The 57,671-nt window shown below is 55.7% G+C and carries 35 protein-coding genes and 1 pseudogene (1 of these 36 running past the window's edge); 24 read left to right on the plus strand and 12 right to left on the minus strand.

The window, feature by feature from the left end; all coding sequences use genetic code 11:
• Positions 1-141: 141 nt before the first annotated feature.
• Genes FEAC_RS04355 through FEAC_RS04385 form a run of 8 tightly spaced genes read left to right on the plus strand, consistent with a single transcriptional unit; the run spans position 142 to position 7,708 of the window.
• On the plus strand, positions 142-624 hold the full coding sequence (locus FEAC_RS04355; protein WP_035390800.1) for a phage tail protein: 483 nt from the start codon (positions 142-144) through the stop codon (positions 622-624).
• Between the two features lie 8 nt (positions 625-632).
• On the plus strand, positions 633-1,109 hold the full coding sequence (locus FEAC_RS04360) for a hypothetical protein (protein WP_035392494.1): 477 nt from the start codon (positions 633-635) through the stop codon (positions 1,107-1,109).
• Positions 1,106-1,276, plus strand: a complete 171-nt coding sequence (locus FEAC_RS15775; RefSeq protein WP_169741728.1) for a DUF6760 family protein — start codon at positions 1,106-1,108, stop codon at positions 1,274-1,276. The genes FEAC_RS04360 and FEAC_RS15775 overlap by 4 nt, the downstream gene beginning before the upstream one ends.
• Positions 1,276-1,752 carry a phage tail protein gene (locus FEAC_RS04365; protein ID WP_035392495.1) on the plus strand — a complete coding sequence of 159 codons (477 nt, stop codon included), beginning with the start codon at positions 1,276-1,278 and terminating at the stop codon, positions 1,750-1,752. Before FEAC_RS15775 ends, FEAC_RS04365 begins: the two co-directional genes overlap by 1 nt.
• The gene (locus tag FEAC_RS04370) at positions 1,749-4,751 is read left to right on the plus strand and encodes an eCIS core domain-containing protein (protein ID WP_035392498.1); all 3,003 of its coding nucleotides are present in this window, start codon (positions 1,749-1,751) and stop codon (positions 4,749-4,751) included. The genes FEAC_RS04365 and FEAC_RS04370 overlap by 4 nt, the downstream gene beginning before the upstream one ends.
• A gap of 43 nt (positions 4,752-4,794) precedes the next feature.
• Entirely contained in the window at positions 4,795-5,226 is a 432-nt protein-coding gene (locus tag FEAC_RS04375; protein ID WP_035392591.1) for a GPW/gp25 family protein, read from the plus strand.
• On the plus strand, positions 5,226-7,175 hold the full coding sequence (locus FEAC_RS04380; protein ID WP_035392500.1) for a putative baseplate assembly protein: 1,950 nt from the start codon (positions 5,226-5,228) through the stop codon (positions 7,173-7,175). Before FEAC_RS04375 ends, FEAC_RS04380 begins: the two co-directional genes overlap by 1 nt.
• A gap of 11 nt (positions 7,176-7,186) precedes the next feature.
• Complete coding sequence (locus FEAC_RS04385) at positions 7,187-7,708, plus strand: phage tail protein (RefSeq protein WP_035392593.1); 522 nt, start codon at positions 7,187-7,189, stop codon at positions 7,706-7,708.
• A gap of 246 nt (positions 7,709-7,954) precedes the next feature.
• On the opposite strand, the gene FEAC_RS04390 is transcribed toward FEAC_RS04385, so the two are convergent.
• From FEAC_RS04390 to FEAC_RS04400, 3 genes are read right to left on the minus strand one after another with little or no spacing between them, the layout of a single operon-like run.
• Entirely contained in the window at positions 7,955-9,106 is a 1,152-nt protein-coding gene (locus FEAC_RS04390; RefSeq protein ID WP_052565553.1) for an amidohydrolase family protein, read from the minus strand.
• Positions 9,107-9,111: 5 nt separating this feature from the next.
• Entirely contained in the window at positions 9,112-9,999 is an 888-nt protein-coding gene (locus FEAC_RS04395) for a MurR/RpiR family transcriptional regulator (RefSeq protein WP_052565556.1), read from the minus strand.
• A complete protein-coding gene (locus FEAC_RS04400; RefSeq protein WP_052565558.1) occupies positions 9,999-11,357 on the minus strand; it encodes a type I glutamate--ammonia ligase in 1,359 nt (452 codons plus the stop codon). The genes FEAC_RS04395 and FEAC_RS04400 overlap by 1 nt, the downstream gene beginning before the upstream one ends.
• Positions 11,358-11,521: 164 nt before the next feature.
• Here FEAC_RS04400 and FEAC_RS04405 point away from each other — a divergent pair, with 164 nt between their 5' ends.
• Positions 11,522-13,039, plus strand: a complete 1,518-nt coding sequence (locus tag FEAC_RS04405) for an APC family permease (protein WP_052565561.1) — start codon at positions 11,522-11,524, stop codon at positions 13,037-13,039.
• A gap of 650 nt (positions 13,040-13,689) precedes the next feature.
• Here the strand turns inward: FEAC_RS04405 and FEAC_RS04410 are convergent.
• The 3 genes from FEAC_RS04410 to FEAC_RS15910 form a co-directional block, all read right to left on the minus strand.
• Complete coding sequence (locus FEAC_RS04410) at positions 13,690-15,528, minus strand: ABC transporter substrate-binding protein (RefSeq protein WP_035392502.1); 1,839 nt, start codon at positions 15,526-15,528, stop codon at positions 13,690-13,692.
• A gap of 941 nt (positions 15,529-16,469) precedes the next feature.
• Positions 16,470-17,168, minus strand: a complete 699-nt coding sequence (locus tag FEAC_RS15905) for an ABC transporter substrate-binding protein (RefSeq protein ID WP_035392503.1) — start codon at positions 17,166-17,168, stop codon at positions 16,470-16,472.
• Complete coding sequence (locus FEAC_RS15910) at positions 17,161-18,312, minus strand: ABC transporter substrate-binding protein (RefSeq protein WP_035392506.1); 1,152 nt, start codon at positions 18,310-18,312, stop codon at positions 17,161-17,163. The genes FEAC_RS15905 and FEAC_RS15910 overlap by 8 nt, the downstream gene beginning before the upstream one ends.
• A 1,600-nt stretch (positions 18,313-19,912) precedes the next feature.
• Here FEAC_RS15910 and FEAC_RS16305 point away from each other — a divergent pair.
• Positions 19,913-20,551: pseudogene (locus tag FEAC_RS16305) on the plus strand (DUF7507 domain-containing protein); the annotation flags it as partial.
• A 23-nt stretch (positions 20,552-20,574) separates the two neighbouring features.
• Here the strand turns inward: FEAC_RS16305 and FEAC_RS14550 are convergent.
• On the minus strand, positions 20,575-20,904 hold the full coding sequence (locus FEAC_RS14550) for a hypothetical protein (RefSeq protein ID WP_201773838.1): 330 nt from the start codon (positions 20,902-20,904) through the stop codon (positions 20,575-20,577).
• A 131-nt stretch (positions 20,905-21,035) separates the two neighbouring features.
• On the opposite strand from FEAC_RS14550, the gene FEAC_RS04435 reads away from it, so the two are divergent.
• Positions 21,036-21,731 (plus strand): class F sortase, encoded by a 696-nt coding sequence (locus tag FEAC_RS04435; RefSeq protein ID WP_035392514.1) that lies wholly within the window; start codon positions 21,036-21,038, stop codon positions 21,729-21,731.
• Between the two features lie 203 nt (positions 21,732-21,934).
• Here the strand turns inward: FEAC_RS04435 and gpmA are convergent, their stop codons facing one another.
• Complete coding sequence (gene gpmA / locus FEAC_RS04440) at positions 21,935-22,621, minus strand: 2,3-diphosphoglycerate-dependent phosphoglycerate mutase (RefSeq protein WP_052565565.1); 687 nt, start codon at positions 22,619-22,621, stop codon at positions 21,935-21,937.
• Positions 22,622-23,685: 1,064 nt separating this feature from the next.
• Here gpmA and dnaK point away from each other — a divergent pair.
• From dnaK to FEAC_RS04475, 5 genes are all read left to right on the plus strand, one after another.
• A complete protein-coding gene (gene dnaK / locus FEAC_RS04450) occupies positions 23,686-25,542 on the plus strand; it encodes a molecular chaperone DnaK (protein ID WP_035392517.1) in 1,857 nt (618 codons plus the stop codon).
• Positions 25,543-25,547: 5 nt separating this feature from the next.
• Positions 25,548-26,300 carry a nucleotide exchange factor GrpE gene (locus tag FEAC_RS04455; protein ID WP_160290329.1) on the plus strand — a complete coding sequence of 251 codons (753 nt, stop codon included), beginning with the start codon at positions 25,548-25,550 and terminating at the stop codon, positions 26,298-26,300.
• Positions 26,301-26,316: 16 nt separating this feature from the next.
• Positions 26,317-27,435, plus strand: coding sequence for a molecular chaperone DnaJ (dnaJ, locus tag FEAC_RS04460; protein ID WP_052565568.1), 1,119 nt, complete (start codon positions 26,317-26,319; stop codon positions 27,433-27,435).
• Between the two features lie 7 nt (positions 27,436-27,442).
• Positions 27,443-27,856, plus strand: coding sequence for a heat shock protein transcriptional repressor HspR (locus FEAC_RS04465; protein ID WP_052565570.1), 414 nt, complete (start codon positions 27,443-27,445; stop codon positions 27,854-27,856).
• Between the two features lie 1,192 nt (positions 27,857-29,048).
• Positions 29,049-31,529, plus strand: coding sequence for an ATP-dependent Clp protease ATP-binding subunit (locus tag FEAC_RS04475; protein WP_035392520.1), 2,481 nt, complete (start codon positions 29,049-29,051; stop codon positions 31,527-31,529).
• 524 nt (positions 31,530-32,053) lie between these two features.
• Here the strand turns inward: FEAC_RS04475 and FEAC_RS15480 are convergent.
• Positions 32,054-32,218, minus strand: coding sequence for a hypothetical protein (locus FEAC_RS15480; protein ID WP_156099343.1), 165 nt, complete (start codon positions 32,216-32,218; stop codon positions 32,054-32,056).
• Between the two features lie 481 nt (positions 32,219-32,699).
• On the opposite strand from FEAC_RS15480, the gene FEAC_RS04480 reads away from it, so the two are divergent.
• Both FEAC_RS04480 and FEAC_RS04485 read left to right on the plus strand, forming a co-directional pair.
• Positions 32,700-33,647, plus strand: a complete 948-nt coding sequence (locus tag FEAC_RS04480; RefSeq protein ID WP_035392522.1) for a class I SAM-dependent methyltransferase — start codon at positions 32,700-32,702, stop codon at positions 33,645-33,647.
• Positions 33,648-34,252: 605 nt separating this feature from the next.
• A complete protein-coding gene (locus FEAC_RS04485; RefSeq protein WP_035392523.1) occupies positions 34,253-35,128 on the plus strand; it encodes a phosphoribosylaminoimidazolesuccinocarboxamide synthase in 876 nt (291 codons plus the stop codon).
• A 420-nt stretch (positions 35,129-35,548) separates the two neighbouring features.
• Here FEAC_RS04485 and FEAC_RS04490 read toward each other — a convergent pair whose 3' ends face one another.
• Positions 35,549-37,261, minus strand: a complete 1,713-nt coding sequence (locus FEAC_RS04490; RefSeq protein ID WP_035392525.1) for an IS1634 family transposase — start codon at positions 37,259-37,261, stop codon at positions 35,549-35,551.
• A gap of 1,516 nt (positions 37,262-38,777) precedes the next feature.
• On the opposite strand from FEAC_RS04490, the gene FEAC_RS04500 reads away from it, so the two are divergent.
• The 4 genes from FEAC_RS04500 to FEAC_RS04515 all read left to right on the plus strand — a co-directional run bounded on the left by FEAC_RS04500 (position 38,778) and on the right by FEAC_RS04515 (position 46,219).
• Positions 38,778-41,444 (plus strand): beta strand repeat-containing protein, encoded by a 2,667-nt coding sequence (locus FEAC_RS04500; protein ID WP_052565574.1) that lies wholly within the window; start codon positions 38,778-38,780, stop codon positions 41,442-41,444.
• Positions 41,445-41,825: 381 nt separating this feature from the next.
• Entirely contained in the window at positions 41,826-43,322 is a 1,497-nt protein-coding gene (locus FEAC_RS04505; protein WP_052565576.1) for a glycosyltransferase family 2 protein, read from the plus strand.
• 162 nt (positions 43,323-43,484) lie between these two features.
• On the plus strand, positions 43,485-44,891 hold the full coding sequence (locus FEAC_RS04510) for an NAD-dependent malic enzyme (protein ID WP_035392530.1): 1,407 nt from the start codon (positions 43,485-43,487) through the stop codon (positions 44,889-44,891).
• 11 nt (positions 44,892-44,902) lie between these two features.
• Positions 44,903-46,219, plus strand: a complete 1,317-nt coding sequence (locus FEAC_RS04515) for a PilZ domain-containing protein (RefSeq protein WP_035392533.1) — start codon at positions 44,903-44,905, stop codon at positions 46,217-46,219.
• 139 nt (positions 46,220-46,358) lie between these two features.
• On the opposite strand, the gene FEAC_RS04520 is transcribed toward FEAC_RS04515, so the two are convergent.
• Together FEAC_RS04520 and FEAC_RS04525 are read right to left on the minus strand one after the other, a co-directional pair.
• A complete protein-coding gene (locus FEAC_RS04520; protein WP_052565578.1) occupies positions 46,359-49,010 on the minus strand; it encodes a glycosyltransferase family 2 protein in 2,652 nt (883 codons plus the stop codon).
• Entirely contained in the window at positions 49,007-51,382 is a 2,376-nt protein-coding gene (locus tag FEAC_RS04525; protein WP_035392535.1) for a glycosyltransferase family 2 protein, read from the minus strand. Before FEAC_RS04525 ends, FEAC_RS04520 begins: the two co-directional genes overlap by 4 nt.
• Positions 51,383-52,287: 905 nt before the next feature.
• On the opposite strand from FEAC_RS04525, the gene ltrA reads away from it, so the two are divergent.
• Both ltrA and FEAC_RS04540 read left to right on the plus strand, forming a co-directional pair.
• Entirely contained in the window at positions 52,288-53,757 is a 1,470-nt protein-coding gene (gene ltrA, locus FEAC_RS04535; RefSeq protein ID WP_035392538.1) for a group II intron reverse transcriptase/maturase, read from the plus strand.
• 527 nt (positions 53,758-54,284) lie between these two features.
• On the plus strand, positions 54,285-57,671 hold the 5' portion of the coding sequence (locus tag FEAC_RS04540) for a glycosyltransferase family 2 protein (RefSeq protein ID WP_152623080.1). 309 nt of this gene lie beyond the right edge of the window; 3,387 of the gene's 3,696 nt are visible here — the first part of the coding sequence; the start codon lies at positions 54,285-54,287; the stop codon falls past the right edge of the window.

The following is a 57,671-nucleotide window of genomic DNA, read 5'->3' on the forward strand; positions in this document are numbered from 1 at the left end:
AACCCACCCGCCTCCATCGATGAGGGCCGCCTCGTCGTCGAGGTCGGTATCGCACCGGTAAAGCCCGCTGAGTTCGTCATCTTCCGTATTAGCCAACAAAAGCAAGTAGCCAGCTAACCAAAGGACTAGGAGAGTACCCATATGGCACAGTTCAACCTGTTAAAGAACGACCCGTTAACGACGACCAACTTCTACATCGAGATCGACAGTGCATTCGTCACCAACGTCACCAGCGTTGATGGTCTAAACGTAGAGATCGAGGTCGCTGACTTCAACGAGCGCACCCAGAAGGGTCAGCTCGTCCAACACAAAGTGATGAGTAAGCCAAAGTGGAATGGTGAACTCACCATGAAGCGGATCGCTCCTCTTGATTCTGCCAACGACGACATCTGGAAGTGGTTCAACGACCTACGCACCAAGGGCATGACCGCCACCACCCGTACCAAGCCTCGTCGTCACGGCTCTGTAGTAGTCTATGACTCCGCTCTCACCGAGACCGCACGTTGGAACTTCTACGATGCCTGGCCCTCCAAGATCGAGTTCGCCAGCCTAGAGGCCTCCGCCAACGACGTCGCAGTAGAGACGATCACCCTCCAGTACGAGAAGCTCGAGCGAAAGAAGTAAGACCACCAGTGAAGACCCAATACGAATTCCTCCTCCCCCGTGGCTACATCGATGAGGCTGGGGGAGTGCATAGACGAGGGGTTATGCGATTGGCTACAGCCCGAGACGAGCTAGAGCCACTCCGTGACCCTACGATCTCGGGACCCGATGACCCACGGCTAACCATTCTCGTACTTGCACGGGTGATCGAGAGTCTTGGTGATCTCCAGCTCGTGACGGCACATGAGATTCAAGACCTATTCGCAGTTGACCTCGCCTACCTGCAGGATTTTTACGGTGTCATAAACTTTGGCTCTGAGGAGGACATTGAGGCGCTGTTGGCCGCCCAAGAGCAGGTGCAGAGACCTCGCACCGTGGAGGAGCAGCCGACTCCACCGACTGCCCCGGTGGCTGAAGAGGAGAGTTCAGAGGAGGAGCTAGCGCGGCCCGTTAGGGCTGGGGGCCGACGGGCGGCGATTGAGGAGATTCCTCAAACGGGACGATGAAGCACTATCCGATCGAGGCGCTCTGGCAGGAGCTGATTTATCTGGCCTACCATCTTCACTGGAACCTAGATCAGCTCATCGACTTAGAACATGCGGATAGAGCCAGACTTGTTCAGGGCGTTGCTGCGTTAAATGCGAGAGCTTGGGATGAGGTGAGACAACTCTAATGGTGACAACATCTGGTTTTAGTGGACATGTACCTGACTCGTCGAGCTTCCTTCTCGAGGTTGACGGGACGCAGATTGGGATGTTTGCAGAGGTCTCCGGGCTTGAGGTGACTGTCGAGGTCGCCACCTATGCAGAGGGAGGCGAGAACCAGTTTGTCCACAAGTTGCCCGGCCGGATGCATTGGCCCAATATCGTGCTTCGACGAGGTATCTGTGAGTCAGATGCCCTCTTCGCGTGGGTAGGAAAATCCTCGGGTGTTGGCTTTGCGTCTAATAAGAACAAGTTGGGGACCAGCACCGCCGCGATCACCCTGATCGGGTCGGACGGCAAGCGGCTACGCGCATGGGAGGTAACCGGTGCGTTTGCTGTGCGTTGGGTCGGTCCACAGCTGGCGGTCACTGCAGCCGGACAGCCCGCCATGGAGGAGATTGAGTTGGCCCATCAGGGCTTCAAGTCAAAGACTTTCAAGCCATGAGGCAAGACGGAGTTACCCAACCGGGCATCATTGCTCACGGGGTCGATCAGCGTTTTCGTTGGCACCAGCGACTAGTAAAGCGGCCATTGCCAACTGTGGGCAAACTCGCGCACGGCAGTGCTCGGTTCTCCTCGCTCATCGGTCGTCCACTATCGATGCACTCGGTGTTTCGGCCGACGCATGTTGCCGATGCTAGGAGTGTGCCTGACCTCCCAAGAGTGGTAGGTCATCCGTACCTGCAGCTGTGGCGAGCGCGAACGTTGACCGAGGAGCGAGACGCCACAGATAGAGCCGCTGCCGAGCGAGACGTCACAGAGCGAGTTGTGACAGAGAGAGCCGCTGAGGAGATGCGGGCACGATCAGCAGGCATACTCCCGCGAGTCACTCGAGGTGTCCAGGACGGATTTGCACCCGGTTCAGGTCTCCTTCGACTACAGCGTGACGTTCTCCCGGTCCGTTTGTTGCCCGATGTGGCGGCGGTAGGACCGGTGTTGACGGCCAGGGAGCATACGTATGCCATTAGAGAGGCTCAAAGAAGGCCGAGATCCTCGTCTGTCCAGCAGCGACGATTCCGTCCACCTGCACTCACAGACTTTGACATCCCAAGAGAGCGGCCTGCGACCGGCGAGGCTCAGCGCCCAGGTGAACAACAGCGACGAGATGAACAACAGCGACGAGATAAGGAACCGGCTCTTCCTCAGCTGAGCGCAGTAGATGTCGCTCACGCACCCTCGGTGAACGCGGTGGATTTGGCTCACGCCCCTTCAGTCCAGCCTCCTTTCGCCCCCGATGCTCAGGGGAGATCTGAAGATGGCGGGGTGTCACCAGCGAGTGGCGAGGTAGTCAACCGGAGTTTGGAGACTCAGGATCTGCCAGCTGAAGGCGGAGGATCCAATGGGCCCGATGGAAGCCCTCGGCCAACTATCGATGATCAGCAGCCGGGTCTTGGCCTCGCATCAGCTGGTGCTGGTGCAGTGGAACCTCCCCATGGTGGCGGTTCGGGCTCTGGACCCACGCTTGCCCGATCGCCAGAGGATGAACTCCTTGCCCTCTCCATGCTCCTTCTCGGTGGCCTCGGCTCCTCATTTCTACAGGTCCAAGCAGCGCGAGATGGAGCGGAGCACATCGACAGAGTCGGACCATTCTGGCAGTACTCCAGCCAGTTTCCACGCACTAGCTTTGCGCGCGGTGCTGACAACCTGGGGGTAGTCGGTGCTCGCTTGCGCGTAGGAGCCTCTCGCACCCGACGTGAAGATAACTATCGAGAGACTGGACCTACCTACACCCGTCTTGAGCGAACAAGCGCTGGCCGCCAGCGGACTGGCGACTCCTACCCGGGTACTCATGAGGATCGTAGCGTCAAGGACTTCATCGCGTCGGCCATGCGACCGTGGTCGCCCAAACCATCCGGCGACCAACTTCGGTCACAGTTAGCTGGCTCGGCCCTGGGCTACCCGCCGTCGGGAACGAGTACTAACCCTCAGGCCGCAGGAGTGGTCGCGGCCGAGGCGAGATCTCACCCAAAAGGTAGCTCATCGAGCAAGCACCATCTTCGCGATGTTCGTGACTCTGATGGGCACGAAAGCTCACAGATCGTACTACACACGCCTGGAGCTACCGCTGGCCTGCATCTCGGTATGCGGCGGCTCCGAACGTCGGCTGGCTTGACGCCGAGCGTCGGTGCTCACCCCAGATTTTTGCAGAGGTTGGGCACGACAGGGCGTGGTTCTCGTGGACAGATCTTGCGTCACTCGGGTTTTGGGACTTGGCTCGGAGGCGATTCGTTAACAGAACCTGACCTATCCGGGTTTGGCGTGCTCAGAGGAGCCCCCACTATCGGAGACACCGGGGCCAGCGACTCAAGACTGACCTCGGGCCTACGCCGGATTCGACCTGGGTCGACATCGATCGCTCGCCGACTGAGTGAGGAGTCAAAGCAGTCTTATGCTCGAGAGCGCAATCCGATGACCGAGGGGATGAGGCGGCAGACCGACTTTGTTGAGGCGCTGGGTGGCAGGGTTAGCGATGCTGCACGGCCATTGCCCGCAGCGCTTGAACCGCTGGCCAAGGCGTTGGGGATCACCCGACCAGTCAAGATTCGCACTGGTCCTTCGACCGCTAGCGCGCTGAGTCGAGCCGGAAGACCAGCAGCCACCTACGGCGGCGTGATCCATCTGCAGCGCGATCCGGATCTCTCTCCGGCCTCAGTTGAACTCGTTGCCCATGAGTTGGTTCATGCCGCCGAGGAGCCGAAGTCTGTAGCCAGTGGACCGCGTTTTTTTCGCGACGACCGCCTCGACAGCGAAGAGAGCAGGGCGCGCATGGTGGGATCGCTGGCGGCTGGAATGGTTGGAGAGAGTGCGATGGACACTCGTGGACGTCGGGGGGCATTTACGGGGATCGCGAACCTGGATAGATTGCCGGTAATAGGGCGACATCGGGTGCCAATGTCTCCTGTTGAGCCAACTCGATCGACAGTCGAGGTTGGTCGTGGTGTGCCAGTACCAGGACAACAGCCAGAGGACGACTCCTCCAAGGCGCTTCGGGCGCTCTTTGATCGGTTTCGTGGTGCCGAAGCCGGTGGCTCTACAACCGGAGGAGCGAGCTCGCCCACAGCGGGGATGCCGCCGGCTCCTCCATTTGGGGCGATGAATCCGGCTCCATCACTACCAGGGTCTTCACAATCTGTGGCTTCTTGGTCACCTCTACTCCCGGCACCGATGCACGCTGAACCGCTGTCGTCAACAGCGCTACCCCCGAGAGCGGTGCCTCCGATCCCATTGGTCGCCCACCGCTCACCCTTGGCTGGTGTTGTGGAGCCTCATGGCATTCGTTCAACTCAAGGAGATCATGCAGTGAATTATGAGTCTCATGTAGTCGATTCATCATCGGCACCAAGGGCCGAGGAGTTTCTTGACTGGCTCGTCGAACAGGTTGAGCGCCGGGTTCTGCGCGAGATGGAGGCACAGGGTCGTCGGCACATGCCGGATGTCCTATGAGCTGGCTGATTTACCACCTCCCAACAGAATGCGTGCCATCAAGATGAGTGATGAGCGTGATCGGCTAGCCTCGGAGGACCCGTCATTTGTTGGTCGAGGCTTTCAGTTCCCGATGGGAGTTGATGCTCGTGGCGGCATCGCGATGTCCGAAGGAGGGCTAGCTACAGATAGCGCTATACGCGTCATCTTGTCGACAGCACCAAGCGAGCGCGTTATGCGACCTGCTTTTGGCTGCAAGATCTGGGAGCTACTCTTCGAGCCGGTGAACGCCAACACGCTAGGTCTGATGGCGCAAGCGGTGCGCGAGTCGATTGCACAGTGGGAGCCGAGAGTAGAGGTCGAGGATGTGAGCGTTCAACAGGATGCGAATGAGGCGAGTCTCGTGCATATACACGTTCGTTACCAGATGAGGGCTACCAACGATCGCCGCAACCTCGTCTACCCCTTCTATACCATCCCCAGAGAGGAGAGCTGATGACGCTACCAACCCCGGAACTTGATGATCGGAGGTTCCAGGATATCGTCGATGAGGCGAAGCGTCTGATCCCTAGATACTGCCCGGAGTGGACTAACCATAACGTCTCTGATCCGGGAGTCGCGTTGATTGAACTCTTCGCATGGATGAGCGAATCCGTACTCTACCGTATCAACCAAGTCCCTGACAGACTCTACACTAAGTTCCTCGATCTGGTGGGGATCACCCCGTTTCCACCTGCGGTAGCACGAACTGACCTGATCTTCTGGCTCTCGGCCGCGCTTGACCAGGAGGTTGTGGTGCCATCGGGAACCTCCGTCGCCACCATGCCGGGGATTAATCAAGCCGAGGTGCTCTTCTCAACCATCGAGGACTTGGTGATCCGACCTCCACGATTGATTGCAGCCAAGGTCACGATGGCAGGTAGCGATGAACAGGTGATTGATGTCTGGAATGACCTGCGCTACGAGGATGGAACGGTTCGATGTTTCCGCTCTGAGCCTCCCGCCGAAGGTGACGCGACCTACTTCGGTTTTGCGAATCCGCTTGGAGGTTCGGTCATCCGCCTCGATATTGGGGCATCGATAGAGGGGATTGGGGTTGACCCTTCAGATCCGCCACTCCTGTGGGAGGCATTTGTCGGAGAGGCGTGGGTCCCGATGTCGGTGCGTTCGGATACGACCGGTGGTCTCAACCGCGATGGTGCGATCGTTCTCGCGTGTCCACGTGTTATGACCGCCATCACCTTTGGAGGCGCAAGGGCATACTGGATCAGAGTTCGATTGCTTCCGACGCGCCCGAATCAATCGGGATACCGAGCCTCGCCACTCATCTCCTCGCTACGCGTCGATACCCTCGGCGGGACCGTCGTGGCAGAACACGCGAGTTTGGCGAGCAGAGAACGACTTGGAAGAAGTGACGGGAGTCCGAGTCAACAGCTCCGTCTCCAACATTTTCCGGTCTTGCCGCTCCGCGAGGGCGAGTCGCTTTGGGTGACTACAACCGAGGGTGCGCAGATGTGGAGCCGAGTGGATGATTTTGCCTCCTCGGGGCCAACGGATAGACACTACGTACTCGACCTGGCGACCGGTGTGGTGAGCTTTGGACCGAGGATTCGTTATCCCGACGGCTCCATTCGCCAACACGGGGAGATCCCCGCTGATGGGGCTGAGATCGCGATGGAGAGCTACCGCTATGGGGGCGGTGCGATCGGTAACGTTGGCGCCGATACGCTCACAGTGTTACGAAGATCAGTCGCCTATATCGATAGGGTATCAAATCCTGTAGCCTCAACCGGAGGTGTGGATGCCGAGTCTCCGGCGAATGCGAAGCTGCGTGGACCTATGACGCTACGCGCTGGCCAGAGGGCGGTGACGGCGTTCGATTTTGAGCGACTGACGATGGAGGCATCTGCAGAGGTAGCTAGGGTTCGATGTTACCCCCCGACGTTGGTGGGAGACCCGGTGCGCCTACTGGTGGTCCCGCGGTTACTTGGAAGACCAGAGGATCATAAGCTCGATGACTTTCAACTATCGGATCCGCTGGTGGAGACGATCTCGTCTTACTTGGAGCCTCGGCGGATGATCGGGACGACCGTCGATATCTCAACCCCTTTCTATCAGGGAGTCACGGTTGCAGCGTTAGTTCGCGCCTTCCCAGGCCGTCCAGTCACGATAGTTCAGCAACGAGTGCTTGACCTTATCTATGGACTATTGGATCCTTTCGTTGGCGGGCCGAGCCAGGATGGCTGGCCGTTTGATGCTGACGTTAACGCATCTTTCCTGGCAGAACAGCTAGAGGCGGTCGACGGAGTGGAACGAGTTGAAGAGGTATTGCTTTTTGAGGCTGACTTGCGCACCGGGCTTCGCAAAGGGCGCGGACGTGAGATCCTCCAGCTCGATGCTCAATCGTTGTTTCTGTCGTTGAACCATCAAGTAGTGGTTCGTTAGGTACCGCCACGATGCGACGAGACAATTGGTTACTCAACCAGCTGCCGATGGGTATGGCCGATGATGATTTCTTCGTCCGGTTTGTGTCAATCTTCCAGGAGCTTTCCACCACCTTTCTCGAGGATGCTGACACCATCGATTACATCGTCGATCCGACCGTTGCTCCGGTTCCACTGCTGCCCTGGCTAGCCTCTTGGCTCGGAGTGTCGTGGATAGACTCATCGCTCCCAGAATCTGACCAACGCCGGCTCCTCCACCATCTAAGCGAAGCCTTCGGTTGGCGAGGTACGGTCCGCGGTCTGAGGACGGTGCTCGAGGCGGTCACCGGAGCTCCAGTGACCATCGAGGAGACCGGCGGAGTACGTCGACACCGGGATGAGCCCTGTCCGACACCCTCTGTTCGGATTCGGACGGCATCGACTGGATGGTTGAGTGACCGCAACTTTGTAGAGCTCGTCCAAGACGAGCTACCTGTGTCGGTCGTCTTTCAACTCGAGGTTAGCGGTCGTCAACTGTGGCCGAGAGATAGCTGAACGATTCGCCGTCACCCACTCGACGCCGTTGAGCTCGAGCGCCTGTCTAATTGGGTGTCGCCCCTCGTGTGTGGTGTGTGCTTCTTGCCTAACATGAGCTTTTCTGTCATTTCTATCTTGGTCGGTCTTCTCACATTTCGGGTGGATCACATAGGGTTCACCACTCCAAAGGAGATTGGAGTTTGCGAACACGACTCGCCACTTACCTCTGAGGAGGTTAGTGTCCTTGCGCAACTGACGCGAGGTCTAGGTTGTTGGTAACCGGTACACGGTCTTGGCCGTCTCTCTTCCCATCAGTGTCGCAAGCCGAAGGGCGGTATCGAGTGATAGGTAGTCGTCTTCGACCAGCAAGGTGAGATGGTCGGTAAGCGATCGCCGAAACTGGAGTGCACCAAGGTAGTTGAGTTCAGCGAGGCCAAAGGCGTCGGAGGAGTAGAGAAGCTTTGCATACGGCGCTAGCTCCAGCGTCTCACTCAAAATCTCGCTAGCACGCGGCCCAACAAAATTGAGTGCGAGTCCTAGGTCCAAGTAGACGTTCGGGTAGTCATGGGCGAGGAGTGCAGCTTCGCGGTGATAGGGATAACAGTGGAGCAGACAGATCGGTGTCTCAAGTCGAAGCGCAAACTCAATCAAATTTTGAAGATGACCAGGATGTCCGGTGGCCAGACGCACGTCGGGGTCGCCGATGCCGATATGAAACTGGACCGGCAAGCGGGTGATCTCGATCGCGGTAATGACGAGGTAGCTGATGACCGTCGGATCGGTAAGGCGAAGAGGCCGTTGTTGGAGCTGATGACCAAGTGCGAAGAGCACCTCTGCACGCGATGGGTGGGTTCCAGCGAGATCGAGTCCACATCGATAGGCGGCGACCGACTTGAGACCAACGACGTTCGGATCAAGGTTTGCAAGCAGCTCTGGCCAGGCTTGCAGGAACTGTTCAGGTGAGTCGGTCGCAGCAAGCAGCTCCTCGGCTCGAGTCTCGATGCGGGCGATCTCATGGACTCTCGCCGGGCTTAGCTTTGAGAGTTCCTCGAGATTGACAAGATCGTCGGGATGAAAACCGGTATCGACGAGAAGGTCGCTCACCCCTGCTGCGGCAAGCGACTTACTGATCAGATCACGGGGAGCGATCGATCGTCGCGCCTCTAAGTAGGCCTCCCTGGAGACAGGAGGATCTAGCCCCAACAACGGCCCAGCCCAGCGGAGGGTGGCGAGCCCAAGGTTGGAGTCAAAGGTTGTGGTGCGTGCCGCTCGCGCGTCGGGGGACTCGGTTAGATGGTCCTCGACCTGTTGATCTGTCAGTGGGGTGGAGAAGAGGCTATGGCAGTGGTGATCGATGAGTGCTAGCTCGTCGATGGCTGCGCTTAGCTCTTCGTGCTGAGAGTGGGGAGTTGGCAATGTCGTCAACCCTGTCCGCGGTAGGAGCCGATGATGCGTTGGTCATCTTCGAGGATTTTGGCACTCAGCTTCTCGTACTTAGCCAGCCGATCAGCGGCCGGACCACCGAGACGCTTCGCTACCAGGGTGAGCAGTGCCTCGATGAGCGCAAATGATGGGGTCAAGGCATCGAAGACCCCTGACGTGCTGATCGCTGAGGTCAAGACGACATCGGCGTTCTTGGCTGCGGGCGAGAGGTAGGGGTCGGTGACGAGGAGTACGGTAGCACCTGCAGCCTTGGCGACCTCGACAAAGCGAATGGTATCGGGCTGGTAGCGGCGGTAGTCGAAGGCCACTACTACCGAGTGGTCATCGACGTCTAGGAGCAGGTTGATGCGCTCACCTGCTGAGGGGCGTGCTACTCGGACGTGGGGCCTGAGCACCTGCAGTGACCACGAAAGGTGTTGGGCGAGTACGTGTGATATCCGCCCGCCAATCGGGATGATCTCTCGGTTTAGGTCACAGAGATGCTGGAGAAACTGTTCGAGCTCGTTCGGGTTTACCGAGACAAAGCTTCTTGTGACTGCGTCAAGCAGCTCTGATTCGGAGCTGCCGAGCAGCGTGATTGGGGCGAGGTTATCGGATGGTCCAATGCGCTCAAGCGGAGAGGCGAGGCGGGTACTGATCTCGATCTGGAGCTGTTCACGCATCTGGGCGATGTTCTTGAAGCCAAGTTTTGCGACGAAGCGGACGATGGTAGGCGCACTCACGCCGGCAGCCTCGGCTATCGCCGGGATGCCGGCCAGTCCCGAGACCGGGTAGTCCTCCAGAAGGAGTCTGGCGATCTTGCGCTCTGACTTGGTTAGCGAGTCGAGTTGGCCTCGGATGATCTCGGCGACGGTAGCCTCCATCATTAGTAGACCCACCGCGTCTCGGCCACGATCTGTTCGGGAGAGGCGGAGGCAAAGTGTGCGAGTTCGGCCTTGCGTACCGCGATGAAGGCCTCTGCGAGCTCGGGACCCATCGCATCTAGCAGAGGAGCGAGTGTCCACAGCTTGGCGACCGACTCGTCGAGTGACTGAGGGAGGCGAACAGCATCAGCGATGCCGGCCGGATCTGATGCCATCGGATCTGGTAACGGTGGTCCGCCATCCAGACTGGCGTAGAGTCCGGCGAGCAGTGCCCCTGCTACTAGGTATGGGTTGGCACTCTGATCGAAGCACTTGATCTCTAGATTGGCGTTGTGGGCGCTAACGAGTTTGGACTCCGCTACCAGCCTGAGGGCGGCCTCGCGGTTCTCGATACCCCAGCATTGGAAGGCGCCAGCCCAGTGGCTCGGCACTAGTCGGAGATAGCTCGCAGGCGAGGGTGCGCCGATCGCAAGGAGTCCGGGGAGCCAGTCCAACAGAGTGGCGATGGCGGCAGCACCGGTCTTAGTGAGTCCTCCTGGTCCGTCTCCACCTCCGAAGATCGGTAGGTTGTCCTTGGTCGCACTCATGTGAACATGACCGCCGTTGCCGACGCCATTCACCTCGGCGACGGGAGCGAATGAAGTTGAGAAGCCGAAGGCGCGACCAGTTGAACGGATGATCGTCTTGGCAAGCAGCAGCCGATCGACGGCAGCCAACGGAGCCAAGGCGGGGAGTGAGATCTCGAACTGACCGGGGGCATACTCAGGATGAAACTGTTCAACTAAGAGACCAGCCGACCTCAGGTTAACAAGCAGTGTACGCGAGTAGTCGGCGACATCGACGATCCGGGTGAGGCCATAGGCGGAGCCGTCGGTGGCCGGTACGAAGCTTCCATCGGTCGCCTTCGAGATCGCCCACTCGATCTCAAAGCCCATCTTTACGGTTACATCCTGTTCTCCTAAGCGAGCGAGCTGGCGACGCAGGAAGCCGCGGGAGCAGTTGGGGTGGGGCTTGAGGAGTTGATCGAACCGGTCTACTGCGCCAAGGGCCCAGCCGGGCATCGGGGGGATGAGAGCGAGTGAATCGAGATCGAGAAAGAGGCGGAGATCACCCATGGGACCACCGGAGAACCTCGATTGAGTGATCTCGTCGTTGAAGAGGAAGGCATCAAAGACTGGTGACATCCCGACGCCGGTGCGAAGTGCGGAGTCAAGACCCTCAACCGGAATCGCCTTGACGCGAGCTATGCCGGCGTTATCGACGTAAGTCAGCGCGATTGCATCGATCTCGTGCTTGTGTAGTCTCGCCTCGGCGGCGTGCAGCTTGCCTTCATCGAGCAATGGCGGCTGTCCTTCAGTCATCGTCGGTCCCTTCTAGCTTCACCAGTCTAATGTTAACAAAAATACGTTATCTGAACCATCTGAATGTGCTAAAACATTAGTGCGCGACGGTTTAGAATCGTCGCCTCTATCCTATTCAAGAACTAGATGGCGAGCAGATCGAGGAACGTGAGAAGGAGGGGTATATGGCAGCTCAGGGAGGTCCAAAACTCGCCAAGAGCCTATCGTTGTGGCAGGTAGTAGGGGTTTCGGTAGCACTGATGGCACCCTCAATGGCCGCGAACATCAACCCACAGGGTTCGGTCGGAACCGTCGGGCGAGCGGTGCCGCTTACCTTCGTGATTGCGCTAGTCGGAGTGCTCTTTATCGCCTATGTCTTTGCACGACTCACGCAGCGCTTCCATCATTCAGGCTCGGTCTACGGATTTGTCGGCGCCACCCTTGGGCCGCGGGCTGGGGTGATCGCCGGGTGGTCTTTGATGGGAACCTATATCTTCTACGGACTCCTGACCGCCATGGCCTCGGCGATCTTCTTGACTGCGCTGCTCCAGAGTCTGTCGATCTGGTCATCCCCTCCTGGATGGGCGCCGTTCTTGGTGGCAGCGATTGAGCTGGTAGGGGTATGGTACTTGGCTATCAGGCCGGCCAAGAATGGAACCCGCGTGCTGCTTGGAACGGAGCTGACCACCGTCGCTCTGATCGTGATTCTCTCGGTGATAGTGCTGATCAAGCTGATAGTTGGGCATGGTCCCGAGGGTCAGCACTTTACGATGACAGTCTTTGAGCCCTCCCAGAGTGTTGGCTTCTCGGCGTTGTTCCTCGGCGTAGTCTTTGGTTTCCTCTCGTTCGCAGGGTTTGAGGCATCAGCAACGCTCGGTGAGGAGTCCAAGCACCCGCGTCGTGATATCCCTCGAGCCATCGTAGGCACTGCTATCTTTGGTGGCATCTACTTCATCTTCGTGACCGCCGTCGAGGTCATGGGATTTGGAACCAGCGCTCATCAACTCAGTACCTTCGCCAACTCTGGTTCACTCCTTGGAACACTCGGGTCGACCTATATTGCCTCCTGGCTTGGAAACGTGGTAACCCTCGGGACCGTTGTCTCCGCCTTCGGGTGTTCATTGGCCTCTACAGTAGGTGCCTCACGTCTTGCCTACTCACTATCTCGAGACTCGTTTGGGGAGAAGGGTATCGGAATCGTTAACGCCAAGACTGGAACCCCGCTGCGCGCAACCACTCTCGTCGTCGGCGTGATCTTGCTGATCTCGTGGATCTCAGCTCTCGCCTTTGGAGCTACAGCGTTCGATGAGTTTCTCTGGTTCGGAACCATCGGCACGCTGATCATCCTGTTTGCCTACCTGTTGGCGACTATCGGTGCTGTCGTGCTTCTCTTTTTCAAGGAACGTGGCTCCGTCTCCACTTGGGAGATCATCTTGCCGATTCTGGCCGGTGTCTTGATCGTCTACACCCTCTATCGCAACGTGATCCCTTATCCAACCGGAGCCTCTGCCTGGTTCCCAATCGTCTCCGGTGGTTGGATCATCGTCGGTGTCGTGATCATCCTCTCCGCGCCTAAGCTCGCAGCCAAGGTTGGTAACCGATTGACTCAGGCGGAGGGGCTTAGCCTATCGGCATCAGCGGACACAGCTGAGGAGCGCGGCCAACAGCGAGCGGAAGAGTCACCACCGGTTACGACTGACTGATCCCGTGGGTGAGTGAGCCGCATCTCTAGCTCAGGGAAGGATTCTTCGAGTTAATTGATTGACGACCGTCCTTGAGCTTCTCGAGGTGCAGAGGAACACTACAGACTCTATGAGTTGGAGCTTTGTCCTGTCTATCGGTGCGCGATGCTGTGCGAACGTGGTCGGATGCGTTTGTGGGCATTGCACGTATGCGGCAGTGGGGAATTGCCGCGACGGTGGATAGCGCAGCTAGCGCGGACAGGCGTTCAATCGAATCTAGATGGATTCCCAGAACTCGAAGAACCTGATGCCAGGGTCAGCAGCGACCTGGCTTGTCCGCTGAGGGATAACAGAGGAAGAGCCCTCCGACGTGGCCATGTCAGCTGGTTGCGACAACATCGATTAGCTCACTCCTATAGGTCGACCCATAGAGTGCGCGACAGACCTTGGTGCTGCCATCTCGAAAGCGACTGAATCGGCCGCGGGTATGGAGCTGAATTCCGTTCGTCGGACAGTGATTGTTCCGTTCGCTGAAATACTTGCCATCTCGTGTCAACGGCTTTAAACCTATAGTGCCAACGTATTTACGAGAAGGGGTAGCAACCCTAACCTCTCAGAGCGAGAAGCAAAATACCCCTGTCGGTTTGCCGACAGGGGTATTTTGGAGGACTCTACTTCGTAAAATACCAGGTCTCTGGGGCGAGATCGAGGAATGGATTTTGTGTCACCCCGTGGAGCTTGTTAGAGATCGCCGAGATACTATAGGCCGCTGATGGCTGGTAGATCACAGGAAGCGTCTTAGCCATGTAGTTCTGGTAGGAGTTCAGCGCTGCCTGAGCGTTGGCTGCAGTGTGAGTGGCAGCAATCAGCTGGTTCGCCTGGGTATTGGCATAGTTGCCAAATCCAGTGTGACCAGGACCTGAGCCGAACAACTCACCGCCGGTCGGGTAGTTGTCTGGGCTGTACTCCCATCCGCCACCCCAGTTGACCATATCCCACGAGCAGCTTGCCTGCGACGACGTGCAGTGGGGCTGGTCTGTGATGACCGTATTAAAGGGAGCGGCGGAGAGGTTGACAGTGATGCCGACCTGTTTAGCGGCGGAGGCGAACGCGCCCATCTCCTGGGAGAGTGATGTGAGGCCAGAGGCATAGACCATGTTGAAGGTCAAGGTACGTCCCTTGGGCACGCCACTTCCGCACTCTGTCGCCGATGTGCCGGGACTCTCGCAGGTCATAATACCGTTCACAATCTTCCAACCATGAGAGGTAAGGAGGTTCTTCGCGGCAGCAATCGAGTATGGGTACTGGTTGGTCTTTGAGGTGGAGTTCGCGAACGGGTTGCTCGGTGCAAGTGGAACCGGCGAGTAGCTAGGAACCGCATAGCCGTCAAGGAAGTGCGTGATCCAGGCAGGCTGGTCGACTAGGTGCTCAAGCGCCTGCCGGAAGTAGAGTTGCCGGAAGACTGGGCCGTAGGTGGGGTTGTTGTAGTTGATTGGCCAGAAGTTAAAGCCCAGGTCGATCCAGGGTTGAATGCTGTATCCGAGCGATTCTACTGCAGGCTTTTGTGAGATGTCCTGCGTCGGAATGTAGCCATAGGTGACTGCGTTGTTACCCGCGCGAAGGACATTGAACTCTGCGGAAGCTGACGTGAACGGTAGCTCAACAAACTGCGCAAGCTTTGGCTTATCTGGACCCGAGTACTTGGAGTTCGGGACGAAGACAGCCTTGCCTGCGGTGGTGAAGCTCGATAGTTTCCAAGGTCCGTCAACGACTGACCAGATGGGACTGCTCGCGTAGGTTGACAGGTTCTTGGCCTGGGAGTTGAGGAATGAGTAGACAGCTGAAACTCCCGAGGCGGTGGTGTCGGGGAGGTTGGCCGCTGTCGGACTCGGAGCGGGTTGCGAGAGCGAGGTCCTATCCCACGCTATCGGGAACGGAGTAATCTGACTCAACTCGTTGTAGGTGAACCAGGTTGGGCTATAGGCCTTGTTGAGCTTGAACACCACGGTATTTGCGTTCACGGCGGTGGTCGATACGACGTTGTCCGGGAAGGCTCCTGGGACATAGGCTCCCCAGTTGGCCTTTTCGGCCTTGAGCAGGTTCATAAAGAAGACGACGTCACGAGCGGTGACTGGAGTCCCGTTAGACCATTCGTAGTGCTTGAGGGTCACTGTGACGGTAGTGTCACCATTGGAAAATACTGGCTTGTTTCCTATAGAGAGGTTATAGTTGATCGCCGCCTTATTGCCGATGCCGAAGTAGTAGAGCGGCCGATACATGAGAATCTGGAACTGAGCCAGGTTGTTGACCGAGAAGTTGCCGCTGGGTGTGAGCGGAAAGATGTAGTTCGGAGAGGCGCCAGGTCCCTCAGCGAAGTAGGCAGTGCCTCCCTTAATCGGCTGATTTGACGAGGTGGAGGTACCCGCACTTGAAGTGCTTGAGGATCCGCACGCTGCCAGCAATACGGCAGCAGTAGCTGCTAATCCAACAAACTTAAGTGGACGACGCATAGTGGGATTAACCTTTCTGTGAATTTCATTGGAGCCTAATCGACGTACCCTGAGAACAAATCGCACTAAGTGGCGATTATGTTACCGAGTGCGAGTAGTTAAGAGGTGGACTCTTCCCGGCTCGCTGGAAGAGGGTCGAATGAACTATAGCGCTAAGCAAGAGGTTGCTCATCTTCGAAAGTCAGAGCTACTGGTTGCCGATATGAAACGTAAGCGGTTGGAGTTCGGTGGTGCAAGGGGTAGAGGATTCCGAGAGTAGGAAGATTTTGTCGGATGGGTTCAAAGAGCGTCAACTAGGATTCTATGGAAGCAAACGCTCAACTGGTCCGTGGAGATACGCTGATCATGTCCCAGCTAGGACATGAGACCAGCTGACAAGTCAACTCTAAACCCACCATCTCGTCCAACACCGTTGCCCATCCATGGCTCTTCTGCCACCAGGCTCAAAACCAACCCTCGCCCTGGTTTGCCTATGGTGGTCCATTCACCGAGAATCGCGGCGTAGGTGGCCCCTATGCCGTCAACGTTACCGTAGAGGCAAAGCCGGTGTGGACACGTGGAACTGTGGTGCGAGTATCGGATGTTGAGGTAGCGCTGATAGATACCGCTTACGCAGAAGTTGGCGGAGGGATCAGGCTCTCTACGTCATGGGGTGCTGGATAAAAGGTTCGCAACGTGATGAACCAACGCCCAATCTGGCTTGCTTTTGGGCCACATGCCTTCGGCTGAGTTCGCGAGCGACGCCGTTATGCGTTAGCATTCCCGTCTACAAGACTGCCTTCGAGACTATGAGGTGACTGGATCCAAATCTAGCAAACCAGAAGCGGTAAAGTGGAGCAAGCGAGATCTAAGTCGATTCGATTGGAATCGGCAACAGGGAGCTATCACCGCCGGCGGAGGTGTCGTAACCTTGAATGACCGTAGCGCTCGTGGCTTTGCGCTTACTTCGTGAAGTACCATTCCTCTGGCGTCAGATTGAGGTACGGGTTCTGAACGACCCCTCCAAGCTTGCTCGAGATAAGCGAGATGGCGGCATCGGGAAGCGGCCGGTAGATGTCCGGAAGATCCTTGGCCATGTAATTCTGGTATGCGTCCAAGGCAGCGGCTGAGTTCGAAGAAGTGTGGGTCTCGGCGATAAGCGTGTTGGCTGTCACGCTGTCGTAGTTCCCGTAGTTCGATCCAGCGCCGGTGGCAAACAACTCGCCCCCGGTGGGGTAGTTGTCAGGACTGTACTCCCAGGTGCCAGCAAGAATCATCTGCCACTTGCACGAGGGCTGTGACGGTGTGCAGGGAGCTTCGTCAGCAAAGACCGTATTGCCATTGGCGGAAGTCAAAATGATATCGATCCCAGCTTGCTTTGCTGCGGACTGATAGGCTGTCATCTCTTCGTTCAGCGAGGAGCTTCCAGAGTAATACTCTAGGTTGATTACCAAAGCACGGCCCTTCGGTACGCCTGCGCCACACTCTGTCGCCGATGTCCCCGGACTCTCGCAGGTCATGACGCCGTTGACCATCTTAAAACCATGAGAGGTTAGGAGCGCTCTGGCTGCAGACACAGAGTAAGGATAGAGGTCTGTTTTCGATTGCGCATCGGCAAACGGATTGCTGGGCACCACCGGTACTGGTGAGTAGTTAGGCACCGCATAACCCTTTACCCTTTAGGAAGCTCTTCACCCAAGCAGGCTGATCGACCAAGTGTTGGAGAGCTTGCCTGAAGTAGAGTTGTTTGAAAAGTGGCCCAAATGTCGGGTTGTTGAAGTTCATATTCCAATACGAAAACCCGAACTCTACCCAGGGCTTAACGACGTAGCCGATGGACTCTACATATGACTTTTGGCTGATGCTTGTAGTGGGAAGATAGCCGTAGGTGATAGCACCGTTGCCGGCACGAAGCACATTGAATTCGGCGGATGTCGAGGTAAACGGTAGCTCTACAAATTGGTTGAGTTTTGGTTTTACCGGCCCGCTGTATTTGCTATTTGGCACAAAGACTGCCTTGCCGGCTGTCGTGAAGCTCGTTAACTTCCAAGGGCCATCCACGACTGACCAGATCGGGCTGGTGGCGTAGGTGGAGAGATCTTGAGACTGGGAGTTCAACAGCTTGTAGACGGCTTGGGCGCCAGCCGTGGTCGTATCCGGTAGATTCTGCGCGTTCGGACTCGGTGCTGGTTGACTGAGTGATGTTCGGTCCCAAGCGATCGGGAGTGGGGTGATCTGGCTCAGCTCGTTGTAGGTGAACCAGGTGGGGTTATAGGACCCGTTGAGCTGGAATACGACGGTAGAGGGGTTGGGTGCCGAGTAAGACACAACGTTGTCTGGGAAGGCGCCTGGTACATAGGCCCCGTAGCTTGTCTTGTTGGCCTTTAGGAGATTCATCCAAAAGATGACGTCGCGGGCTGTAACCGGAGTGCCGTTTGACCATTCATAGTGCTTGAGGGTGACGGTGACGGTCTTATCGTTGTTCGAGTACACCGGGGGGTTGCCGATCGACAGGTTGTAATCGATCTCTGCTTTATTGCCCTTGCCATAAAAGTAGAGCGGCCGATACATCAAAATCTGGAACTGGGATATGTTGGCGATTGAAAAATCCGCTCCCGGTGTGAGCGGAAAGATATAGTTTGGATTGGCGCCGGCTGCCTCGGCGTAATAAGCTACTCCACCCTTGGTGGCTGAACTCGGTTTCGCCGTGGAGGTCGAAGTCGAGCCGCACGCGGCTAATAATATTGCAGCCGCCGCGCCAACCGCTAGAGCTGAAGTTGCTTTTGGTCCTGATTTTCTAAGCATTGTCCCCGCCCCCTTTGTCTGCGTCTCAAAGACGTTCCGCTAGACCTACAATAACTTGCGTCATGTAAGATTTCGATCAGCAACCTTAGATTGTGTTCTTCTATTAACAATAATTGTCCGCAATGGTGCTTCTGGGCCCGCTACCCAAGCCATGAATGGCACCTCGTTGTTGCACTCGAACTGCTGGGTTGGAAAACCATCGACCAGTCGGAGTGGTGTTGAGAACGATCAACAGATTCGGCCCAATGCAGCCACAATATGATTCTCACTGTCTTGCTGTGGGCCAAAGGTCTCACACCCATGCCAAAAGAGCTGACTTCTGGCCATGGAGGTCGCCTAGCGCCATTGATTGCGTTTTATCTGGCAATCCCTATCAATGTTTTTGCCACCACAAAACACCTTGGTGCGTTGATCCGGTTACATCTCCATTCAACGGGCAAAGTTTCAACTTCGGGTATAGTTTTCGGCTTCGCCACCGGCCACAGCGTTTGCGGTTCGAGAAATATTGGGATCCCCCGATTACTCGGGTTGTCCTTGGTTGCAGCTCTCGTCTGAGTTCATGTTTGAGACAGTGAATGTAGTGGCGGATATGACGACGATCATGCAAAGGGCAGGCTAAACACGGTTGCGATTCCGATGTTGAATACAGCACCGTTCTGTGCGGAAGGAAGCCGACCATACCATAATGAGAGTCCGCCGGTGACGTTGACTCGGGTGTTGATGTTGGACGGACTGTTTCATCGACGCGCGTTTGACGTAAGTTTTCGGTGATCGACGGCATATGCTGACCCGGCTCGGGGCTCTTTCAGCAGAGTGTTGACAGCGGTGCTGTGAATCCTGGCTTGTAAGGAGGAGGCCACTATTATCGGAACCCAAGTGGTAGAACTTTAGAAAACAATGAAAAAATCTCTAAAAATCAGAAGTTTACGCGCATTTATGAATATTATGATCTTGCAGAGTGAGAAATCAAAGCGATCGCCGAGTTCGAAGGTAGTGCCAGATCTTTCAGGGGGTAGGAAATATGCAAAGTACTTACCAACATGGTGGTTTGATGGTTCGGAGGGTCTTACTCTGGGCGTCCATACTTGCGTTGGTGTCCAGCGGAGCATTAGTAGGGTCCGGATTGGCGTCGAGTCAGCTAACTGCCTCGACGTACTCAACCCATAACTGTAACTATGGAACCGGTGGCCCTCTAGCTAACGATATTTGTTGGTTTAATTATGGCAGCAATTATTCGGTAAGTGCTGGGAACACACAGCCTTTTAGGGAGAATCTTCCAAATGGCGACTACGTTAAATTTGATCTGACCTACAGTCCGGAGGACAACAGCAGCCCTACTGTAAATGCAGTAATATCGCCCACCTTTAGTTATGCAGCCTTCGGTAATGCTGGCTATAAGAATGTGAAAGGTTACCCAATCCTCTACGGAGGAGGAGACTCGGCAAAGTGGGAGTTCACGTTATCGAATATTGGGGTGTACTATCCCAGTGGTATCCCCGTTCCGACCTACGAAATCGTTGCCGCTGATGGCGAGACTACCAACAACGGTGAGTCGGTTGTCTTCAAGACAGACGGTGCATCTTGGCAGCCGGTAGGCGACATGCTGCATGAATATGATCCTTCGTCGGGAACCAATGACTCCGTCCGTACTGACAGTACACTCCGATTTGATAACACTTGTGGTGGCAATAGTGGCTATACTTCAACCGAATCTGGAAGTGCATTGTATGCAAACTTAGGTATAGGAACTAGCAAGGTGACTTGCGAAGGCAGTAACAGCAAGGGTGTTGGTGCGTTGGTTGTCTCGTCTGCCAACCCGAGAAAGATTTCTGCAACTGATTTGACGACTGCGGCTGAGCAGGGAGTTGTGTTCGGCGTTGAGACTCCAGCAGCCCAACAAGTTGTTACGCCAACCCCCCCAGCTCCAGTTGCGAGGCTCTCCTTAACCAAAACCGAATCCCCATCCTCGCCCAACCCGATCACCAAAGCGGGCCAGAGCGTTACCTATGACTTTCGTGTCACCAATACAGGCAATACACTCTTAAACGACCTGGTGGTCTCCGATACTCAGTCGGTCCCAGGTGAGGCTCTTAATGGCCCTGTCTCTTGTCCAACAACCTCAGTCGCGGCTGGTGCAAGTGTCACTTGTACCGGTAGCTATACGGTAACTAGTACTGATATTGCCAATGCCGAGGTCACAGATACGGCAGTGGCAAAGGCGACCACCCCAACGGGAATTAACGTTACTAGTAACACCTCGGCTTACACTATCGTGGTCTCGACTCCGACAACAACCACCAAGACTGTGACCCCTACGGCGAAGACAACCACCAAGACTGTGACCCCTACCCCGACAACAACCACCAAGACTGTGACCCCTACGGCGACAACAACCACCAAGACTGTGACCCCTACCCCGACAACAACCACCAAGACTGTGACCCCTACGGCGACAACAACCACCAAGACTGTGACCCCTACCCCGACAACAACCACCAAGACTGTGACCCCTACGGCGAAGACAACCACCAAGACTGTGACCCCTACGGCGAAGTCCTCATCTACCGCCCCTGCTCCGGTTAAGCTGGTCACTGGTCCCCCTAAACCCCCGGCCTCTAGCACCAACGCCCTTCCGCTAGGACTGGGTATAGCAGGACTGGGTATAGCAGGACTTGGTTATCTCGTCATAGAACGCAAGTGCAATACCCAACACGGCAGCACCGATGAGGTCGCATAGTCGCCGCAAGATAGACCGCCAAGGGCGAGGACTCCCAACCAGGGTCCTAGCCCTTGGCGCCAGCCTTGCGATCATCGTTGGAGGAGTCCTAACCTACGAAGGGATCCATAATTCCCCACAGCAGGTGATACATCGAATCATCGTCAAGGACCACAAACGAGCAGTGGAGCTAGCCAAGGCTAAGCCGATCACCAACACCACTCATCTCGTCCCCTGGAACCCAACCCTTCCCAATCAGGTAGCCACTATCACTATCCCTGCCCTTAAAGTCTCTGCTCCCATCCTCGCTGAGGGACCAGTAAATGGAGAGCTCACTATTCCGGCTGATGTCCATAACGTCGGATGGGATGAACAGACCCCTACTCCTGGTCAACCAGGAGTTACTCTGCTAGCCGGTCACGTTAACTGGGTAGGACAAGGAGAGGGAGCTATGGGAGCGATAGGTCAACTCGTCCCTGGGGATCAAGTTATCCTCAACTGGCAAGGACACGAGACCATCTGGCAAGTCAGCTCCAAGCCAACCCTCTCTCCCAACACCGTCGCCCATCCATGGCTCTTCTCCAACCATGGTTCTCCAACCCTTGCCCTTGTCACCTGTGGTGGCCCCTTCACCGAGATACCAGGCGTAGGTGGCTCCTATGCCGATAACGTTATCGTTGAAGCAAAGCCGGTGCAGTCGTAAGGCCGTGGTGATTTCGTCCTCCTTGGGCTGATTCTGTCAGACAATGCAGACGAAGATGCTGATGGAGGAGTCGCATCCACCAGTCATGAATCGCTGGGCAAGGTTGGCGACTGGATTGACCAGCAGCCAAGCTCGCAGGCGGTTGCCCCAAGCGAATTCGATTGAGTTAGCGAGCGACCCGGTTATGGGACTAACAATCGCCCCTACAGGACTGTTTTCGAGATCACCTTATTGTCTTGGTCGAGTTCGTATACAATCGGCTCGCCGTTGGCTATCTCATAGCCGACGATCTCATCATCTGGAATCGACTCTAAGAACTTGACCATGGCGCGCAGCGAGTTACCGTGGGCGCTAACCAGAACCACCTGTTCGTCTTGGAGGAGTGGTTCTATTCGGGTCTCCCAGTAAGGCATCACTCGAACTAAGACATCGGCGAGCGCCTCGGTATAAGGAACATCAGTGGATCTAAGGTCCTTATAGCGAGGGTCGGCCATCAGGCGTTGATGGTCCTCGTCCGAGGTTCGAGGAGGTTGCACGTCATAGCTCCGCCTCCATATCTTCACCTGTTCTGGCCCGAAACGTTCGGCGGTCTCGGCCTTGTTGAGCCCTGAGAGGCCACCGTAGTGACGTTCATTCAACCGCCAGCTCTTCTCGACGGGAACCCACGACCTATCAAGGACCCTTAGGACGGTGTCAGTGGTGTAAATGCAGCGCTTCAGAACTGAGGTCAAGACGATGTCGGGCGTAAGGCCCGCCTCCTTCAGGAGCTTTCCTGCCTTTTCGGCCTCTTCGTAGCCGGTCGGTGTTAGGTCGACATCGACCCAACCGGTGAAGCGGTTCTCTTGGTTATACGTGCTCTGTCCATGACGGAGGAGGATCAGGGTAGCCATAACATCCAGCCTAACGACTGCAGGGCTTGCGCAACAACCGAAACGTCGGGTCTTGTTTACTTCAGTCCGGAGATTCGGTGCGAATGATCGCGATCGTCGGTTAGTCGTTGCGCGTACATGAGACAGCTCCGTGATTCGGAGTTGGCGCGCCCTTTGGCAGAGATTGGACGTCGAAGACGGTGGGCAGACCTGGGTACCTGCTAACAGCGAGTAGACATGGGAGCTATGGGACTCCAAGAGTGCGCAGTGGTCTTCGTATACGAGGCAGCTCGATATAGTAGGAGCACATACCTGGCGATGTCGGATCATAGCCCGTTAAGTTAACAAAAGCGATGGGTGCTGGGAGGTAGGTGCCGATAACGCCGGGCCCTGGGTCGAGAGACTTTTGGAAGCCGCTAGCCATCTGGGTTCAGATGTTGGAGGGGTGAAATAATTGGGTGCGGGAACTAGGGTACGAGAATAGCAAGGTGCTACCGTATTGCGATGACGCGATGACGCGATGACGCGATGACGCGATGACGCGATGACGCGATGACGCGATGACGCGATGACGCGATGACGCGATGATCCAGGTGACGCGATGATCCAGGTGACGACAATAGCAGCCTGACATAGATCCTGTTTCTCACCCGATGAGAAGCTCGACTGGGCTGGCATCCACAAAATGAGTGCGTTAAGGAAGCGAGCCCAGCCAGAAAGCGGGACTAACGCTGGAATTTGTCTACCTGGACTCCAAGCAGTCTCCAAGGCCAAGCTGGACGGCTGGGTGGAGAGGTTGGCAAGGAAGGGAGATCCCCTCGAGAAGGCAACCATGGGCAAGGCCAGCAGTGGTCACCTTGCTTGGCTTCGATGCGATCAGGTCCGATACGTTGGAGTTCGACGCGCATATCGGGTCGATCCTTGAGTGTTGCCTGGTTGTGGTCGCTGGTTTCGTCTGTTGTAGTGCCAGGTGGGGGAGTTGAGAAGATTTCTTTCAAGCTGTGGAATAAAGCTGATGGGTGAAGTGTAGTAAAACTTGATATACTTACACTCAAGTATTTAGTAACAGCTAGAAGGAGGCTCGAGTGGCCAAAGCAGTAGGTATCGATCTTGGAACGACGAACTCCGTCGTCTCAGTTCTTGAGGGAGGCGATCCAACCGTCATCCCTAACTCAGAGGGTGGAAGAACTACACCTTCGATCGTCGCATTCTCAAAAACCGGCGAGGTACTCGTCGGAGAGGTAGCCAAGCGGCAGGCGATCACCAACCCTGACCGGACTATCCGATCGGTCAAGCGTCATATGGGAACTGACTGGACGATTGACATCGACGGCAAGAAGTACACCCCACAGGAGATCAGCTCTAGGATCCTCTCTAAACTCAAGAGGGATGCAGAGGCCTATCTAGGCGATACCGTCAATCAGGCGGTAATCACGGTGCCGGCCTACTTTGACGATGCACAACGCACCGCCACCAAAGAGGCTGGCCAGATCGCCGGGCTTGAGGTACTTCGAATTATTAACGAGCCGACGGCCGCTGCCCTCGCTTATGGTCTTGACAAGGAGACCGAAGACCAGACGGTACTGGTCTTCGACCTAGGTGGAGGTACCTTTGACGTCTCCGTCCTAGAGATCGGTGACGGAGTCTTCGAAGTCAAGTCAACCGCCGGTAACACTCAGCTAGGTGGCGATGACTGGGATCAGCGAGTCATCGATTGGATGATCAAGAGCTTCAAGGACAACGAAGGTGTCGACCTCGGCGCTGACAAGATGGCGATGCAGCGGTTGAAGGAGTCGGCGGAGAAGGCGAAGATCGAACTCTCGGCTTCGTTGGAGACGACGATCAACATTCCATTCATCTCCGCAACCTCCGAAGGGCCAAAGCACCTCGAGATGAAGCTGACCCGTTCACGCTTCCAAGAGCTCACAGCTGACCTCGTCCAGGCCTGCAAAGGCCCGTTCGAGCAGGCGATCAAGGACGCCGGTCTCACCGTTGGTAAGGTCGATCATGTCGTCTTGGTCGGCGGCTCGACTCGCATGCCGGCGATCCAGGACCTGGTACAGCAGATGACCGGCAAGGAGCCACATCGTGGAGTTAACCCAGATGAGGTCGTCGCTGTCGGTGCCGCTATTCAGGCTGGTGTCTTGAAGGGTGAGGTCAAGGACGTTCTGTTGTTGGACGTCACCCCACTGTCGCTCGGTATCGAGACCAAGGGTGGCGTGATGACCAAGTTGATCGAGCGCAATACGACGATCCCAACCAAGCGCACCGAGGTCTTTACTACCGCTGATGACAATCAGCCCTCGGTCGAGATCCATGTGCTCCAGGGTGAGCGTGATATGGCGTCCTATAACAAGACGCTTGGCCGCTTCCAGCTGGTAGGCATTCCGCCAGCCCCTCGTGGGATTCCACAGATCGAGGTCACCTTTGACATCGATGCCAACGGTATCGTCCACGTCTCGGCGAAGGATCGTGCCACCAACAAGGAGCAGTCGATCACCATCACCGGCACTACCTCGCTCTCCAAGGAGGAGATCGACCAGATGATGCGTGATGCCGAGGCACATGTCGCCGAGGATAAGCAGCGCAAGGAGGAGGCCGAGGTTCGGAACAATGCCGATACCCTCGTCTACCAGACCGAGAAGCTGCTCACCGAACAGGGTGACAAACTCGAAGGTCCTGAGCGCGATAAGGTCACCGAGGCTTTGAACGAGGTAAAGCACTCGCTTGACGGCACCGATATCGCTGCCATCAAGTCAGCGACCGACGCCCTTATGTCAGCCTCGCAGGGGTTTACGCAACGACTCTACGAGGAAGCCTCACGACAGGCATCAGCTAGCGGCGCCGCCGATGGTACTGCTGGTCCTAGCGCTTCTGATGGAGATGCTGGTGGCGACGACGAAGTCGTTGATGCCGAGATCGTCGACGAACCCAAGGAGTGATGCGCATGGCCGATGAGAGATTCGACGAAGAGCCCCAAAGTTCGAACGAACGGCAGAGAGCTGAGAAGGAGGCGCCTTTCGATGGAGAGGCGCCCTCCAATCCTCGGAACGAGCGCTCGGGCGCAGATGAAGAGGTTAGCGACGCCAGTGGAGATGATCAGGTGGATGCCGGAAGCTCCCCGGAGGGAGAAGCCAGCACTGAAGATGTTAAGTTAGGTGATCCTGATTTCGGCGGTGCTGAGCGCTCCGAAACTGGTGAGTCGGCCGAGGCGGAGTTCGATCTAGATGCGCTCGACTTCGAGCCAGAGATCAACGATCCACTCGCGGATGCCGAGCGTGAACGTGACTCCTATCTTGAGGCTCTCCAGCACCTGCAGGCGGACTTTGAGAACTACAAGAAGCGAGTGCTAAGACAGCAGAGCGAGCTTGGGGCGGCTGGGTCTCGTAACCTGGTGACTAAGTTGTTGCCGGCGCTTGACACACTCACGCTTGCACTTGCTCACGCGACCTCGGAGTCGGGTTCAGATGAGGTAGCCTCGGTGCTCTCACAGATCAGCGCCGCCTTTGTAGAGGTGTTAGCCAAAGAGGGCCTAGAGGTAATCGAACCGTTGGGGAAACGTTTTAACCCTGAGGAGGCAGAGGCTGTCGCGCACGAAGATGGAGACGGCGAGCCTACGGTGAGCGAGGTCTTTCGTGTTGGCTATCGCTGGCATGGACAGACATTACGCCCAGCGATGGTGAAGGTCACCGGTTCGTGAGAGATGGAGGTAACTAATGCCACCACAGCGCGAGTGGTTCGAGAAGGACTATTACAAGGTGCTCGGGGTTTCACCGACCGCGACCGACAAGGAGATCACCAAGGCCTATAGGGCTCTGGCTCGTAAGTACCACCCCGACTCAAACGCTGGTCATGAGGAGCAGTTCAAGGAGGTCTCGGCCGCCTATGACGTGCTCGGTGATGCGACCAAGCGCAAGGAGTATGACGATGTCCGTCGGATGGGACCGATGGCGTCTGGTATGGGTGGCATGGGTCACAACCCTGGTGCAAACGGTAACTTCAACGTACACTCTGAGGATCTTGGCGATCTGATTGGCAACCTGTTCAACCGAGGCAAGCGAAGCAGTGGACCAAAACGCGGTGAGGACCAGGGCGCCGAGGTACGACTTAGCTTTGCCGATGCCGCTAGTGGAGCTACAGCTTCGGTGGTGGTGATTGGGGAGACTTCGTGTTCGGTGTGCAACGGGACTGGTGCGGCGCCGGGGACTGTACCCAAGGTCTGTGCGCGCTGCAATGGTTCTGGTTCAGTCTCCGATAACCAAGGCTTCTTTTCATTCTCCCAGCCCTGCCCTGCGTGTCATGGTCGTGGCCTGCTGATCGAGCAGGCATGTTCATCATGCAAGGGAACTGGGACCGAACACCGCGCCCGCACGGTCAAGGTCCGGATCCCAGCTGGGGTAGAGCCAGAACAGACGATACGGGTTCGTGGCAAGGGAGCTCCAGGTAAGAGTGGAGCGCCAGCTGGTGACCTCTTGGTCAAGGTGCATGTCGAACCTGACCCTCGCTTTGGTCGCAAGGGTGCCGATCTCACCACCAAGGTGGCTATCAGCTTTGCTGATGCCGCCCTTGGCGGTACGGTCACCGCCCCGTCGTTGAGCGGGCCGGTGACTTTGAAGATCCCAGCTGGAACCCACTCCGGACAGACGTTTAGGGTCCGTGGACGTGGACTTCCTAACCCACGGAAGAAGAATACCGTCGGCGATCTGCTGGTGACGGCAGAGATCGTAGTGCCTGAGACGTTAGACGCGCGACAGAAGAAGTACTTACAGGATTATCGCAAGGTCTTTGGTGAAAAAGTGCAAGAGAACAGTGGACAAGAGAAGGTAGGAGGCTAAGGACGAGATGGCGAGTGATATCGGAGGTGATTCACGACACCGAGCGATCCAAGGACGCGGCGTGTATGTGATCTCAGTAGCCGCCGAGCTCGCTGGCATGCACCCACAGACGCTACGGGTGTATGAGCGGCGTGGTTTGCTAGAACCTAACCGGACCGGTGGTGGGTCACGCCGCTATAGCGAGCATGACCTAGAGCGGCTTCGACGTATCGCGGAGCTCACCGATGCTGGACTCAACATCGAGGGCGTTCGTCGGGTCATAGAGTTAGAGGCCGAGTTGGCTGAGCTTCGCGCCCAGCTTGAGGAGGAGCGAGAGTTGGCCCGGTTACGTGAGAAGGAGATTCACAGACAATACCGTCGAGATCTCGTCCCTCTCTCACAAGCTGTGGTGCATGTAAAGAGCGTGCAGATCCGAAGGTGACCTTATTGTCTATTGTCCTCCGAGACAATAGGTGATACTGCAGCTACGGATGAATACCAGCTTGGCAGGCAGGGATGAGAATTTAGAGATGGCAGCGTGCGATGGATAGGACAACGCCAACGATGATACGGCGTGGCGAAGATGTAATCTTGCCGGTGATGCAGCGCAGGTCGGCATGGAGCACCAGTGTTGATTCTGCGTTAGCGGTGGGATAGCTGGTGATGATACGCAAGTAGCTAGCAATATCGGAGTGTAGGGAGGATGTATGACGTGAGACTTGCGAGTCGAGCTGGTAACGGTCTACTGATACCACAAGGCTAAAGCGAACGCTTATTGAAATCCACCCAATTCTAGTGCCAACCGAGTTTGAGACTCAGCCCAGTTTTGATGCTAGAAAAGGGTATTTCGGGCTAGCGGTGCCCTGATGGTAGAGGGAAGTCTCAGAGATCATCGGTGGGACAAGTCGAGCTAGATGGGTGAAATGGCTTGGCAATGTGGCTAGGCAGGCTGGATGGGGTGCAAACACGGTGGTTAGAGAACGTTCTTCGATCCAGCAGAACAGCCGACCAGCGTTTACCCAGGATTGGATAGATGATGATAGACAACGACAAACCGACGGCAACTCTTGAGACTGAATCAGGCCTGATCTAACTCAGGACTAATAATCGAGTGTCTCGCCGAGGGATCTAAACACACCGATGACGAACGCTTCGGCAAGGGGTCGATAGCTATGAAGCTTTGCCCAAGCGTTTGCAGCAACAGGGATAGGACGCGATCGACTCGTAACTCGAGTTCTATCGCCCGGTTATTGATTAAGCGATTGGCCGAGATCAACCAGTGTGATCGAGTCCGGTTAGATCGACGAGATTATGCCAGAGAGTCTGCTAGCACTTAGGGTATCTGTCTAACGAGTCGAGGGTTAAGTGAGGTTCCAGATGACATGTCAGAGATCGCAGATGGTTGACGGGTGGATGATCAGTGATCGCTGGCTGCTGGCGATGAAGTCAGCGACCCCCTTCGCTGCTGGCTCGGTGTGATGAGATTTATTCACCATGAGAGCTAGCACCATGGGAACTGACTGGTACGGGGAATGGCCGGTACGGGAACTAGCTAACACGGGAAGTGCAGATGATTCGAGACGAGGTTGGGAAGAGTAATAGATCGTCAGTGGTGACGAAAGTGAGGTGATCTGATGGATCAGAGTACGTGGACAGTCAAGACGCGAGAGGCTATAGAGGCAGCGGTAGAGCTCGCTCGTAGAGGTTCGAATCCGGAGGTGACCAAAGAGCACCTTGCGGTCGCTTTGCTTGGTCAACCCGATGGCATTGCCCTGCCTATCCTTGAGCGCCTAGGAGTGCAGATCGGATCGGCGCGTACCAAGCTGTTGGATGCTATCGGCAAGCTGCCCAAGTCCTATGGGGGCCAGGCCCAGTTCTCGTCGTCTCTCGTCGCGACCCTGGATGCTGCTGATGCGACCCGGAAGGAGATGGGTGACTCCTATCTCTCTGTCGAGCATCTTCTGATCCAGCTTCCTACAGTCTTTGGCGTTACCGCTGAACAGATAAAGACGGCTCTGAAGGAGATCCGTGGGGATAACCGAGTCACCAGCGACAACCCGGAGGAGACCCTCCAGGCGCTAGAGAAGTATGGACGTGATCTCACCGCTGATGCACGCGCCGGCAAGATAGATCCCGTCATCGGAAGAGACGAAGAGATCCGCCGGATCATCCAGGTGCTCTCTCGCCGGAGTAAGAACAACCCAGTGTTGATAGGGGAGCCAGGCGTTGGTAAGACTGCGATCGTCGAGGGATTGGCTCGCCGTATCGTAGAGGGCGATGTGCCAGAGGGTCTTAAGAACAAGCGTCTAATTGCGCTCGACTTAGGCTCGATGGTGGCTGGGGCGAAGTATCGCGGAGAGTTTGAGGAACGTCTAAAGGCTGTCCTAAAGGCGATCAAGGACTCCAATGGTGAGGTGATAACCTTCATCGACGAGATGCACACCGTCGTCGGTGCAGGTGCAGCCGAGGGGTCGATGGACGCCTCGAACATGCTAAAGCCGATGCTCGCTCGCGGGGAGCTGCGGATGATAGGGGCTACCACTCTCGATGAGTATCGCAAATATATAGAGAAGGATCCAGCCCTTGAGCGCCGTTTCCAGCAGCTGATCATACCACCGCCCTCCATCGAAGACACGATAGGGATCCTGCGTGGGCTAAAGGAGCGCTATGAGGTACATCACGGAGTTCGGATCCAGGACTCCGCGCTGGTAGCGGCTGCCGTTCTCTCGGATCGCTACGTCACCAACCGCTTCCTGCCTGATAAGGCGATCGATCTGATCGACGAGGCAGCCGCCAAGCTCCGGATGGAGATCGACTCTCGGCCTAACGAGGTCGACATCGTCGAGCGCAGGATCCGCCAACTCGAGATCGAACGGATCTCTCTCGCCAAGGAGACCGATCCCGCCTCGCGAGAACGGCTCTCGCGGATCGAACGCGAACTCGCCGACGATCGAGAGGAGCTCGCCGCGCTGAATGCTCAATGGCAACTCGAGCGTGACGGCATCGGCAAGATTCGCGAGATGAAGGAGCGACTCGAACAGTTGAAGACCGACGCCGAAGGTGACGAGCGTGTTGGGAACTTAGATCGCGCCGCTGAGATTCGCTATGGACAGATTCCGTTGCTCTCCCAGCAGATAGAGGAGGCGACCCGCGAACTTGCCGAGTTCCAAGGTGGGGTGCGGATGTTGAAGGAGGAGGTCGATCCGGAGGATATCGCCGAGGTGGTAGCCAAGGCGACCGGCATCCCGGTCTCCAAGCTCCTCGAGAGTGAGATGGAGAAGCTTCTCCATATCGAAGAGGCGCTCCATGGGAGGGTCATCGGTCAGGAGGCTGCGGTCTCTGCGGTGGCCAATGCCATACGACGCTCACGCGCCGGCCTCTCTGACCCACACCGTCCGATCGGGAGCTTCCTCTTCATGGGGCCAACCGGTGTTGGTAAGACCGAGATGGCCAGGGCGCTTGCCGAGTACCTGTTTGACGATGAGCGTGCGGTGATCAGAATCGACATGTCCGAGTACCAGGAACGACACTCGGTCTCACGACTGGTAGGCGCCCCTCCTGGCTATGTCGGCTATGACGAGGGCGGTCAGCTCACCGAGGCGGTGCGTCGTCGTCCCTACTGCGTGGTCCTCTTCGATGAGATCGAGAAGGCGCACAGCGACGTGTTTAACATGTTCTTGGCGATTCTCGACGATGGACGGCTCACCGACGGGCAAGGGAGGTTGGTGAACTTCACCAATACCATACTCATTATGACCTCGAACCTGACCGAGGATCCGAGGTTCTTCTTCAAGCCGGAGTTCGTCAATAGGATCGACGAGATCATTCGCTTTGCTCCATTAACCGAGGCTGACCTCACCAAGATCGTAGATATCCAACTCGATGCCTTGAGGGCTCGGCTGTCGGATCGACGTCTCGAACTCAGCGTGACCGAGGATGCCAAGCGGATCCTGGCCACCCAAGGTTATGACCCTGCCTTTGGTGCCAGACCCTTGAAGCGTGTGATCCAGAAGATGGTTGGGGATCCGGTGGCCATCGCCCTGCTTTCGGGCAAGTACCCCGAGGGGTCTACGATTACCGTGGATGGGATTGGGGATGAGTTGATCATCTCGTGACTGGGTCGCCTACAAAAAGGTGTTAGACCTGGCGCAGCGCTACGATCCGGCCTGTCGTCTTGGCGATTGTCTTGTTGCCGATCGATGCTAGCAGTACCACCAACCGCAGCGATGGCTACAGGTCTACGCTCTAGCGTTGATCGATCGTTTGATGCGTTGGGTGGGTAGGGCTGTCCATCGCTGCGAAAAGGTGCGTTGTCACTAGGGGTGCCAGCAACAAAGTGAACCACACGACCTATGTGTGTCGTTGTCGGTTGAGAAGAGAGTCGCTGCTAGATGGGTGCCAACGGTCTGCTTTAGTGCCGTCAGATCAAGTGCACCCAGATCTGGTTCGCTCACTCGATAGTCAGCGCTGATTGTTGAGAGTGGGTGTTTATGTCGCCCAGCTTCTGAGCCGACAGCCCTCGATTGAGAGATGTCGCCCGACGGAGTGCACCGGCACACGCAGCATCATGACGATGTCGTGAGTCGCGATAGGATTGGTGGCGGGCTCTGGCACCCGCACCCCCGGTGGTTTCTAGAGTTCACCGTTCATCCAAGAGGTGAGAGCGAAGCTGATAGCGCATCGTGTAGGGCGCGATATCGTTCTTCGTTGGAGCTGTATCGTTGGTCATTGGAGCGGAGAGATCGATGATGCGATACGGTAGCAGAAGCTGTGGGCTTGAGGATTTGTCGATGTTGTTGAACACCAGAGGTGCCGACTCCTTTGGTGAGTGGTTGGGTGTCTATTCGATTCGATGAGGTTGCCTCCACCAAGGTTCTTACTGCGTCTATATTCGCAGGTATCGGAGATTTCGATCGCTATCGCTAACTAGCTGTTGGGCTGATGATGGCCGTTGGACGGTCGTAGTGGCAGGGGTGGTTGTCGAGAATGAGGACATGATCGGGTGGGCAGCTATTACAACGTTGCGGCTGGTTAGTGATGATTGAGTAAGGGCATCTTTGACGGTGAAGTTGGACACGAGGGATGCTGGCTCGCTGTTCGGTCGGCGCAGCTGGGTGAGCCCGTGTGGTAACTGAGATCCAGGTAGGCTAAGGAGTCAACTGGATCTTTTTGTGCCAGGGCTCATCTTGCGGGGGCGGCTTCCCTGGGCTGGCTATTAACGCTATTGGTGAGGGCAAGGTCAGAGGAAATGGTATGCCGGGATAAGGCCAATCAGAGAGGGTGCCATGGGAGAACGCAAGGAGATTATTGTTGCGGGCCTTGACCTGGATCGGCCGGGACTCGAGATTGGACCGAGTCACAACCCGGTAGTTGCTAAGCGTGATGGATACGATGTAGTTATCCTTGATAACCTATCTGCTGATGCCTTGAGGGCCAAGTACGAGGTTGACGATCTCGATGTTTCATTGATTGAAGAGGTAGATTACGTATGGCATGGAGAGCCCTACGACGAACTCTTTGGCGATCACCGCTTTGCATGGATTATCGCGTCGCACGTCATCGAACACGTTCCTGATCTGATCGGCTTTCTTCGAAGTTGCGAGTCGGTGCTCGCGGACGACGGAGTCATTTCTCTGGTTATACCGGACAAGCGCTACTCCTTCGACTACTTCAGACCGATCTCGTCGATTGCACCGGTGATAGATGCGTTCTTGGAGAACAGGAGGCAGCCGAGCGTTGGAACGGCGGTTGATTACTACCTCAACGTCGTTCGACGCGGGGACAAGATTGCATGGTATAAGGGAGCTCAGGGGGAGTATGAGTCCGTTCACAGCTTCGAGGAGGCGAAGACGGTTGCAGATGCCGGAGATCCATACGCGTCGTTCGCCTACTTTGACCCACACGTCTGGTGCTTCGTGCCACATTCGTTTCGACTACTGATCGAGGATCTATTCCAACTCGGCTACATAGGAGTTCGCGAGTGTGGTTTCCATGAGACCGCAGGAACGGAGTTCTATCTCCAGCTGTCACGTATGGGTAACGGTCTGACAATGGAGCGAATCGCAGTGCTTGAGCGCGTGCAGTACGAGCTTGGAGATGACTGCTACCGTCTGCCAGAGGGTTTTGATCGCCAACGCTATCTAGAGCTCAACCCTGACGTTGCCGAGGCGCAGCTAGATCCGATCTACCACTGGTTGACTTATGGCGCTATCGAGGGCAGGAGCTTTCGTTAACTCCAACGGTATGCAAGCTAGCCTTCGAGATCCGTGCGCACGATCATTAGACCATGGGCCACCGTGCTGTTGGAGGAGCATTCTTGAACCCGACGGCTATTGCAGCGTGTTGTCTGAAGACAGTCAGCCGAGCTTGCCGTCAGCGCTACCCTTTGGCGAACCTCCTTTGTAGTGACCGACCCGCACACACGCAGTGGCAAGATTGCACTTGGGTAGAGCATGGTCGCTTTGTTTCAGGAGAACCTGGGCGGTCCGTCGGTAAGTCGCGTCCGTGGATTGTACACGCTCTTAGAGGACCGGGAGTAAGAGGAGGGGCGGGAGGTGGTGGAGCGGTACCGATACCACACCGCGGTTCGATGGCCAACGATGAACGATTGGTGACCTAGGTGCGATTTGTAAGCCGACAAGGCGATGTGATCTAGAAAACTCATGTGACATAGGCAGCTGACGCAGAGTTCTTTGATTTCCGAGATGTCTCATGGGTTGTATCGATCCCGATACTCTCGGGCTATCGTCGTATGATGTTTGTTGCTCCACGATTTCTGTCCCTGAGAGGGTCATGAGGTCATGGTGTGTTGGTACGTGATGAGGTAAGGGGCACGACGGTGGAATTGCTAGAGACTGGCTATGCAAGGGAGATCTATGAGGATCCTGACGATCCCGACGAGAGCGTGCTGCTGGTAGCGAATGATCGATTCGAGCTACCGGGTTGGCCTTCGAATACCCCGATTGCTGACCTTGGTAGGTTACGGACGGCGATAAGCGCTCTGGTGTATCGACATCTTGGAGGTCGGTTCGCCACTGGCTTTCTTGGCACATCCACTGTCATTCCTGGCCGTACACTCAAGCTCAAGTGGTTTGAGTCGGTGCCGGTCAGCATCGAGGTGATCGGGTATCTCTCAGGAGTTGCTTGGGATTCGTATCGACAGTCGGGAGAGGTCGCCGGCATGGAGCTACCCTCTGGACTCGAGCGCGATCAGGTATTGGACACTCCGGCACTGCTCCCGGTGCGTAGCAATGTCGTGGGCGAAGCAAAAATACTCAAACCTCGTGAACTAGCGTCTTTGGTTAACACTCAGACCATCCAGCGGATGAAGATTAGCTCCATGCTGCTCTATGGCGATCTCAAGGATTGGTATCTGGCGAGAGGACTTGTACTCGCTTCCACGAGGTTTGATTTTGGTGTGACCGGTGAGCAGCTTTTGCTGGTGGGGTACCCCGGGATCCTCGAAGGATCTGAGTTGGCCAGAGGAGAGTTGGCTGACGACGATTGGTTAGGTAGGGGTGCGTTGCAAGAGTGGGTAGGAAACACTGGTCCAGCGCAGAAGCGAGCATCGCTTGAAGAAATCACGACCCAAGTCCTTGCCGCGCATGTGGATCTCTACGAACGACTGTCAGAATCTGAGTTTAGCGACTGGGAGGGTGAGCCATCGCTCTTTGAAGGCCAACGTAGCCCTCGAAAGATCTTTGGCCGAAGATAATAGTTCCCGAAGCATCTCCTATTTGCACTCTGACTCGACCGGTCTGGATAGGAGATCCGAAAGACGAAGTTCGTGAACGGGACGCCAGACAAAGGCTCACGGTTGATTGCTGGCTGGCTGTTCTTGCCATCGTCGCCTTGTTATGATCGACAGCTCCTATGAAGGGGAGCAAGTAAGTGGCGCGTAAGCGAATCGGGGTTCGTGTTGCTGGTTGGCCTCCTTCGCTTGGCCGTCATGGCTCTGATGGCTGGATGGCAACACATTATCGGCTCTAGCTGGCAGGGGATGTGATCTGGTCAACCTGTGGGAGATTGGGTAACACCGCGTGAAGCAGTGACTTAATCTGAACTTACCCCAGCCACCCCGACTCATCTCTACCCCTAGCTGGGGTTTTGATTCATTCTGGGGATAGTTTTACTGTCACGCGCTCAACTTGGCTCCTATGAGTTCAAAGGCTCGCTGCTGCAAAGGGGTAGGGGTTGTCATCTTGGTAAAGGTCACCTCACACCCCTTCACTCGGCAGGTGGTGCGCTCAAGGGTATCGAGTTCGCTCAATAGCGTACGAAAGCTCATCACCTCTTGACCGTCTCGATTGACCTTGCTCGCCGCTTTGGCCTTGGCTGAGGCCGAGACCACCTTCTTGGCAACCGGTGAGCTCGGCTCGGGTGGCTCCTCGTCACGGAAGGTCAACTCGCTCAAGCGTTCCTTTGCGATATGGAGCAGGTGAGCACTCAACATGCAGGCAAAGACATGGGCTCGAACCCGATCCTCAAGGTAGTGGCGAATAGGCCTGACGTTGATGTCGATGCTCTTCATGGAGCGAAAGGCTCTCTCTAAGTTGGCGAGGTTCTTGTAGTAGCCAACCACGTCACTAGCGGATGCCTCCTCCTTTGGAAGAGTGGTTCGAATCACATAGATCCCATCGAGTGCGGCCTCGTCTTTGATCGAGTCATCGTCAAGACGAAAGTCAAAGGCCCCCTCGGCGATCTCGGTGATGATGTGCTTGCCCATCTTGGTCGAGGCCAGCGCCTTCTCCACCCGTCTCCCAATGGCGAAGGGATCTCGCAACCTCCCTGCCACAACCTGGGCCTTTACCTTCTCGAGGCGTTTGGTGGCTACCTCTAAGAGTTGGTTACGCTCATTATGGCGTTTGTGGCCAAGTGACTCGTTGCGACACGCTATCAGGCGTTCACCGGGATAGTCAGGGTGGGTGATCTCAAAGAGGTCGCTGTCGTCAAAGAGACCGAGTTGAATACTGCCATCTCCAACGAGTTGGCGAATCTGGCTAGAGCGCAGAGCCGAGACGTACAGGTAGCTTGGGTCGAGCTCATTCAGATGCTTGATGTTGGTGGTCGAGAACATTCCGCGGTCACCGACGATAACGATCTTTGTGAGGTTATGGGTCTTCTTCAGCTCCTCGGTGACGCTACGGAACGAGGCAAGATCGCTGGTATTACCAGGAAAGACCCTGACCGCAAGTGGGAGCCCCTCGGGGGTCGCTACGACTCCGTATTCGATCTGGAGCTTGCCTCGCTTCTTATCCCTCGAGTAGCCATAATGGCTGAGCGGGCACTTGGTACCCTCCATGTAACTAGAGGAGAGGTCATATAGGAGCATGGACCCAACCTTGGTATGGGCCCGAATGAGACGGGATTCGATCGCATTTTGGTGGCGTCTCAGCCAGTCAAGGGTCTCGTAGTAGTCATCGACATCGGTGACCTCGATACCGAGATCGGCTGGGAGCGTCGTGGTTAGAAGGTACTTGGTCATAGCGAGCTTTGAGGATCGCTTGATGGTCTGGGCAATGATCATCGCGAGTGCCAAACGTGGGTGGACTCTGTCACGGGTATCCACGTCAAGTGCACGAACGATTCCTTCGGACTTTGCGAGAGCGTGTAAGAGACCTACCGCGCCATGCCTCTTTGAGCCAAGGATCTCAAAGTCAGCTCCAGCCTCAATAACCGGCTTGTTCGCAAGAGCAAGACTCAGTGCTTCGATGGCATCCTTGGGCAATTTGGAGACATTAGCGATCGTCTCATGCTTGACCTTGCCGTCTTGGCGGTAGCTACGTCGCACCAACCAGGAGTGATACTCCTTCTCACCTCGTCTGCTCACGATATGTGATACATGCATTGATGCGTTATCCCTACCCATAAGCAGATACTAACACTTCAACATCACCGCGTCAAGTATATTACTGGCTACACTTCCATGTCACAGTCAACTATAATCCCTGGTAGAGGGAATAAAACGAAGGGTTGGCTGGGGTAAGTTCAGCTTAATATGAGAATCCACGAGATTGGGTAACACCGCGTGAAGCAGTGACTTAATATGAGAATCCACGAGATGGGGATAGACAGGATACGACCAAGAGACCGTACTATTCGATCGGTCAAGCAACCAAAAGATCGAGCGAACAAGAAGCAGTACAACCAAGAGGCAGGGCTAGCAAGAAACAGGACTAGCAAGGCTTGGGCGACTGGACCTATACGCAATACTGAAGATCTTGGATGCATAGTTCTTGGCAAGCGGTCACGGATGGATGAAGCGTGAGATGGGGCGGTAAATTCGGATTGCGTATCGGTGTTACTGCGTAACTAGCCCAGCTAAGGCGGTGAAACAGGGTGGCTAAAGCGACAAGATCTGATCGAAGGTGCTGAGTTAGGCGAAAAGTCGTAGTGTGTGACATGGTCGTCGGCGGATGTCTACGGACTGTTTTTAGACGGCGCTCAGGTCGAGGGGAGGCCACCACTTCGAATCGAGAATTGGCAGGAGGCATCGTTGCTGCTGGTTTCCCACTGTGGTGTGTTGTAAATACATGATTCGTCGCGACTACTGTCCTCGGACCTAGTACTGGTTCCGGAGGAGAAGGATCTTGGATAGCGGATAGAGTCTCGCACGTTCGGTTATCGCGGCCTACTCTGCCGGGTTGACTCAAGGTAGCAACTCTGGGGTGCATGAAAGTGTGATTGACTGCCCGGCCGAAGCCCGACGAGGTTGCAATCATCCGGTGGTTTCATGAAACTGGATCGATGTCGGGGTTGAGTTGTCGTGATCATTGCAGTCCATGAGCGTGAGTTGCAGATGTTGGGAATTCGGGTAGAAATCACGCTGAGTTTGTACTTGGAGTTGCGGATTTCACTCCTTGTCAGAATCGCTTGTTGGGTTCTGGAGGTAATGGTGTGGCGGGAGCATCGAAAGGGTTCTTGGGCCAGGCGAGTGCGTTTGTGGGCTTTTGGAGCTGTCGTGATCGCTGAAGGATGAGACCAAGGACAGATTACGGGGGTCGAGTTCTGGTTTTGCGAGTTCGACGCAAGAGAGACCAAAGATGGATTTTGCGACTCGTTCGGAGTGTCGCAGGACGGCACAGCTTTCGAGGGAGGGGGTTTGCGCAGTCGGAAGGGTTAATTGGATAGAGAATCTAGCAATAGTGTAGTTTTATTGCATTTGTGCTTGACAACCATTCAACAACGGGTTAACGTAGGAGTACCTTACCAACGGTTAGCTGTCACTTGTGGCGTTCGCCGCTCGTTAGGTGGTTTACAGAATAAATTCTGGGATAATGGTTGGTTTTTGGTTTAGGTGCGACTAGCTTGACCCGATGACTGGTGTTAGTACTGAGTTGTTCAACACAGGAGGAAAATAAGAAATGATAAGTTCCGGTTCTGATAACCGAAAGAAAAAGGCTACCAGACGGCAAGTTCTGTCTTTGGCTGGCGGTGCCACGTTGGCACTAGGTACGCTGGGCATGATGACCTTTGGTGCGGCTGCAGCTGCATATGCACAGGCGCCTGCTCAGACGACAACCCTGAGTGGCAACATCACGATCGGGTCTCCTTCGGCGACACCAGCGTTACCAACTCTGAACCAGTCGAATGCGGCTCCGGGTGCAACAAACAATGATCTGAGCTTTACTACGACGGCACCGGTGAGCGTGTCCATTCCGAGTACTGATACAACGGGTAGTCCTTCAGTCGCTGCGGAGCTGAAGCTTAGTGGTCCATATTCATTGGCCCCTAACGCGGTTGCGGAAGTGATCGACACGCAGACCAAGACGGTGCTGGGTTCGTTGACTACTACCGGGGATCAAAGTAACCTGACCGCCAACACTGCTACGGTGTCGAGTACGGATGTTTATGCCCCCAACAGCACGGATGTGATCAACAAGGGTGACACTCTTACGGTGATTATCGACAACGTGGTCAACTCGACCACTCCCCCGTTGAGTGGTGATGTCAGTCTGACGCTCGGGACTATGGTGTCGGGCAGCTATTATTCCGCCGGCACTGCTGCGCTGACGGCGAGTGCCACCGTCAAGAGCCCGGTTACGCCTACGCTGTCGCTTTCCCCGGCGAACAACCCAGGTCAGTTGACGAATCTGACGTATACCTTCCAGGTGTTGAATCCGATCGCATCTACAGATACTTTCACAGTGGATCTTGCCGATACGCCGTTGTCGGGCAGTGTTGGCTATCCTACGCCGAACACCTCCGATGTGACTCTTAGCGTGAACGGAACCAGTGAGACCAGTAACGTTAGTGCGGCGACAGGATCAGTCACAACTGGTGGGCGTTTGCCGCTGGTGCTGACCGTTAACTCTGGTACCTTAGCGTCTGGGGTCTATACGCTCAGCGTCCCAATCCATGGGTCGGCGGCGGCGACAGCGGACTCTGGGATTGAGAACGTGACGGCCCAATACGTGGGTTCGGCCACCCCCACTGGAAGCCTTGGTGGGGCCGCATTTGTGACGGGTTCGACACCTGCCGCTTGGGGTTACCCATTGGATCTTACCTCGGTGTCGGCTTCCGATCCCTACGCGAGCGCAAGCTCTACCGTCACGATCGACTTCACTAGTCTCAGTAGTACCGATGTTCCGTTGACCGTCGCTGGTCTTGGACTCTCTGGTAATGCTGGAACTCAACTAGCCACCTTGACAGATACGACGACTGGGGCTGACCTAGGGGCAGTTGTCTTCAGTGGTAGTACGGATGCTAGTCAAGCATCGGTTGGGCTCACCAGTGGGGACGCATACAGCTTGACGTTCACGAATCTGCCGTTGCCATCGGCCTCTACCACGGTGAGCATTAGCAATGAGTTCGCGCCTCCTGTTAGCACGACACTGAACTTGGGGCCAGTATCCGCGACACAGATGCAGGTGAGTGCCTCTACGACTTCCACAGATACCACTTCGAACTGGACTCTGTCGGGTATTGAGGCTGCGACGTCGTTCGCTTCGGGCAATACGCTTCAGATTAGCCAGGCGATCACTGGCACCGCCGGGACAGGATATAGTTACATGCCGACGGCATCTGGCGCGTATAAGGTCGTTGATCTTTCGAATTCAGCCGATACGCAGACACCGTCGTCGGTTTCGGTGAGTGGTGGGACGGTCACTTTGACACTAGCCTCCGCGATTCCTTCTGGTGATGTGCTGGAGTTAACCATCACTGGAGTGGTGAATAACCCGGTTGCTAGCACGGCAACAGTGAGCTTGAGCGCGACCACAAGTGGTGACTATCTTGAGACGGCACAATTGACGGCTCCTTCGGCGGCGTCTAGCAAGGCCAATGGTTCGATTGCGAATGCCTCCGGTGCGTTATATGAGTGGGCTGGAGGCTATGCCTTCCATCTCCCGACGGTCGCTGATGCAGGTAAGATTGAGGCGTCCAAGTCATGGCCGACTCAGCAGAAGGTCTCGGTGCCTTCCACATCCATCTTCGCTTCTGGTGATGCTTTGACCATGGGTACGCTTGTTCAGGGTGTTCAGAGTGGTACAGTTCTCGCTCCGATCTATGTGGTCGGCTCGAATGGTGATCTTTACCATATCGCTAGCCCAACGGCGTTCTATGGTGGTGGTTATTCGACAAAGAATGTCGTCGAAATTCCTCAGAGCGATCTAGCGATGATGACGATGGCGTCCAGTGGTTCGGCAACTCCGAGTGCTGCTTCGGTGCATTCTGACGGTTCGTTCTGGCAGGCTTCTGGTAGCACTAGTATTTATGAGTGGGTCGGCGGTGTGGCAGTCCATATCGCAAGCCCGACTGATTTAGTGAGTATCGCGCATTCGATGGGCGAGACATTGATGGCTTCGTGGCCACAGGTATCGGCTAGTTCCGTTCCCACGTCGGAGATGGCACCAAGTGTACCGATGATGGGGACATTGGTCAAGGTGCTTGACGGTTCATCTGCTGGCTCGATGTATGTATCGACGGGTACAGCATTGGTGCCTATCAGTGCGGCTCAGGTCAGCTCACTTGGTTATCCTGGGAGTGATGTCCTTGAGGTGTCTACTCTCGCTGGGATCCCGGTACTTTGATATTAGACTCTATGGGCTAGCCCTTTGAGTTAGATGGCCGCAGGGGTTTATCCCCTGCGGCTTATCTCGTTTTAAGTCGATGTTATCACTGAGGATGGGACTGTCACTGTAGACCAAGGGGGAAGGTAGTGCTTGCTTTCTTCGGTGGGTTGGTTAGGAATTAGTTTTGTGCTGATTTATTGCGCTTCGTTAGTTCTTGACTATACGCGTTAGTGGGCGTTTTTTCTTTCTGGTTGTGCTCTACTGGTTATTCGATAGCGGTAGGACGGTAAATTGGAGAGCTTTAAGGGTGGTGTGGTTTGTGGTCGACGAGGTCGTGTGAGCACCGTTGATTATTATCAGCGATTGTTGATTGTGCGTGGATTGCGGGAGGATTGATCTGTGAACTTGAGTGAAGAATTAGAAGTAATCCGTGGGCTGCTTCTTGAGAGTGAATACGATACGGTGCGTGAAAGTATTATTAAAGTCTTGCGGGAAGAACCTCGCAGTGCGCAGGCTTGGGTTTTTGTTGGGGAGCTCTCGGAGCGTACAGGTAGGCCGTACCAGGCATGGCAGGCGTATCGAAGGGCTTGGCTTCTCGACCCACAGGCTGCTTGGATTTCTGATGTCCGTGGACGCTTGGTTGACGTGGGGTTGGAGGAGTTGGAGCCGTGGTTTGACGATCTGTTTCGGGTAGTATTTCCGAGTGTTGCTGCGGCTATGATCGTCAAGGACGAGGTGGCGAATATAGCTCGTTGTGTTGGCAGTCTCATGGATGCAGTGGATGAGATTGTCGTTGTGGACACGGGGAGCGGCGATGGGACCGTTGACGTCGTTGAAAAGCTCGGGGTGCGGGTGTGGCGATATGGCTGGACCGGGAGTTTTGCTGAAGCAAGGAATTTCGCGCTCTCGAAAGTAAAGAGCCAATGGGTCTTGTGGGTTGATGGTGACGAGTGGCTCGATCCGGAGGACGTCGATGCGCCCCGTATTGCGGCGGGGCTTTTTGACTCAGTGGGGCGTCCACTGGCGTTGCGCGTGGTGCAGGTGAACGATGTTGGCGGGCGGATTGAGCCCAACAATGACATGTCGCGGATGCATCCTACGGGCTATGGCATAAAGTGGGCTGGGCGTATTCATGAGCAGTTGGTGCTCGGGGCAGATACCGTTGAGGCAGCGCAGGGTATATCTCGGGTAGCGGTGAATATCCGCCTCAATCACGTCGGTTATCACCCGAAGGTCATGCAGGACAAAGGTAAGTTGGAACGGAACATCGATCTATTGGAGCGTTCGGTCGCCGATGATCCTAGTGATGTCGCGTCATGGGGTTTTCTCGGACGGGAGCTCTTGTTTTCCGGTGATATCGATCGTTCTATCGCCGCATTATATCGGGCGGAGACACTTGCACGGGAGGCGAAGTGGTACGGACGGATCGCGGAAGTTCGGAATTATTTGATTGAGGCACTGTTGCGTCAGGAGCGGTTTGAGGAGGCTCAGGCTGTGGCGAATCGTGGGGTCAAGGATAATCCCGAGTATCCAGGATTGTGGTACTCTAAAGGTCGGGTCGAGCTAATGAGGTTGATCAAGTTACTCAATAGCGCTAGGGAGGCCTTTGAACGGTCGCAGACGACGGCAGTGACGTATCGCGGTATAGTAGCCTTTGAGTCGCTGATTCCGGTCTGGCGGGCCAAGGCTGGTATCGCCGATGTGACGCGCTTTTCCGGCGATCTCGCCGGTGCTAAACGGCTCTACGAGGAACTCTTAAGGATCGACCCCAATCTCTCTCAAATGCAAGCTCAGATCGATCGGATCAATCAACAGGCGCGGGTGCTCTCAGCGGGGCTGGTGGTTGAGGATAGTCCGGTGAACTCTATCGACGAAGCCCCGAGCGGCAAGGTTTGAGAGTGACCAGTCGCAGGAGACGTTGAGCGGGTCATGGTTTGTGATGCGTCACGGGATGAAGGGCCGACTGCCGTGGTTGATCATTGGGTAGTTAGTGGGTCGTATACGCGTAGCAGGGATTTAGCGGCAAGTCAGGATTGGTTAGACCGCTAGCCTTGTAGCATGGCACAACCTAACGTATCCCATTCCGTTACGATTCGCGTCGAGCTCAGTAACACCCCTGGTTCTCTTGGCCGTTTGACGACTGCAATCGGCGAGGCCGGTGGCAATATTCTCGGCATCGACCTTGTGGAGGTCGAGGGGGAGCGCATCGTTCGTGACGTCACCGTCCTTGCTGCCGATCCAGATCATGCACAGGAGATTCGCGAGAGGGCGGAGGAGGTCCAGGGGGTCCATGTCCGTAGCGTTCTCGATCGCACCTTGAGGCTCCACCTAGGTGGAAAGATCGAGGTCTGCGGTAAGGCGCCACTCAAGGATCGTGATGACCTCTCTATGGCGTATACACCTGGTGTAGCACGAGTGTCGATGGAGATCGCAGAGCGACCGGTATCGGTACACACCTACACCATCAAGGCGAATTCGGTCGCTATCGTCAGTGATGGTAGCGCAGTGCTTGGCCTTGGGAACATCGGGCCTCATGCTGCTATCCCGGTGATGGAGGGCAAGGCGCAGCTGTTCAAGGAGTTCGCCGGTATTGATGCCTTTCCAATCTGCTTGAAGACGTCGAGCCCAGCAGAGGTGATCGCGGCTGTCGAGGCGATGGAGCCGGTCTTCGGTGGGATCAATCTGGAGGATATTGCGGCGCCTGCCTGTTTCGAGATTGAGGAGGCGCTCAAGTCAAGGCTCGATATTCCGGTATTCCATGACGACCAGCATGGCACTGCGGTGGTGGTGCTTGCTGCGCTTCGTAACGCCGCCAAGGTTGTCGATCGTAAGCTCGATGATATGACCGTGGTCATAGCAGGTGCTGGGGCAGCTGGGGTGGCCTGTGCGAAGATCCTGAACAATGCTGGTGTTGGCCGTATCCTGGTATCAGATCGTAAAGGGCTGATTTTCTCTGGTCGCGAGGAGTTCACGGGTGCCAAACTGTGGTTGGCTGAGTCTACGAACCAGGATCGTCGCATGGGTGATGTGAGTTCAGCTCTTGTTGGTGCAGATGTCTTCGTCGGCGTCTCTGGACCTGGCATCGTGACCGCTGCTGACATAGCCACAATGAACAAGAGGTCGATCGTCTTTGCGCTTGCTAACCCCACCCCTGAGGTGATGCCTGACGAGATTCAGGATATAGCCGCAGTTATAGCCACTGGTCGCTCGGACTTTCCTAATCAGATAAACAACGTGCTTTGTTTTCCAGGTATCTTCCGGGGTGCACTCGATGCGCGTGCTATGTCGATTACTGAGGGTATGAAGTTGGCGGCCGCCGACGCCATCTCGGCCGCCGTCTCTGAAGACGAACTTTCTCCAAGTTACGTGATTCCATCGGTGTTCAACCGGAACGTGGCGACAGCCGTTGCCGATGCCGTGGCTCGGGCTGCCCAGGCCGAAGGCATCACTCGTCACCTGAGCTAGGGGCCAAGGTTGTGGGCGACTCGTACCCGCTCGATCGGCTATGTTACCCAGGTAAGGCGGTCGAAATACGAGTCTCTGGTATCTCTGTGAGTACCGTTGCCTCCTCCGTTACCGATGCGACCCTCGTCTTCGCGGAGGCTTGCGCTGAGGGGGCGTGCGAGGTTAGGTTGACGTTTCTGTCCGAACCCTACGTCGCCACTGGAGACATACATTCCTTAGATCGAGGATGTGAGGTGGTCATCGACGGTGGCTTCGTTCCTCTCAATGACCGATCCGCTCCAAGGGTGGCGGTTGACTTGAATGGGACCTATTACTTGAGACCACCGATGGTTGGTGTGCCGATGGAGATTGTCGACCTCTCTGTCTCTGGGTTGGCATTTCTGCCCATGCTTGATCTAGCGCCTAAGCTCTTTGAGCGGAGGATGATTAGCTTTGCCCTGGAGGGGAGGGAGATCAGGACGGTTATCGAGCTGGTCGGGGTTGAGCCGCAGCTGCTTAGAGGTCGTTTTCTTCGATTGAGTGTCTCCGACGAGGAGGCTATCGCGGGCTATGTCATGACTCGCCAAGTTGCTGAGCGACACAGACTCTCCATGCTCGAGGTCCGGACGCCCTCTGCACTTGACGTTGTTGCTCGCAGGCGTTACCCACTGATTGAAGGAGTGGTCGTCCACGAGCATGCACTCGAGCTCTCAGCGCGAGGCATACAGGTCGAGATGCAGTTGCCGCCGTCAACTGCGGTGAACCGCCAAATGCTAGCCTCTGCATTGGGCTCCATGGTCGGAGAGATCCGTTGTGGCGACCTAAACGACAGCTTCCACTACCTGTCGTGCATTGGCTTCGGTGATGAACCCGTTGACGTAGCTGCTCTCGGTTGTCTTCTGCTACAGAGTCGTCTCTATGAGTGCAGTCCATCCGAACTACTTCTCAAAACACTAGGCACAACCTTTGGGCGAGCTGTGATTTCTGAGCTCAAGCGAGGAAGGGACGTACTTGGATACGCGGCTGGGGCTTTCGAATTTCGAGACGATTCAGGTCATGAATGGAGACTCTTCCGCCGTTCATTAGGGGTAGGACTCTACTCTCGGACCAGTGAAGACCGGAGCTCTGATGGCGGCTGGGGCACGGGTGTCACTAGCGATCTCTCTACGGCGGAAGCGGAGTTGAAAAGCGCCCGGCTTGGGCAGTGGATTCCACCTCTGGCCATGGTGAAGCTGATGAAATCGTCCGACCGCCCACTTCTGTTGGGATGCTGGTATCAGGATCTGGAGATCAGTCGACAGCTGGAGGAGATTTTATATCAGCTGGCAACCTCGGCAGAGCCGAGATAGTCTCCGCTCGTCGAGGTCGCAGACGGAATCAATCGATAACAGATGAACGATGGTCTCCATGGCCAGCTACAGGACGGTAGCTCTCTGATTAGCTCTGACTATTTTGGCTATGGATTATCCAGTTCGCCACTATCCAAGCTCAAACTCTTCGTTCTCGCAGAAGGATGGGGCGACACGATGAGCCCGGGTTGGCAGGAGTTTCGATTCGGGCTCGTAGCGTCGTCGGCTGATAGCCAGGCGAGTCGACTCCCAAGAGCGGCAACGCAAGACACGCGAGGAATATCGGGACTTGGTTGGGATTGGTGATCGATATCGGGATCAGTTCTGTGGGCGAGCTGTTGACATCGACTGATGCTGCATACGATCGCCGTCGCGCGGGGATTGTTACTTCGCATGGCTTGGATCCACCAACCTCGATTGACAGCACCCCGGTGACGTTATGCGGGTTGTCCACGAATATGCTGATCCGCTCGGTCGTTTTGATCGCCTGAGGCAACTGGATATTTGTCGAGAATGTGTCTCCCGGGCCTAGCTCTATCAGCGATTCTATCAGCGACTCATGGGGAGTAGGCAGCAGATATTGGCTTCCCTCGGGTAGCCACGGGCGTTGGGCGTGTCGTGTTTTCGCCGGCAAAAAGGCCTGACTCATCAGTTGACTGAAGTTAGGCGAATAGAAGGGATCAGCCTCGACGAGTGGGGCATGAAGGTGATATAGCCAGGAAGATTCGAGATCTTCCCGCAACAGCTGGCCTCTCGCCCGACTTCTTCCTCTTGAACGCGATTCATGATGGTAGAGAAGAACGCTTGGGATGAGGAGGTTACGTTTGCCGGCCTCCAGAAGGCGGAGACAGAAATCGACGTCGTTAAAGCTGATTGCGAGTCGGGGGTCGAAGCCGTGGAGTTGGATGAAGTCGCTGTGTTTGACCATCATGACCGCTCCAGTGACGGCCGAATAGTTGCCATAAGTCAGGTTTCTACTGCCTTTGCCAGCAGAGGCGAATGGAACCCCGATGTTGGCGTGATTTGCCACCCCACCTAGTCCCATGACGACTCCCGCGTGTTGCACCTGTGCGTTGGAATAGATGAGCTTGGCTCCCACCGCTCCGATCTCCTCCCTCTCGGCGAGAGCCGATAGCTGGTCGAGCCAATCCGGGGTGATGACCTGGGTGTCATCATTCAAGAACAGAAGCAAGTCGCCGGTTGCCTGCAGCGCTGCGAAGTTCATCATGGTGGCGAAGTTGAAGTCTACATCGTAGGCAATCACCCGATAGCGCTTCCTTAGCTCTTCCAGGTAGGCCAACATGTTTGGTTCGCTACTCTGATTTTCTACCACTATCAACTCGTAATCTTCGCAGTTTGCGGACTCTATGGAGTGGACGAGATTTGACAAGTCTGCAAAGTTGTTCTTGGTCGGTACGATGATACTCACGAGGTGTTGCTGGGTGGGCATCAGGTGGGGTACGAGAAAGACTCTTCCCTCTCTCGGCCTTTCTAGATGGGAGACCTTGTAGCCGCTGCGTTCAAGATGTTCCGACAGGAGTCGCTCCTGGACTTCATAGACGTAGGGCTTGGCTTCGTATCCTGAGGCTACCGACTCCTGATGGACTCGCCAGTGGTAGAGAACCCAAGGAATGTGTATGACTTCGCTATAGTCAAGAGAAGCCGTCGCTCGCAGAATCATCTCCCAATCCTGAGAACCTTCGTATCCGGTTCGCAACCCTCCGATGGTGAGAAAGAGCTGGCGTTCGATAATGGTGAGGTGGTTGAAGTAGTTCATGCTCAACAGCATCTCTGGAGCGAAGTCTGGCTTGAAAAAGACTTCGCGAAGACCTCCATCGTCGAAGACTTTGTCCTCGTCACTGTAGAAAAGCTTCCCGTGGGGATTCTGGTTCAGGTAGGCTACGAACCATGCGAGTGCGTCGGGAGTGAGCTCATCGTCTTGATCCATGAACGCTAGAAAGTCGCCGGTGGCATGGTTGGCTGCATTTGTGGTGGCAACGGATATGTTGCCGTGTTCGCTGAGCCTTACGATCTTGATCCGCTGGTCTGATGCTGCGATTGTCGACAGCGCCATGTCGTGTTCTGAACTCTGAGGACCATCGATGGAGAGGATGAGCTCGAAGGCTGTATAGAGCTGAGCGATAACCGATTTGATAGCCAATTGCAGGTACTTCAGGTTGGGGTGATAGATGGGCATGATGATGCTGATCTTCGGCTTCGTTGCAAGGTTCGTCAGGTACTCCGAGATGAGCTGCTGTTCACTCTTGGGAAGCTGTCCATTGTACTCTCGCCAAGACCTATAGGCTACGTCGGCAGGGTTCTCCGAGCTTGTGCGAGAGGATCGTTGTTTACTCTTGCTGGTTGCTTGCGCCCGGTCAAAGAGAGCATCTATCTCTTGTGAGTGTGCTCCTCGCTGAACATAGCGTACTGGCTGGCTTGGCAGCGCCGAAGAAGGACCATAGTGGTACTCGATGAAGATCTGGTTTCCAGGCTGTATCAGCGCGTCAGGCAACACCAGGGTAATGCTCGCCTTGGCGGTGTTGAGTCGAAATGGCTGTCCAATGCCTTCGCCGAATGTCTCTAGCTGTTCACAATCGTGGATAACACAGGGGAGCGATGTTCTTGCCCGCCAGGAGTATATTGGCAGGCCAGACTGTAGAACGACTATGTTCTGAAGATAGAGGAGATCCTGATCGCCACCTGAGGCGATGAGCTCGATAGCTTCTGAGCTGGAGAGATCGAGTTGCAAGCTGGCATGATCGCCACTAGGTTGAGGGTCGAGCTGAATCAATGACTTCTCTTTCTGGATAGTGTTTTAGCTTGCATGCCCAAGGTGTCGACCAAAAAGTCCGCCTTTCTGGCGGTATGAATACGTAACAGTTGGGTTGCCGAAAGCTCGTAGGCCTCAAGAGCTATATCTTGAGCTGAGGTGTTGATCACCTCGAGGTTCCCGGTTCCGTCGAGTTCGATTGCGATCGGACTGAATTGAGTCGCACTTGTTGGGAATGAATGGTTTACAACTGCCTTTCCGTTGACCAGTCGGATGCTGGGTAGGCCGTCGCTCGTCTGCAGCCAAAGGGTAACTTGAGCGTATGACACCGTGGTAGGTAGGTGAACCACGATGCGACCGCCTGGAGAAAGCACGATTGGATTCGTTGGCAGCGATCGATCAGGAGCGTAAAACGGATACTCTTCGATCACCTGACCATCCTGCCAGGGTTCATAAACCCTTGGCCGGGTTGGTGCGCAACTTGTGTTGGTAGTGATGAGATTTTGGTTATAGTAGCGATCTCGTGCCAGCTGCGGTCGCCATCTACTCCAGAAGGTGATGAGCTCCTCCCCATCTGGAGGTGGAGATTGATCGCGTTCGGACGCAATCCGCATAAGCCGAGCGGTTGGGGTGTAGCCGATCGCCTCTCCCGCGGCACCGAGCTTTAGACAGAGATCAAGGTCGCGCAAGAGTCCACCAAAATATTCGTCCATCCCGCCGACAGCAAGGTAGATCTCCCTGTTGATCAGCACAGCCTCAGTCGTGACGGCACTGACTTGCTGAGCGACGGTGAGGCGTTCTCGATGCCCGGTAGCAGTCTCTGGTTCGCCATAGTAGCGAGGCGCCGCCTCTCCTTCGACTCCGAGCATGAGTCCGGCCTGGTAGATCTTGCGATCCGAAGAAAGAAGGAGCGGTGAGGCGATAGCCAGACCCATGCCATCGGCGATACCTACGAGTTCGCTAAGCCATGACGGATCCTCTGCTAGAACGAAGTCGCCAATGATGTAGATGTACTTCGTGGTGAGCTTGCTAGCGATGTCGTTATAGGTCGCTGCGAGGCTAGTGTTCATCTTCCGTTCGACTACGGTAGCTATTCCTTTGGACTCAACCGATGCAAGATATGATCGGAGCTCGGGACTCGAATCTGGTCCGTTGATAATGACCAGATCGGAACAGAAACGCTTGATGAGTGGATGATCGAGGTTAGCAACATTCTTGGCGGAGGCGGAGAGGATGATCGCTACCCTCGAGGAGGGATCGGGCTTGAAATGGAGGAGTTTGAAGGCCGCGTCGTTCGCAGGTTCTGCGAGAGCCTTTAGAGATCGCCTGGCGAGCGCGTCTGCAACTACCTTGCGCCCAGATTCATAGATATCGTTCTCTATTCCAAGGGCCATGAGAATGGTATCATCCGCTATCGACCAGTGATAGAGGATTTTTGGTATATGCACCACATCAGACTGGGAGATGCTCTCTGTCGCCCGCAATGCAAGATCCCAGTCTTGAGCTCCGTCGACTCCTAGTCGTAATCCACCCAGGTTTACGAGGAGGTTGCGCCTGATGGTAAGCAGTCGAGTGAGATAGTTTTGTCCGAGCAGCAACAGCGGATCGAAGTCGGGCTTGAAGTAAGGATCAAACCGTTCTTTACTGTTGGTTTTGTCCTCGTCGGAGTAGAGGAGTTCCACCTCTGGGTTATTCACAACGGCTGCAACGATCCATGCCAGTGCGTCGGGGGTCAGTCGGTCACCCTGATCGAGGAAGCAGACATACTCGCCTTTGGCGAGCGCAATCGCATCGTTACTAGCGACTGCGATGCCACCGCTCTTTTCGCGGCGCAGGAAGTCGAGACGGGATTCTTGGCGTGAAAGATGGGCCAAATAGCCGTCTAAATCGTGATCATCGGAATGATCATCAACTATGCAGAGTTGCCAGTTGGGGTAGATCTGGTTCGTCACCGATCTGATCGTCTCCCGAAGGATGGGTAGGTCTGGTTGGTAGAGCGGCATCACGATAGATATCAGCGGCTGATAGGGAAGTTGGTTGATATATGACCGGACACTATGCTCGTCGACCGAGTCAAGGTATGTACTGGCCCAGCCTTCGAACGATCCTGTGGAACCCGTTGCGACATCGAGTAGCCAGCGTATAGGTACTTGCTGCAGCTGTCGTGACCGAGCTGTGACACGGTGAAATTGTCGTATTGCGGTATCGAGAGGGGATAATGATGCCCTCTTGAGCTTCGCAGTGAGAGCCAGGAGTTCTGGTGGGAGATCGACGGACCTTTGGGTGTGGTCGCGATCGGTCGCTGGCGCATCACCGTTGGACGACTGTCGATTGGCGGAGAGCTCACCAGCAGATGCCAACGAAAGTATTTCCCCGGCCCAATAGTCTCTCACTGCGACTCCATTTCCTTTAAGGATTCATTTCAGCATACGTCGCCATTGACCGATATCCTGAAACTGCCAACGATATCTTCTAAGCTCGCCTGTTTTGAGTGCGAGTAGCGAATCCATGCAACGAAGTTGTCATCGCGTGGAGAAACCCAATTACACGCTAACCCCTCAGGGTCGCCATTGATTCTTTAGTTGTCTGGCTCACTAGAGTGCGAAGCAGGGAGATTCTGGTGGCCGTGGATGAATTTAGGTGCAACCGGTTTGCGATACCCTCTTCGTCCTGAAGTGCGGCCCTTGCCTATCACCTCTATGGGGCAATCGCCTATGAACTCTCTACCAAGTCAGATACCAGACGTCCCTCGACGATTCTAGAACGCTTAGCTACGCATATGAGAGCCACCGTCACCCTGACAGACGGGGAACGAAAGGTTCATCACCTACGAGTCTCTACTACTCCAGATCCGGATCAACGCCAGATCTTTGACTCCCTCGGAATTAGTGACCCCTTACCCAGACGAGCCAAGGTAGTAGCCAGTTTGTAGGAGCGCCGGGATAAACCGGCATGGAGGAGGAGATGAAAGAGCTCTACATCGAAGGTCTAGCGAACCACGATGACCCCGAGTCATGCGTCGGCGTCCGCGAGGGCGCAGGCGAAGCGTTGACAGGGGCACGTACAGGCCGGGCTATTGAGCCGCGAAATCCGGGAGATCGGGGCGCCGACGCTGTCTACATAAGTGGAAGGCAACACCACCAGCAGCGCTATCGCGAGTTGTTGGTGGGCCCCGCGCGGTCAGAGAACCATGGCATGTACGGAACCTCCATGCGCGAGAACCGGGAGATCCCGCACTTGCCCGGCTGGCTGATCACCAGACGGGCCGCTCAGGGAAGACCAAGGTCGTACGCCTGAGATGAACGAGCGCGGGAAGTCAGACAACCCCATATTACCTACGAAGCTGTCGAACAAAACCGGGGGACCGGTTGCGGAGGTGGTGGAGGGAAGGGGGTTGGCCAAGGGGAACACGACCAACCTAACACGCCCCGGACGCAGTGCCGGGCAAGGTGTGTCAAACGGGCTGGATCGTGTGCGCGAAGTAGCAAGAAAGGACAAGGATGCAAAGTTCACAGCACTGCTGCACCACATCGACCTTGACCGCCTGAAGGCCGCCTATTTGGCGATCAACCCGAAGGCTGCACCGGGAATCGATAAGGTGACATGGCACTCCTACGAAGAGAATCTGAGGCAGAACCTCGAAGATCTTCTTCAAAGAGTCCACAGCGGTGCCTACCGGGCAAGCCCCTCGCGGAGGGTATACATACCAAAACCGGACGGGCGACAACGCCCGCTCGGCATCGCAACGCTGGAGGACAAGATCGTCCAACGGGCGGTGGTGGAGGTATTGAATGCCATCTACGAGGAGGACTTTCTCGGCTTTTCCTATGGGTTCCGGCCAGGGCGCAGCCCGCATCATGCGTTGGATGCACTCAGTGTCGGAATCGAGCGGAAGAAGGTGAACTGGGTGCTCGACGCTGATATCAGCGACTTCTTCTCTACGTTGGATCGGACGTGGTTGAGAAGGTTTCTCGAGCATCGCATTGCGGACAAAAGGATCCTGCGACTCATCGACAAGTGGTTGGCCGCAGGAGTCATCGAGGATGGGAAGTGGTCAGAGACGACCGAAGGATCAGCACAGGGTGCATCGGTTTCACCGCTGCTCGCCAACGTATACCTTCACTATGTCTTTGACCGCTGGGTCCGACAGTGGAGGCAAAGACGCGCACGAGGCGACATGATCGTCTCGCGGTTTGCCGATGACTTCGTGGTCGGGTTCCAGAACCTTGGTGATGCAAGGCAGTTCCTCAGCGACCTTCGTGAACGATTCGCGAAGTTCAACTTGGAACTGCATCCGGACAAGACCCGCCTCATCGAGTTCGGTCGCTTTGCGGCTCAGAACCGCAAGGAGCGGGGCCTCAAAAAGCCAGAGACCTTTGACTTCCTGGGATTCACCCACATCTGTGGAAAGACCAGGGACGGGCGTTTCTGGCTCCGGCGCGTCACCATCGCAAAGCGGATGCGAACGAAGTTGAAGCAGGTAAAGACCGAGCTTCGACGACGCCGACATCGGTCCATCCCCGAGCAGGGGCAATGGCTGGCGAGCGTATTGAGGGGTCACCTCAACTACTACGCAGTGCCAGGCAACATAGACGCGGTATCGGCCTTTCGCGACCAGGTGAGACGACTCTGGCGAGAGACGCTTCGGCGCCGAAGCCAGCGCAGCCGGATGCCCTGGGAGCGCTTCAGCCGGATCGACGAACGGTGGTTGCCCCCTGCCCGCATTGTGCATCCCCACCCGAGCCTGCGCTTTGCCGCCAGGACCTAAGGCAGGAGCCCATTGCGGTAGTCCCGCACGATGGGATCTGTCCGGGGGGCCGCCCGCAAGGGCGGTCCCTACCGGGATTGCCCTATCCACTGGGACTAAGCCGCTGAGCTTGGAGTTGTTGGGTTGGAGTCGAAAGTTGGGCCAGAGCTCTTGAGGTTCGCTCTTGGTTTCTGTCGTCAAGTGCCAGGCATGTGGGATCTATCTTGCCCGATGATCAATGGCTCAACTTGGCAAACCTACGAATCGCGACCTTGCCATCAATCCGATAGACTGTCTGTAATAGAATAGTCGGTGCTGAGTTACGATTCGCGATCGTGTCCACGTAGATACCGTATCTGTTTACGTCAATAACTGCTGCGTGAAGACGATAACCCACTAGCCCCTACCAATCCTGCGGAGACATGTATATATTTTCGACTCGACCGAGACAGGAACATCCTGCTCGAGGCTCAATTGTGCTATGAAGTCGGGCTAACCTGTGGAGAATTTCGTACTAACCTGTGGGTTCTGAACATGGGGAAGTTGCATTGGGTATAAGAAGCTACGATGGTTATACACACTTCGGGAGATTTCGTTTTGATGCCCCGGAGTGCCCGAGGAGGCCGATCCATCGCTCTTCAAAGGTGCTCGTGTTTGACGTTGGCGATCCTGTCGTAGAGTATCTAGTCGAGAGGCTCAATTGTGAGGTCGACAAGGTACATCCTCCTATCGATGGGTCCCCCGAAGGCTTGGACTTAGATGCACTGGCGGTCACCCGAGCGGGCACACGCGAGGACCGGACGGTTGCCCTCGGCGTGCATGACCGACACTTTTATGATGTCGTTGTATGGGTCGAGACAGCCGCTGATCGGCTACCTTCTGCGACGCTGCTTCGTGGCATCGGGGATCTCCTCTCGATCGGTGGCCATGCCCTGTTTGTGATACCGATGCCAGCTGATGGTGTCGAATATCTGAAGCTACGCATGCCGAGCGAGCTGGTGTCCGAGAATGGTTCAGAGGTTACCCTCGGAACTAGCTGGGACAATGAGGGGCTGTCGACCTTCAAAATCGCCGGCTACGACACGACCGTCGTCGGTGTGTTTCCTGATGAGGTCTTAGATGTTGTCGATCGACGCCATGCGTCATCGGATGAGCTACTCGGACTGCTACTCGAACGCGGTTCTGCTGCCTCTACCAACTCCCGTACAGTCGTTGTCGAGGCGCATAAGCTAGCTGACTATTCTGATTCGGAGTCAGGACCCAAGATGGTCAGCAGCGATGCAGACGAGGTCGTCCTGCAGTGGCGCGAGATCTCTGGAGACTACGACGATTCTCACAGTGTGCGAGTAGCTTTACCGTTTTCTTTGGCGGCACACGAGCTTTCGGTGAAGCTCCCGCCAAGTGTGCATGGACAACGGCTGCGCATTTTTCTTCCTCGAGCCTTGGGGTCCACGTCGTTTTCAGACATCCGATTGCTGGAGGAACAAGAGATTCTCTGGCAGTATGAACCCACGGTTGGGGTAGATCTGGATGTGAGCTCAGGAGGGACGTACGTCGTCAACAGAACTGATGGGATCTCGTGTCTAACCTATGAGAGCTCGGCTTGGTTTGAGCCCTCGTTTGTTCTCCCCGCACATACCGCAGACTCTCGGCTCGAATTGAGCGTGCGCCACTCCAAGGACGGTTGGTCTAGAGGCAATAAGAGACCTTATGCCGTTGAATTGCGGGAACTCGCGGCCGAGGATGGTGTTCGGCTCGCGATGAAGGACCTAGCTACTGAGACGCAGATGTTGCGCGCACGTGTGCGCTATCTTGAGCGGAGAGTATCTGAGGCCGCAAAGGTCGAGCGAGAGAACGAGGAACTCCTCGAGAGGCTTCAAGAGCTCTACAAACGAGAGTCTGAAATCTATAGCTCGAGGTCATGGCGGGTTACCGCCCCGCTCAGACTTGCATCACAGATTCGTCGCAGGTCGGCGTTTAGCGTTACCCAGGACCCGGCCACCCGAAGCGATGACCTTGATGACGGGGAGCCGGTCGTAGACGGGACCCTATCGTCGAGGACTTGGGACAGTTCAGACCCTCATGAGTATGCCGATTGGATCACCACCACGACCCAACTCGAGCTTACGGAGAGGGGCGTAATCAGTGGATACGTGGCGAGTCATAATGTGAGCGGTTGTATCACCATGATCTTTCCCGTACCTGCTCAACCATCGATGGCATCGGTCCGTCATTCACTGGATGCGATGTTAAACCAGATCTATGAGAACTGGGAGACCATCGTTGTAGTCGACCACGATTGTGACCCAGAAGTTCGTGATGCGATCGATGGCTACGCCGATGAAGACCACCGGCTTGTGGTAGTCTCCGGCGAAGCGATGGCGCCGTATGCGTCTCTATTGAACCTCGGCGTTGATGCATCGAGGGGGTCCTTCGTCGGCTATCTGCGGCCGGGGGATATTTTACCTCCATACTCGTTGGCTTGGTACGCAAGTGAAGTCAGTGCTCATCCGGGTACCGCCATCATCTATTGCGACCACGACTACCTTATGAGCCCCTACGGTCGGCAAGATCCTCAGTTGAAACCTGATTGGAATCCAGAACTCCTGTTGAGTACTAACTATATTTCTCGATCGATGCTGGTCTCACGTGAACTTCTGGAGAGCGTTGGGCGTTTTGGGTTGGATTATGAGTACGCTCCGGAGTGGGACTTACTCCTCCGGGTGTCTAGAACCCTTGAACCTGATCAGATCCGGCACATTCCGGCCATACTCCATCACATGGATCCACCATGCTCTGTTCTTGACCAATCCATGAAGGCGGAAGCTCGTCGAGTTCAGGAGCAATTCCTGTCCGGCGAAGGCTCGCCTTACCAGCTGGTTGAGTATCCTCTAGCCGATGTTTACCTCCCAGTCTTTGAGGTACGCGGAAGGCCAAAGGTCTCGATTATCATTCCGACAAGAGACAGTCTTGAGGATCTTCGTACCTGTATCGCTAGTGTTCGATCGACCGCATATGACAACTACGAGATCGTCGTGGTCAACAACCAGAGCTCTGATCCACAGGCTCTAGAGTATTTGCGGACACTATCGTCAACGCCGGGCTTTCGGGTGATCGATTACCCGTTCCCGTTCTCGTATGCTGATCTGCACAACCACGTCGTTCCGCTGATCGATACCGATTACCTCTGTCTGCTCAACAACGACACCGAGATCATCGATCCAAACTGGCTTGGGGTCATGCTTGGTTTTGCCCAGCGAGACGGCATTGGTGCGGTTGGAGCCAAGCTTCTCTACCCCAATAGACAGGTTCAACACGCTGGAGTAGTCCTCGGCCCCGGTGGTCTCGTGGCACATGTGAACCGTTCACTCGAGGATCACGAGGGTGGTTATATGAACCGCGCTCTTTTGCCCCAGAACTTTAGTGCGGTGACAGCGGCGTGTATGTTGGTCGCTAAAAGTCATTGGGAGCAGGTGGGCGGGATGTCTGCGCGCTTGCCTGTCGCCTACAATGACGTTGATTTTTGTCTCCGGCTAGTAGAAGTTGGTTTACGTAACGTCTATCTGCCCCATGTGAAGGTGATTCACCATGAGTCGAAGTCGAGAGGGGTCGACCTCACATTCGGCCAGCAGTATCGTTCCATGCGAGAGAGTGGCTACCTCCAGTGGCGCTGGGGGCATCTGCTCAAGCAAGATCCTGCCTACAACACGAGCCTCTCACTCTTTGATGAACATTGCCGTCTTGGTGAGCGACGCACGAATCCGCCGTGGAGTACCAGGTTTGCATGGATACGCCTCCCTGATGGTTTCAATAACGCGAGCGATCAGTATGAGTATGTGCTGCCGAATCAGGAGATCCATTTTACGTGCGTACTGCCAAAGCGCTTCACTGGTTCAGTCGGCGCGTTACGTTTTGGGGTCGAAAACGTAGTTGGG

Origin of the sequence: Ferrimicrobium acidiphilum DSM 19497 (genome assembly GCF_000949255.1) — a bacterium.
Taxonomy (GTDB): domain Bacteria; phylum Actinomycetota; class Acidimicrobiia; order Acidimicrobiales; family Acidimicrobiaceae; genus Ferrimicrobium; species Ferrimicrobium acidiphilum.

Excerpts from the sequence above, each read along its gene's own strand:
- FEAC_RS04355 (WP_035390800.1), top strand. The coding sequence starts at position 142 with ATGGCACAGTTCAACCTGTTAAAGAACGACCCGTTAACGACGACCAAC.
- FEAC_RS15775 (WP_169741728.1), top strand. The coding sequence starts at position 1,106 with ATGAAGCACTATCCGATCGAGGCGCTCTGGCAGGAGCTGATTTATCTG.
- FEAC_RS04365 (WP_035392495.1), top strand. The coding sequence starts at position 1,276 with ATGGTGACAACATCTGGTTTTAGTGGACATGTACCTGACTCGTCGAGC.
- FEAC_RS04370 (WP_035392498.1), top strand. The coding sequence starts at position 1,749 with ATGAGGCAAGACGGAGTTACCCAACCGGGCATCATTGCTCACGGGGTC.
- FEAC_RS04375 (WP_035392591.1), top strand. The coding sequence starts at position 4,795 with ATGAGTGATGAGCGTGATCGGCTAGCCTCGGAGGACCCGTCATTTGTT.
- FEAC_RS04380 (WP_035392500.1), top strand. The coding sequence starts at position 5,226 with ATGACGCTACCAACCCCGGAACTTGATGATCGGAGGTTCCAGGATATC.
- FEAC_RS04385 (WP_035392593.1), top strand. The coding sequence starts at position 7,187 with ATGCGACGAGACAATTGGTTACTCAACCAGCTGCCGATGGGTATGGCC.
- FEAC_RS04395 (WP_052565556.1), bottom strand. The coding sequence starts at position 9,999 with ATGATGGAGGCTACCGTCGCCGAGATCATCCGAGGCCAACTCGACTCG.
- FEAC_RS04400 (WP_052565558.1), bottom strand. The coding sequence starts at position 11,357 with ATGACTGAAGGACAGCCGCCATTGCTCGATGAAGGCAAGCTGCACGCC.
- FEAC_RS04405 (WP_052565561.1), top strand. The coding sequence starts at position 11,522 with ATGGCAGCTCAGGGAGGTCCAAAACTCGCCAAGAGCCTATCGTTGTGG.
- FEAC_RS04410 (WP_035392502.1), bottom strand. The coding sequence starts at position 15,528 with ATGCGTCGTCCACTTAAGTTTGTTGGATTAGCAGCTACTGCTGCCGTA.
- FEAC_RS15910 (WP_035392506.1), bottom strand. The coding sequence starts at position 18,312 with ATGCTTAGAAAATCAGGACCAAAAGCAACTTCAGCTCTAGCGGTTGGC.
- FEAC_RS04435 (WP_035392514.1), top strand. The coding sequence starts at position 21,036 with ATGAGGTCGCATAGTCGCCGCAAGATAGACCGCCAAGGGCGAGGACTC.
- gpmA (WP_052565565.1), bottom strand. The coding sequence starts at position 22,621 with ATGGCTACCCTGATCCTCCTCCGTCATGGACAGAGCACGTATAACCAA.
- FEAC_RS04455 (WP_160290329.1), top strand. The coding sequence starts at position 25,548 with ATGGCCGATGAGAGATTCGACGAAGAGCCCCAAAGTTCGAACGAACGG.
- dnaJ (WP_052565568.1), top strand. The coding sequence starts at position 26,317 with ATGCCACCACAGCGCGAGTGGTTCGAGAAGGACTATTACAAGGTGCTC.
- FEAC_RS04465 (WP_052565570.1), top strand. The coding sequence starts at position 27,443 with ATGGCGAGTGATATCGGAGGTGATTCACGACACCGAGCGATCCAAGGA.
- FEAC_RS04475 (WP_035392520.1), top strand. The coding sequence starts at position 29,049 with ATGGATCAGAGTACGTGGACAGTCAAGACGCGAGAGGCTATAGAGGCA.
- FEAC_RS04480 (WP_035392522.1), top strand. The coding sequence starts at position 32,700 with ATGGGAGAACGCAAGGAGATTATTGTTGCGGGCCTTGACCTGGATCGG.
- FEAC_RS04490 (WP_035392525.1), bottom strand. The coding sequence starts at position 37,261 with ATGCATGTATCACATATCGTGAGCAGACGAGGTGAGAAGGAGTATCAC.
- FEAC_RS04500 (WP_052565574.1), top strand. The coding sequence starts at position 38,778 with ATGATAAGTTCCGGTTCTGATAACCGAAAGAAAAAGGCTACCAGACGG.
- FEAC_RS04510 (WP_035392530.1), top strand. The coding sequence starts at position 43,485 with ATGGCACAACCTAACGTATCCCATTCCGTTACGATTCGCGTCGAGCTC.
- ltrA (WP_035392538.1), top strand. The coding sequence starts at position 52,288 with ATGAACGAGCGCGGGAAGTCAGACAACCCCATATTACCTACGAAGCTG.